This is a genomic window from Flavobacterium psychrolimnae (assembly GCF_003312425.1).
GTDB classification, from domain to species: Bacteria; Bacteroidota; Bacteroidia; order Flavobacteriales; family Flavobacteriaceae; genus Flavobacterium; species Flavobacterium psychrolimnae.
In genome coordinates this window covers 1-57,671 of record NZ_QNUX01000004.1, presented here as the reverse complement: position 1 = coordinate 57,671, position 57,671 = coordinate 1, and the positions used below count along the sequence as shown (strand labels likewise).

The 57,671-nt window shown below is 34.1% G+C and carries 53 protein-coding genes (1 of these 53 running past the window's edge); 17 read left to right on the top strand and 36 right to left on the bottom strand.

From position 1 onward, the window contains the following. From ccoG to DR980_RS05605, 3 genes are all read left to right on the top strand, one after another. Positions 1–307 carry the final stretch of a cytochrome c oxidase accessory protein CcoG gene (gene ccoG, locus DR980_RS05615; protein WP_113634282.1) on the top strand. The gene continues 1,112 nt to the left of window position 1, outside the view, so 307 of the gene's 1,419 nt are visible here — the last part of the coding sequence; its start codon lies beyond the left edge, outside the window; its stop codon occupies positions 305–307. A gap of 41 nt (positions 308–348) precedes the next feature. Further along, a complete protein-coding gene (locus DR980_RS05610) occupies positions 349–801 on the top strand; it encodes a FixH family protein (protein WP_113634281.1) in 453 nt (150 codons plus the stop codon). A gap of 72 nt (positions 802–873) precedes the next feature. After that, a complete protein-coding gene (locus DR980_RS05605; RefSeq protein ID WP_113634280.1) occupies positions 874–1,575 on the top strand; it encodes a sulfite exporter TauE/SafE family protein in 702 nt (233 codons plus the stop codon). A 71-nt stretch (positions 1,576–1,646) separates the two neighbouring features. Here the strand turns inward: DR980_RS05605 and hemN are convergent, their stop codons facing one another. The 8 genes from hemN to DR980_RS05565 all read right to left on the bottom strand — a co-directional run bounded on the left by hemN (position 1,647) and on the right by DR980_RS05565 (position 11,959). Continuing rightward, positions 1,647–3,011 carry an oxygen-independent coproporphyrinogen III oxidase gene (hemN, locus tag DR980_RS05600; protein ID WP_113634279.1) on the bottom strand — a complete coding sequence of 455 codons (1,365 nt, stop codon included), beginning with the start codon at positions 3,009–3,011 and terminating at the stop codon, positions 1,647–1,649. A 131-nt stretch (positions 3,012–3,142) separates the two neighbouring features. Further along, entirely contained in the window at positions 3,143–3,619 is a 477-nt protein-coding gene (locus DR980_RS05595; protein WP_113634278.1) for a hypothetical protein, read from the bottom strand. 112 nt (positions 3,620–3,731) lie between these two features. Then, positions 3,732–4,079 (bottom strand): hypothetical protein, encoded by a 348-nt coding sequence (locus tag DR980_RS05590; RefSeq protein ID WP_113634277.1) that lies wholly within the window; start codon positions 4,077–4,079, stop codon positions 3,732–3,734. A 144-nt stretch (positions 4,080–4,223) separates the two neighbouring features. Further along, entirely contained in the window at positions 4,224–6,236 is a 2,013-nt protein-coding gene (locus DR980_RS05585) for a DUF349 domain-containing protein (protein WP_113634276.1), read from the bottom strand. A gap of 321 nt (positions 6,237–6,557) precedes the next feature. Continuing rightward, complete coding sequence (locus tag DR980_RS05580) at positions 6,558–7,307, bottom strand: shikimate dehydrogenase family protein (protein WP_113634275.1); 750 nt, start codon at positions 7,305–7,307, stop codon at positions 6,558–6,560. Then, complete coding sequence (locus DR980_RS05575) at positions 7,307–8,704, bottom strand: tetratricopeptide repeat protein (RefSeq protein ID WP_113634274.1); 1,398 nt, start codon at positions 8,702–8,704, stop codon at positions 7,307–7,309. The genes DR980_RS05580 and DR980_RS05575 overlap by 1 nt, the downstream gene beginning before the upstream one ends. 281 nt (positions 8,705–8,985) lie before the next feature. Then, the gene (locus DR980_RS05570) at positions 8,986–10,173 is read right to left on the bottom strand and encodes an aspartate aminotransferase family protein (RefSeq protein ID WP_113634273.1); all 1,188 of its coding nucleotides are present in this window, start codon (positions 10,171–10,173) and stop codon (positions 8,986–8,988) included. Positions 10,174–10,327: 154 nt separating this feature from the next. Continuing rightward, positions 10,328–11,959, bottom strand: a complete 1,632-nt coding sequence (locus tag DR980_RS05565) for an OstA-like protein (protein WP_113634272.1) — start codon at positions 11,957–11,959, stop codon at positions 10,328–10,330. A gap of 277 nt (positions 11,960–12,236) precedes the next feature. On the opposite strand from DR980_RS05565, the gene DR980_RS05560 reads away from it, so the two are divergent. Both DR980_RS05560 and DR980_RS05555 read left to right on the top strand, forming a co-directional pair. Continuing rightward, complete coding sequence (locus tag DR980_RS05560) at positions 12,237–14,102, top strand: alpha-amylase family protein (RefSeq protein ID WP_113634271.1); 1,866 nt, start codon at positions 12,237–12,239, stop codon at positions 14,100–14,102. Positions 14,103–14,135: 33 nt separating this feature from the next. Continuing rightward, positions 14,136–15,944 (top strand): glycoside hydrolase family 13 protein, encoded by a 1,809-nt coding sequence (locus tag DR980_RS05555; protein WP_113634270.1) that lies wholly within the window; start codon positions 14,136–14,138, stop codon positions 15,942–15,944. A 115-nt stretch (positions 15,945–16,059) separates the two neighbouring features. Here the strand turns inward: DR980_RS05555 and DR980_RS05550 are convergent, their stop codons facing one another. The 7 genes from DR980_RS05550 to rsfS form a co-directional block, all read right to left on the bottom strand. Continuing rightward, the gene (locus tag DR980_RS05550) at positions 16,060–16,833 is read right to left on the bottom strand and encodes a superoxide dismutase (RefSeq protein WP_113634269.1); all 774 of its coding nucleotides are present in this window, start codon (positions 16,831–16,833) and stop codon (positions 16,060–16,062) included. A 10-nt stretch (positions 16,834–16,843) separates the two neighbouring features. Next, positions 16,844–17,110: an acyl-CoA-binding protein gene (locus DR980_RS05545; RefSeq protein ID WP_113634268.1), complete on the bottom strand. Its 267-nt coding sequence runs from the start codon at positions 17,108–17,110 to the stop codon at positions 16,844–16,846. Beyond that, complete coding sequence (locus DR980_RS05540; RefSeq protein WP_113634267.1) at positions 17,110–17,763, bottom strand: phosphatidylserine decarboxylase family protein; 654 nt, start codon at positions 17,761–17,763, stop codon at positions 17,110–17,112. Before DR980_RS05540 ends, DR980_RS05545 begins: the two co-directional genes overlap by 1 nt. Continuing rightward, positions 17,753–18,643 carry a phosphatidate cytidylyltransferase gene (locus DR980_RS05535; RefSeq protein WP_113634266.1) on the bottom strand — a complete coding sequence of 297 codons (891 nt, stop codon included), beginning with the start codon at positions 18,641–18,643 and terminating at the stop codon, positions 17,753–17,755. Before DR980_RS05535 ends, DR980_RS05540 begins: the two co-directional genes overlap by 11 nt. Before the next feature lies 1 nt (position 18,644). Continuing rightward, a complete protein-coding gene (locus DR980_RS05530) occupies positions 18,645–19,247 on the bottom strand; it encodes an LUD domain-containing protein (protein ID WP_113634265.1) in 603 nt (200 codons plus the stop codon). A 116-nt stretch (positions 19,248–19,363) separates the two neighbouring features. After that, entirely contained in the window at positions 19,364–21,289 is a 1,926-nt protein-coding gene (gene ftsH, locus DR980_RS05525) for an ATP-dependent zinc metalloprotease FtsH (RefSeq protein WP_113634264.1), read from the bottom strand. A gap of 18 nt (positions 21,290–21,307) precedes the next feature. Next, positions 21,308–21,679, bottom strand: coding sequence for a ribosome silencing factor (gene rsfS, locus DR980_RS05520; protein WP_113634263.1), 372 nt, complete (start codon positions 21,677–21,679; stop codon positions 21,308–21,310). Between the two features lie 95 nt (positions 21,680–21,774). On the opposite strand from rsfS, the gene DR980_RS05515 reads away from it, so the two are divergent. After that, positions 21,775–22,503 carry a biotin--[acetyl-CoA-carboxylase] ligase gene (locus DR980_RS05515; RefSeq protein WP_113634262.1) on the top strand — a complete coding sequence of 243 codons (729 nt, stop codon included), beginning with the start codon at positions 21,775–21,777 and terminating at the stop codon, positions 22,501–22,503. A gap of 10 nt (positions 22,504–22,513) precedes the next feature. Here the strand turns inward: DR980_RS05515 and DR980_RS05510 are convergent, their stop codons facing one another. From DR980_RS05510 to pyrE, 5 genes are all read right to left on the bottom strand, one after another. Next, positions 22,514–23,830, bottom strand: a complete 1,317-nt coding sequence (locus DR980_RS05510) for a TolC family protein (RefSeq protein WP_113634261.1) — start codon at positions 23,828–23,830, stop codon at positions 22,514–22,516. A gap of 5 nt (positions 23,831–23,835) precedes the next feature. After that, positions 23,836–24,954, bottom strand: coding sequence for an HlyD family efflux transporter periplasmic adaptor subunit (locus tag DR980_RS05505; RefSeq protein ID WP_167400541.1), 1,119 nt, complete (start codon positions 24,952–24,954; stop codon positions 23,836–23,838). Positions 24,955–25,018: 64 nt separating this feature from the next. Further along, complete coding sequence (locus DR980_RS05500; protein ID WP_113634259.1) at positions 25,019–27,436, bottom strand: ATP-binding cassette domain-containing protein; 2,418 nt, start codon at positions 27,434–27,436, stop codon at positions 25,019–25,021. 233 nt (positions 27,437–27,669) lie between these two features. Beyond that, positions 27,670–28,062 (bottom strand): SRPBCC family protein, encoded by a 393-nt coding sequence (locus DR980_RS05495; protein ID WP_113634258.1) that lies wholly within the window; start codon positions 28,060–28,062, stop codon positions 27,670–27,672. Positions 28,063–28,085: 23 nt separating this feature from the next. Further along, positions 28,086–28,733 (bottom strand): orotate phosphoribosyltransferase, encoded by a 648-nt coding sequence (pyrE, locus tag DR980_RS05490; protein WP_113634257.1) that lies wholly within the window; start codon positions 28,731–28,733, stop codon positions 28,086–28,088. A gap of 7 nt (positions 28,734–28,740) precedes the next feature. Here pyrE and DR980_RS05485 point away from each other — a divergent pair, with 7 nt between their 5' ends. Next, positions 28,741–29,340, top strand: a complete 600-nt coding sequence (locus DR980_RS05485) for an NUDIX hydrolase (protein WP_113634256.1) — start codon at positions 28,741–28,743, stop codon at positions 29,338–29,340. 58 nt (positions 29,341–29,398) lie between these two features. On the opposite strand, the gene DR980_RS05480 is transcribed toward DR980_RS05485, so the two are convergent. Beyond that, the gene (locus tag DR980_RS05480; RefSeq protein ID WP_113634255.1) at positions 29,399–31,129 is read right to left on the bottom strand and encodes a M14 family metallopeptidase; all 1,731 of its coding nucleotides are present in this window, start codon (positions 31,127–31,129) and stop codon (positions 29,399–29,401) included. A gap of 157 nt (positions 31,130–31,286) precedes the next feature. Here DR980_RS05480 and DR980_RS05475 point away from each other — a divergent pair, with 157 nt between their 5' ends. Further along, entirely contained in the window at positions 31,287–32,636 is a 1,350-nt protein-coding gene (locus tag DR980_RS05475) for a DEAD/DEAH box helicase (RefSeq protein WP_113634254.1), read from the top strand. A 140-nt stretch (positions 32,637–32,776) separates the two neighbouring features. Here DR980_RS05475 and DR980_RS05470 read toward each other — a convergent pair whose 3' ends face one another. The 4 genes from DR980_RS05470 to DR980_RS05455 form a co-directional block, all read right to left on the bottom strand. Beyond that, positions 32,777–33,355 (bottom strand): PhnA domain-containing protein, encoded by a 579-nt coding sequence (locus DR980_RS05470; protein WP_113634253.1) that lies wholly within the window; start codon positions 33,353–33,355, stop codon positions 32,777–32,779. 124 nt (positions 33,356–33,479) lie between these two features. Then, positions 33,480–33,935 carry a pantetheine-phosphate adenylyltransferase gene (coaD, locus tag DR980_RS05465; protein ID WP_113634252.1) on the bottom strand — a complete coding sequence of 152 codons (456 nt, stop codon included), beginning with the start codon at positions 33,933–33,935 and terminating at the stop codon, positions 33,480–33,482. A 40-nt stretch (positions 33,936–33,975) separates the two neighbouring features. Continuing rightward, positions 33,976–34,668 carry a DUF421 domain-containing protein gene (locus tag DR980_RS05460; protein WP_113634251.1) on the bottom strand — a complete coding sequence of 231 codons (693 nt, stop codon included), beginning with the start codon at positions 34,666–34,668 and terminating at the stop codon, positions 33,976–33,978. 9 nt (positions 34,669–34,677) lie between these two features. After that, on the bottom strand, positions 34,678–35,652 hold the full coding sequence (locus DR980_RS05455; RefSeq protein ID WP_113634250.1) for a D-alanine--D-alanine ligase: 975 nt from the start codon (positions 35,650–35,652) through the stop codon (positions 34,678–34,680). Between the two features lie 218 nt (positions 35,653–35,870). Here DR980_RS05455 and DR980_RS05450 point away from each other — a divergent pair, with 218 nt between their 5' ends. From DR980_RS05450 to DR980_RS05440, 3 genes are all read left to right on the top strand, one after another. Then, entirely contained in the window at positions 35,871–36,497 is a 627-nt protein-coding gene (locus DR980_RS05450) for a PASTA domain-containing protein (protein WP_113634249.1), read from the top strand. Then, entirely contained in the window at positions 36,487–37,530 is a 1,044-nt protein-coding gene (locus DR980_RS05445) for an RluA family pseudouridine synthase (RefSeq protein ID WP_113634248.1), read from the top strand. The genes DR980_RS05450 and DR980_RS05445 overlap by 11 nt, the downstream gene beginning before the upstream one ends. A gap of 288 nt (positions 37,531–37,818) precedes the next feature. Further along, positions 37,819–38,373: a C40 family peptidase gene (locus tag DR980_RS05440; RefSeq protein ID WP_113634247.1), complete on the top strand. Its 555-nt coding sequence runs from the start codon at positions 37,819–37,821 to the stop codon at positions 38,371–38,373. Positions 38,374–38,473: 100 nt separating this feature from the next. Here the strand turns inward: DR980_RS05440 and DR980_RS05435 are convergent, their stop codons facing one another. Beyond that, positions 38,474–39,535: an alkaline phosphatase D family protein gene (locus DR980_RS05435; RefSeq protein WP_113634246.1), complete on the bottom strand. Its 1,062-nt coding sequence runs from the start codon at positions 39,533–39,535 to the stop codon at positions 38,474–38,476. Between the two features lie 301 nt (positions 39,536–39,836). Here DR980_RS05435 and DR980_RS05430 point away from each other — a divergent pair, with 301 nt between their 5' ends. Next, the gene (locus tag DR980_RS05430) at positions 39,837–42,305 is read left to right on the top strand and encodes a zinc-dependent metalloprotease (RefSeq protein WP_113634245.1); all 2,469 of its coding nucleotides are present in this window, start codon (positions 39,837–39,839) and stop codon (positions 42,303–42,305) included. Positions 42,306–42,395: 90 nt separating this feature from the next. On the opposite strand, the gene DR980_RS05425 is transcribed toward DR980_RS05430, so the two are convergent. Then, positions 42,396–43,814 carry an amidohydrolase family protein gene (locus tag DR980_RS05425; protein WP_113634244.1) on the bottom strand — a complete coding sequence of 473 codons (1,419 nt, stop codon included), beginning with the start codon at positions 43,812–43,814 and terminating at the stop codon, positions 42,396–42,398. 372 nt (positions 43,815–44,186) lie between these two features. Here DR980_RS05425 and DR980_RS05420 point away from each other — a divergent pair, with 372 nt between their 5' ends. After that, positions 44,187–45,719 (top strand): SulP family inorganic anion transporter, encoded by a 1,533-nt coding sequence (locus DR980_RS05420; protein WP_113634243.1) that lies wholly within the window; start codon positions 44,187–44,189, stop codon positions 45,717–45,719. 116 nt (positions 45,720–45,835) lie between these two features. Here the strand turns inward: DR980_RS05420 and DR980_RS05415 are convergent, their stop codons facing one another. After that, a complete protein-coding gene (locus DR980_RS05415; protein ID WP_262510249.1) occupies positions 45,836–47,110 on the bottom strand; it encodes an NAD(P)/FAD-dependent oxidoreductase in 1,275 nt (424 codons plus the stop codon). 44 nt (positions 47,111–47,154) lie between these two features. Beyond that, positions 47,155–47,676 carry a GNAT family N-acetyltransferase gene (locus DR980_RS05410; protein WP_167400540.1) on the bottom strand — a complete coding sequence of 174 codons (522 nt, stop codon included), beginning with the start codon at positions 47,674–47,676 and terminating at the stop codon, positions 47,155–47,157. Between the two features lie 163 nt (positions 47,677–47,839). Between DR980_RS05410 and yaaA the strand changes: the two genes are divergently transcribed. Then, positions 47,840–48,598: a peroxide stress protein YaaA gene (gene yaaA / locus DR980_RS05405; RefSeq protein ID WP_113634425.1), complete on the top strand. Its 759-nt coding sequence runs from the start codon at positions 47,840–47,842 to the stop codon at positions 48,596–48,598. 27 nt (positions 48,599–48,625) lie between these two features. Here yaaA and DR980_RS05400 read toward each other — a convergent pair whose 3' ends face one another. The 4 genes from DR980_RS05400 to DR980_RS05385 all read right to left on the bottom strand — a co-directional run bounded on the left by DR980_RS05400 (position 48,626) and on the right by DR980_RS05385 (position 53,320). Then, entirely contained in the window at positions 48,626–50,209 is a 1,584-nt protein-coding gene (locus DR980_RS05400; protein ID WP_113634241.1) for an MDR family MFS transporter, read from the bottom strand. A 74-nt stretch (positions 50,210–50,283) separates the two neighbouring features. After that, on the bottom strand, positions 50,284–51,363 hold the full coding sequence (locus DR980_RS05395; protein WP_113634240.1) for an HlyD family secretion protein: 1,080 nt from the start codon (positions 51,361–51,363) through the stop codon (positions 50,284–50,286). A gap of 9 nt (positions 51,364–51,372) precedes the next feature. Then, complete coding sequence (locus DR980_RS05390) at positions 51,373–52,704, bottom strand: TolC family protein (protein ID WP_113634239.1); 1,332 nt, start codon at positions 52,702–52,704, stop codon at positions 51,373–51,375. Beyond that, positions 52,694–53,320, bottom strand: a complete 627-nt coding sequence (locus tag DR980_RS05385) for a TetR/AcrR family transcriptional regulator (protein WP_394335934.1) — start codon at positions 53,318–53,320, stop codon at positions 52,694–52,696. Before DR980_RS05385 ends, DR980_RS05390 begins: the two co-directional genes overlap by 11 nt. Before the next feature lie 420 nt (positions 53,321–53,740). Between DR980_RS05385 and DR980_RS05380 the strand changes: the two genes are divergently transcribed. The 3 genes from DR980_RS05380 to DR980_RS05370 all read left to right on the top strand — a co-directional run bounded on the left by DR980_RS05380 (position 53,741) and on the right by DR980_RS05370 (position 55,757). After that, a complete protein-coding gene (locus DR980_RS05380; protein ID WP_113634238.1) occupies positions 53,741–54,319 on the top strand; it encodes a TetR/AcrR family transcriptional regulator in 579 nt (192 codons plus the stop codon). Positions 54,320–54,367: 48 nt separating this feature from the next. After that, complete coding sequence (locus tag DR980_RS05375) at positions 54,368–55,000, top strand: nitroreductase family protein (protein ID WP_113634237.1); 633 nt, start codon at positions 54,368–54,370, stop codon at positions 54,998–55,000. A 199-nt stretch (positions 55,001–55,199) separates the two neighbouring features. After that, the gene (locus DR980_RS05370) at positions 55,200–55,757 is read left to right on the top strand and encodes a DUF4494 domain-containing protein (protein ID WP_113634236.1); all 558 of its coding nucleotides are present in this window, start codon (positions 55,200–55,202) and stop codon (positions 55,755–55,757) included. Between the two features lie 92 nt (positions 55,758–55,849). On the opposite strand, the gene DR980_RS05365 is transcribed toward DR980_RS05370, so the two are convergent. From DR980_RS05365 to DR980_RS05355, 3 genes are all read right to left on the bottom strand, one after another. Further along, positions 55,850–56,365, bottom strand: coding sequence for a GNAT family N-acetyltransferase (locus tag DR980_RS05365; RefSeq protein ID WP_113634235.1), 516 nt, complete (start codon positions 56,363–56,365; stop codon positions 55,850–55,852). A gap of 221 nt (positions 56,366–56,586) precedes the next feature. Further along, positions 56,587–57,270, bottom strand: coding sequence for a hypothetical protein (locus tag DR980_RS05360; protein ID WP_113634234.1), 684 nt, complete (start codon positions 57,268–57,270; stop codon positions 56,587–56,589). Next, on the bottom strand, positions 57,257–57,514 hold the full coding sequence (locus DR980_RS05355) for a hypothetical protein (protein WP_146779219.1): 258 nt from the start codon (positions 57,512–57,514) through the stop codon (positions 57,257–57,259). The genes DR980_RS05360 and DR980_RS05355 overlap by 14 nt, the downstream gene beginning before the upstream one ends. Between the last annotated feature and the right edge of the window lie 157 nt (positions 57,515–57,671).

Here is a 57,671-nt window from a genome sequence, read left to right as displayed (position 1 = left end):
ACAACTGTTTCAGCACAAAGGCGAAAATATCAGTAACATTTATACTTTTAAAATCATCAATAAAACAAATAATGACTTTGATGATATTCATTTTAAACTTGTTGGAATAAATGGAACTTTGAAAGTGGTTGGAAAACAAGAATTAAAAGTGCCCAAACAAGGGATGAATGGTGGAACCTTGTTTGTTGAAATCAACCAAAATTTATTGGATAGTGATAAAACAAAATTGAAAATTGAGGTGTATAATGGAAACAAAAAAATTGAAACGGCGACCACTAATTTTTTAAGTCCGCGTAGTTTTGATTAATAATTATCTAATTCAAGTTTCAAAAAAATAAATATAATATCATGAAAATAAGCTGGGGAACAGGAATCGTAATCGCTTTTGGTTTGTTTATGACCTTTATTTTGTTTTTTGTTTTTACGGTTCAATCCGATTCAAAATACGATAATGAGTTAGTTGTAGAAGAATATTATAAACATGATGCACATTTTGGAGATGAAATGGCTCGTGTACAAAATGCAGCTGATTTGGCTCAAAAACCTACAATTAACAATGTTTCAAATGGAATTGAAATAGTATTTCCAAAAGTTTTTGATCCAAAAAATATCAAAGGTAAAGTGTCCCTTTATAGACCGTCTAACAAAAAATTAGATTTTGAAATTCCAATTTCACTATCTGATGCTACTACTTTGCTCATACCTAAAAAAAGTTTGGCAGGCGGTCGATGGGACATTAATATGGAATGGCAATACGATGGAAAATCGTATTTGACTAAAGAAACGATATATATTAATTAGTCTTACAGTAAAAAGTTTTAAAGTACATCAATTGGCTTTAAGCCCTTTTAACTTTAACATTAGAATAAAAAAATGCTTTATACTGCCTTCATTTTCGGTTTAATAAGTAGTTTTCACTGCATCGGTATGTGTGGTCCTATTGCTATGATGTTGCCTGTGGACAGAACGAATCAGACTAAAAAAGCAACTCAAATCATTACTTATCATTTAGGAAGATTAACGGCGTATGCGACAATAGGCTTTGTTTTTGGACTGCTTGGAAAAGGTTTCTTCTTGGCCGGTTTACAACAGAATTTATCTATATTTATTGGTGTAGCCATGATCTTAGTAGTTTTGACTCCGGAGAAAATTTTTGCGAAATACAATTTTTCAAAACCGGTTTTTAAATTAATTTCAAAAATAAAAACAGCTTTAGGAAGTCAGTTTAGAAACAAAAGTTACAAATCCCTTTTTACTATTGGTTTACTGAATGGCTTTTTGCCTTGCGGAATGGTTTATGTGGCCTTGTTTGGTGCTATTGCCATGCAAAGTGAAAGTTTGGGTGTTCTGTATATGATTCTATTCGGATTAGGAACCGTTCCTATGATGAGCAGCGTTGTGTATATCAATTCATATCTCACAATTCCTATTCGAAACCGAATCCAAAAAGCAATTCCTTATGTTGCGGTATGTATTGGCTGCTTATTTATTTTGAGAGGATTGGGATTAGGAATTCCTTATATTTCGCCATCCAATATGAGTTTATTTATTCAAGCCGATCCAAATTGTCACTAATTTTCTAATAGTTTAGCATAGAAAAAGCACGCTGCTAGGCGTGCTTTTTTATTTTGTAAGATTGAGAAACATTAAATTGTCATCGAAAACAATTCGGTTTCCGGCGCTTTTCTTTTCAAGCGTAAATCGAATGCCATACAAATATTCCGAACATAAGGCTTTCCTTTTTCAGTAACGGCAATTCCATTGTCTTTAATTATAAGTAATCCGTCGTTTTCCATCTCTTTCAACTGAAGTATAACCTCTGGAATTTCATTGAAATAACCCTCTTTGGTTTCCCAGGAAGTTTCAAATTGGCACATTAAATTCAGAATGTGTTTTCGGATGATGAGGTCTTCATCGGTCAATAAATGCCCTCTAAAAACCGGTAATTTGTTCCATTCTAATATTTGATAATAATCTTCCAAATTTTTAACATTCTGTGCAAAACTAAACCAACTGTCACTGATGGAAGAAACTCCCAATCCAATCATTAATTGTGTTTTGGATGAACTGTAGCCCATGAAATTACGGTGCAATGTGCCATTTTGGAAAGCATCGTATAAACTGTCTGTCTTCAATGCGAAATGATCCATTCCTATTTCATGATAGCCATTTTCAAATAATAATTTTTTACCTGTTTCATAAAGCATTCTCTTTTTATCATCTTTTGGAATGTCTTCATCGTTAAAACCCCGCTGTCCATTGCCTTTAATCCAAGGAACGTGCGCGTAACTATAAAATGCCAAACGGTCGGGTTGTAATGATTTTGTTTTTTCAATCGTATCAATTACATCCTCTATTTCCTGAAAAGGCAGTCCAAAAATGATATCGTGACCTATGGAAGTATACCCAATTTCTCTGGCCCAAAACGTAACTTTTGCCACATTATGAAAAGGCTGTAAACGGTGAATTGCTTTTTGTACTTTCTCGGAATAATCCTGAACGCCAAAACTTACTCTTCTAAAACCTAAATCGTAAAGCTTTTGCAAATGTTCGTGAGTTGTGTTATTCGGATGGCCTTCAAAACTAAATTCATAATCTTTGGCTTTTTTGGCATGAACAAAAATACCATTTATTAAATCCTCTAAATTTTTGGTAGAAAAAAAAGTGGGAGTTCCACCACCCAAATGAATCTCTTTTATAGTTGGTTTTTCTCCAAGAATCTTACAATATAAGGTCCATTCTTTCAAAACTGCTTCTATATATGGATTTTCAACGCCGTGATTTTTGGTGATACGCTTGTTACAGCCACAAAAAGTACATAAGCTTTCGCAAAAAGGCAAATGGATATACAAACTAATACCTTCTGAAGAATTACTCGCTTGAAAGGATTTTTTTAGCGTTTCAGCCCATATTTCATCTGAAAAATCAGTTTCATCCCAATAGGGAACCGTTGGATAACTGGTGTATCTTGGTCCCGGAACATTGTATTTTTGTATCAAGGAATTTTTCATGGCAAAATCATTTATCGTTGTTCAAAAGTAGAACGACTACTCAACTATTAAAATGATAATTATCATATTGAAGAAACCTTTTGCAAAAAAAAGAGGCTTTAAAAGCCTCTTGTACAGAATAAATTAATTGTTTACATCGCTATGCAATCCTGAATCATTTTAGTCCATTTTTTGGCAAGTTGATGATCTTCATATAAACAAACTTGACCAATTTGATCATTCTCAATTTTGTAAAACGGTATAAACTCTGTTTTTTTGCCATCTTTGTATTGAAATTCAAATTCAATTTTTACAATTGTATCACTATTATTTTCCGTAGTTGGAATCAGTTTGCAAGATTGAATTGTATTTAAATCAACAAAAGAAACAACTTCTTCTTTTGCATTAAAATCAATCAAAAGAAAACCTTTATTTTTTTCGTCTAAAGCCAAGACTTTTTTGTTTTGCGTTTCAGTCAATTCAAAAGTAAAGTGATTGTTTTGGCTGAATTTGGTTTTTATGGCTTCAATTTTTGCTTTGTTAATTGAAGATGACCTCATGGAATAGAATAGAGGAATGGCAATTAATAAAGTTAATATTAGTCCAATTATAGTTACGGAAGTGTCCATTTTTTATTTTTTTAGTTATTTGTAAAACATGATAAGTTAAACTGAAATCTAAAGGAAATCAATTCAAAAGGGAAGATACTATATCTTCAATTTACGAAATCAGTGTTTCAATTCACCAAAAAAAATGGAAAGGAAAGAGTAACAGCGAAACCATCTCACATCGATTGATGTCTTGTTTCGCGAAACGAATAAAAAATGTACTGATTTTAAAATCCGGAATTACATTCAGAAAATTTTCCAGATATTTTACAATCGTGTAATCAGGAGTTTTATGATAGGAAGTAAAAGTATTACTTACTTGAGGTTGTATAAAATCTGAAGAATGAATGCTGTTCGCAGACAATGAAGAATTTGACTTTTCTATTTTAATGGTTTTAATAGTAGCTTCATTTGCACTAAAAGCAAATAAAAAAACTATTAAAAGTCCAATAAAAACAAGTGTTTTTCGAAACAAATTCATTTTGTAAAAATAAAATTTCGCTGTTGATTACTATAATTATTTCTAATAAATGAAAGTTAAAATTTGAATGCAGAAAATCGTTTTTATAAAAAAGCCCCGAACTAATATTGTCCGAGGCTAATAGTTTTAAAATAATATCAAAATTTATTCTATTTTCAAATTTCTCAATTGTTTTAGTTTTTCTTTCCAAACATCAAGACTTTCTTTATGAATGGCGATGTTTTTGCGGACTTCTAATACAATTGAATTTTCTTTTTTTGCATTTCTCGTATTGGTAAAGAACTGAATGTTGTTTTCTAATTGGAAAATTTCATTTTGTACTTCGTCAATTTTACGCATAATAAAAATCTTCTCATTATCTAGTTTGCGAGTATCATGACTTTCTGATAAATGATCCATTCTATTGGCGAAACGCATCATATCAGTATCTTTTTTACTCAAACTCAATTTTTCAAAAAGTGCATCCAGGATTTTATTGAATTTCCCTTCGATATGCCTTCTTGGAAAAGGTACTTTTCCAAAACCTTTCCAAGTTTCAATATGCAACTTAATCGCATCTAAATCCGTTTTATGGTCTCCAGTCAACTGAAATTCTCTCAAAGTTTCTAAATAGGCTTTTTTATTATCAAAAGCTTCTACTTCTTCGCTGTTCTCTTCGTTTTTCTGCTCTTTTAACTTGTCAAAATAATGGTTACAAGCATCTTTAAACTCTTTCCAGATCTTATCTGAATATTTTCTTGGCACATGACCTATCTGTTTCCACTCATCTTGAATTTGTTTCATGATAGGTGTTGTAGCGGCAAAATCAGTGCTTTCTTGTAATTCTCTAGCTTTGGCAACAAGCGCTGTTTTCTTATTTAAATTGTCATTTTGATCTTTCTTAATATCTTTATAAAAAGAGTTTTTGAAAGAATTAAAGTTTCTGACAGCAGTTTTAAAACCGGCCCAAGTTTCCTCATTTACTTCCGATGGTACTTTTCCTGCAGAGAAAAAAGCTGTTCTTAAGGCTTCAACTTTTTCTATTTGAGCTAGCCATTGCGCATGAGCATTGACTTTCTCCATAGCTAAAACTTCAATTTTAGCAATTATTTCTTTTTTCTTTTCTAAATTCTCCAGTTCTGTTCCTCTTTGATTTTCGAACAAAACCTCACGTTTATCGTGCATTTGTTTGGTCAAATCGCTAAATTTATTCCAAATATCATCACGGTGTTCTCTGGAAACCGGTCCAATATCTTCTTTCCAGATTCGGTGTAAATCTTGTAATTCTCGGAATGCTTTGTTGATATCGGCTTCTTTTACCAATTCTTCAACACGCGCTACAATTTTTTGTTTTTGCTCTAAGTTATGTTTGAAATCCAAGTCTCTCGCTTCTCGGTCCAAGTGTAAATAGTCGTAGAAATTTTCCACATGAAAATGGAAGTTGTTCCAAACGTGGTTGTATTTATCCTTCGGAATCGGTCCTGCATTTTTCCATCGTTCTCTTAAATCATTAAAATGCTTTAAAGTGTCTTTGATGTTTGCCTGAGGGTTAATCAGTTCCTTTAACTCTTCAACAATCGCCAAACGGTTTTCTAAATTAGTTTTTAGATTCGTTTGTAAACTTTTGAAATGGGTATTTTTAGTATCTCTAAATTGAGTATAATATTTATCAAATTGAGTTTTCAGCGGAGAATGGTATTGAAAATCTTCATTTGGATCTTGATTTTCTGCAAGGAATTCCTCTTTTTTCTCCTCAACAAGATGGTTGTATTTTGCTAAGAATGCTTTTTTAATTTCTTCAATATGATCCTTAAACGACATTGCTTTTTCATTAGAAACCAAACTTTTAAGCTCGTCAACCAGTGATTCAAGTGACAAAGTGTCGTAATCCTGCATCGGTATATCATGGCGCTCTTTCAGCGTTTCATCTTCACTTTCTTCCGCGTTTGATTCTGCTATTGCATCAGTGGCCGATTGATTTTCTGTCTCAGCAGTTGGCTCTGTTTTTGCAACTTCATCCTCAGATGGAATTACAACATTATCCTCTGCCGGAAAATCGCTAGGCTCCTCAATTGACGCACTTTCTAAACTTTCAGGTACTGGTTGATTAGATTCAACAGCTTTGTGCTCTAAATTTCCATCTGCCTCAAGCAGGTTATCGTTCTTTTCTTCTAACATTTTTTCAATGTGTAAGGTTTCTAATTAGATTCAACACGAAAGATAGTAAAGCAGTATGAAAATACAAAATAAAACCCCTTATTTATTGTCATTTTAGGTTACAAAATATTTCTTTTTAGAGCATTTTCCCGCTGTTCGCTGTATCTTTTTTGTTCGCCAAAAAGGCTCTCAAAAAAGGATGCCGCTTCCATCAGGGCTAGGGTTTTGGGATTTCAAATTATGTTTTTCTAGTTCATAATAGTGTTACAAACAAAAAAACATTCAATAAAGAATGTTTTTGATGTATACAAATAGGTCTATGAAGCTAGTTCCGTTTTTAGATTATTTATTCCAAATCTTCCATGCTTTCTCTGCTTGAAAAATAAGCATATCCAGACCATTTTTGATTTGTGCGCCCTGTTGTTTGGCTTTTTTTAGGAATTGCGTTTCTGCAGGGTTGTAAATTAAATCATAAGCAATATGCTTGTCTGTGAAAAATTCGTAGGGAATTAATGGAAACGCATCTACATTAGGACTTGTTCCTACCGGAGTAGCATTTATAATGATTTGGTAATTGTCAAATGTGGTTGCATTGATTCGGTCGTAATCAATTCCATTTTCTTTGGCTTCTCTCGAAACAAAAGTATAGGGGATATTAAGTTCGTCCAGAGCAAAAGCGACTCCTTTTGAAGCGCCTCCAGTTCCTAAAATCAAAGCTTTTTTGTGCTGCGGTAACAATAGTGGTTCTAATGATTTTTTAAAACCATAGTAATCTGTATTGTAACCTTTTAATTTTCCTTTTTTGGTAATTCTAATGGTGTTTACAGCGCCAATTATTTCCGCTTTTTTTGATAATTTATCCAAAAATGGAATTACCGTTTCTTTGTACGGAATAGTAACATTCAATCCTTTTAAATCCGTAGTGTTTTTAATCACCTCTGGAAAATCTGATATTTCTGGAATATCAAAATTTTCATAGCTGCAACCTACAAAGTTTTCGTTATTAAATTTGTCAGTGAAATATCCTTTCGAAAAGGAATAACTAATGTTACGTCCTAATAATCCAAAGCGTTTTATAACTGTATCAACCATTATTGTTTTTTATGTTTTGCAATATAATTTTGCACCATTTTTTTTGTCCAAACTACTGGGAATAAATCTTCTAAAAGGATGTAATTGTCAAAATTTAATCGTAGAGCATTGCTTAAATGGAATTTTGCTTTTGTATTATCCGCAAGCATAAAATACAATCCTGCTAAACGGTATTCTACTTCGTTCTCTTCCGGAAAATATTCTGAAGCTTGTAACAAGGTTTGAATAGCACTTTCGAATTCACCTAAAAATTGCAAAATATCTACCCAAAATAACCAAGTGTCTAAACTATAATCACCAAATTCGACTGCTTTTCTATATCCAAATTCAGCTTCTTCAAAGAAATTCATTTGCTTGTTGATAGTAGCAAAACGTTTCCAGTACAAACGATTTTGATTGTCAATGGCTAATGCTTTATTGACAAAAAATAGCGCTTTTTGGAAATTTTTCTGACGGACGTAAAAGTCAGTGATGGCAATCCAACCTTTATCTAAAAGCGGATCTTCATGCACGGTTTGATTGAAATATTTTAATGCTAAAGCTTTGTTTCCTAATCTTTCATAACATTTCCCCATTCGAAGTAGCGCATAGGAAGTTGCGTCATCTAATTCGATGGTTCTGCTGTAGCTTTCAATGGCTTCTTCATATTTTTTTAATCGCTCATACGCTTTTGCTTTTTCCATGAAAGCACCAAGGAATTCATCATCGATTAATGTGGCATAATCAAAGGCGCGAATCGCATTTTCATATTCTTTAACGCCATAGTGCAAACGTCCCAGTTGATGCCAAGCAATTTCACTGTATGGGTTTTTGTCAATGTATTTTTTTAAATAGCTGATTGCTTCTTGGTTTTGGTCTAAAAACTCAAAACAATACACCACGTTGTACAATGCGGATTGGTCTTCCAGATCTTCTTCTAAACATTTGATAAAGCTTTCTTTTGCCATTTCAAGATTGTCCATAAATAGGTATTCCATACCTATTAAATTATAGACATCAGCAAAATCATCGGTGTATTTTAAAGCTATTTTTAATAATTCAACTGCCTTTTCGTGTTGGTCTCTTTTAGAGCAGATATTAGCTTTTTGAATGTAAATTTCTTCATTGTTTGGTTCAATGGCGTACAACTCATTCAATAGCTTTTCGGCTAATTCGAGTTTGTCATCATAAACAAGCATTTCCACCTGAACAAGTTTTAGTCCAGTAGATTTTGGGTGTTGTTCTAAAGCTAGTTTAAGTGCTTTTTTTGCCAAAGCGGCCTTACCCATATCGAGATAATGAAGAATAATTTCTTCAAATTCTTCAGAGTCAAAAAAGAGTACTTTGTTGGTTTTCAACATAGACTCAAATTTAGACAGGGATAAGTTATAGTCTTCTTCTTCGTTGCTTAATTGCATACTGTGTGTTTTTAATTTGGCCTAAATAAATTTAGGGAATCGTGCGTGTACTGTGAGGGAAAGTTAGAATTGTTGTGAACAATTTAATTAACAAAAAAAGGGTTGGTTTAAACGGATTCCATAGCCCTGATAAGAGTGGAAATCCTTTTACTTTTTTCTTTAAAAAGTAAAAGATTATAACGGATAGCAGGAATAGCTCCCAATTTTTTTAATTGTTTTGAATAGGTATTTTGATGTGTATTTCCATTCTTACTACTACTGCAATCAAAAATCGTTAATCATCATTCTTCAATCATCATTTCATCCATTACTTCAAGTATGATACTACAACCTTCTCGTATTTCTTCTTCAGAAATGGTTAGAGGAGGCGTTATTCTTATGGCGCAACCTTCAAATAGTAACCAGAATAAAATGAGTCCTTTGTCTTGACATTTAAGAATCACTTCATTTGTTATGTCGGCAGTTTTTGTCATTGCGGCCAGCATCAATCCTTTTCCTCTTATTTCTTCTATCAAAGGATGTACCAAAAGTGATCGGAATAGCTTTTCTTTCTCCATCGCTTCGGTCATCAAATTGGTCTCAGTTATTTCCTGCAAAGTCGCTAAGCAGGCTGACGCAATGACAGGATGTCCTCCAAAAGTTGTGATATGACCCAGTTTTGGATCATGACTCAACAATTCCATCATTACCGATGAAGCTGTAAAAGCGCCTACTGGCATGCCGCCGCCCATGCCTTTTCCCATAACTACGATATCTGGAACGACATCATAATTTTGGAATCCGAAAAGTTTTCCCGTTCTCCCAAAACCAGGTTGGATTTCGTCCAGAATCATCATGGCGCCAACTTCGGTACAGCGCTCGCGTACTTTTTTAAGGAAATCATTGTGCGGCTGAATAAATCCGGCGCCACCTTGAATGGTTTCCAGAATAATTCCTGCTGTTTTGGTGGTTATTTTTTGTAAATCTTCTTCGTTGTTGAAGGTGATGAAATCAACATCAGGAATCAACGGACGAAAGATTTGTTTGCGTTCTTCAAATCCCATGACACTCATAGAGCCCATAGTATTGCCATGATATGCATTATGACATGAAATCAAATGGCTTCTTCCGGTGGTTCTTCTGGCGAGTTTCAATGCGCCTTCAATAGCTTCTGTACCTGAATTGACTAAATATGTGGTATCTAAAGGAGCGGGCAGGAGCGAGGCTAACAATTTGCAATATTCTACAGCCGGGCTTTGTGAATATTCGCCATAAACCATGACGTGAGAATATTTGTCTAACTGATCTTTAATGGCTTGATTGACTCTTGGGTGTTGGTGTCCCAAGGCACAAGCCGAAACTCCAGCTACAAAATCCAAATATCTCTTAGAATTAGTATCGTAAATGTAAGAACCTACTGCATGCGAAACTTCCATGCCCAATGGATAGGGAGAGGTTTGCGCTTGGTATTTTAAGAAATCGGTATTCAATTTTTTAGAAATTTAACCGCAAAGTTTGCAAAGTTTTTTCGCAAAGTTCACGAAGTTTTTTAAAGGTATTTTTTTTAATCGGATATCCTGAAAGCTGTTGTCTGTAGCTTGAGACTGAAAACTGCTCCCGAAACTTCGGGATGAAAACCTAATACTATTTTTTCACTTTCTTCTTATCGTAATTCAGGGTTTCCTTTCGGATTTTCATCGGAATATCCTCTTTGGCTTCAGCCGTTTTGGTAGCTTTTGCTATTTTGTCGTTGTCTTCATTTTCTTCAGGAGGAAAAATATCATCCTTCGATTTTATTCGTTCATCGCCACGCCAGACTAGTCCTCGCAGTTTTCTGGCATTTTCTGGTAAATCCTTTTCCGGAAAAATTTCGCCATCTATTTGTTGAAAAAAGGTAATGGTTTCGACCTCATTATCTTCAATAATAAGATTGATTTTGCTGCTTTTATTTTTGTTGATACCTATGAGCTCCTGTGCTTCGTTTCGCATATAATAAATTACTTCGGCATTTTTTACAATATCAACATCATGAAGTTTTCCCTCCTTAAACTTGCCATAGAGATCTTGTCCCTTGACTTGATTATAACCGGTTCCTATCGTGTCTTTAGAAACGATAAATGTATTATTGAGCACTTTGAGTGAATCTAGTTTTTGAGTTGTGTTATTTCCTATTAGATGCATAACATCGCCAGTAATTTGATTTTCTGCATTCCAAAGTATCGGATTTCCAATCATTTTTGTCAATGCGGTTTTGGAACTCGAATGAATCGAATCGCATTTTCCACTCATATCCGTTTTGAAGAATCGAACATTATTGAACGCTCTTATAATTCGGTTTCCTTCTTTTCCGGTAACCATTAATTTTTTTCCGTGGATATAAACAGAGTCATTTTCGACAAAATTTACAGCAACGGCTCTTTTGGTCACGTACATGGAATCCAGTTTTTTATACACTTCGGCATAATGTCCTTTCACGATTCCGCGATTGATGGAATCCGTTATTTTTACATTGCGAGTTGCCGATGCAAATTCGCGGTTTCTGTCATAATATAAACTATCGCCTTTAATCACCCGATCATCGTATCTGATGTAGGATTTATTTAGGAAATGTGCCAGATTTTTTTTGGTATCATAAAAGCCTTTTTCAGTATAAATATAATTGGCTTTGCTGGTAATTGTCGATGGTCCAAAAAGATATGAATGCCCGGAATTGCTATAATAATCCAAGTGATTTGATTTAATTACATACGTTGGATTTGTGATAGTAACCGCAGTAAGGAACTGGAATTTTTTCTGTTTTACGTAGTATCTTCCTGAATTACTTTTTAGCGTATTCTCTTTATTGGTAATTGTCCCTGGCGTATCGTAAAATACTTCTTGAATGTTTCGGTCAAAATTAATTATTTCCGTAGTCAAAGTTGATTCTGGTGAACTCATTACGGCATCTCCGGAAGCATACGCTTTTTTTACATTACCGTTGTATTCCGCGTATTTACTATTCAAGAATAAAGTGTCTCCTTGCACCATTTGAACATTTCCAAAAGCCTTTATGTAGTTTTCCTTTTGGAAATAATATGCCTTGTTACAAGTCATTACCACACCGTCATGATTGACGCGTACGTTTCCGATAAGTAATAATGCATCAGGAATTTCTACTTGATTTACATCGGCAAAATCAGAGTTTTCTACAATAATTTTTTTTGGGGCTTGCGCCAAAACCAAATTAGTGACAAGCAGTAGCAAACAATAACGAAGGAAAAACAGTGATTTCTTCAATGGATTTAATTTTTGTCAAATTTATGAAAAAGGAAACAATCCTAATCCATATTAGGATTTATTTATAATTAGTCAAATGGGCAGCGAAAGTTAAGATTTTTCCTTTTTAAAGTTATCAACAAATGCCACAACTCCTTCGTTGTAGTGTCGGTTTTTGAAAACAGAATTATTTAATTTCAAACGATATAGACTTGTTTTATTGAAAAAATATTAAATTTAAAAATTGATATTCATTTTGTTATTAAACAATTGAAATCAGCATAAATAATTTTATAAGATGAAAAAAACAACTATTGTTGCCAGTATAAGTGTAGTGCTTTTGGCTGCAGCCTGTAAAACGAAAGATCTAAAAATGAACGCAGAACAGAACGAGAAAGCCTCTAATAAAAAAGAGGTTGTATATCAGGTTTTTACCCGATTATTCGGAAATAAAAATACCACCAACAAACCTTGGGGAACCATTGAGGAAAATGGAGTAGGCAAGTTCAATGATTTTACGGAAACAGCTTTGCAGGAAATCAAGGATTTGGGAGTTACTTATGTTTGGTACACCGGAGTTCCGCATCATGCTGTGATTCGGGATTATTCTGCTATTGGGATTTCTAATGATGATCCGGAAGTGGTCAAAGGACGTGCTGGTTCTCCTTATGCCGTAAAAGATTATTACAATGTAAATCCAGATTTGGCCGTAAATCCTGCGAATCGTTTACAGGAATTTGAAGCTTTGATTGCCCGAACACACAAAGCGGGTTTAAAAGTGATTATCGATATTGTTCCCAATCACATTGCGCGCAAATATGAAGGAAAAAGCAATCCTGCTGGCGTTAGGGATTTTGGCGCTGATGATGATACATTGGTTGAATACAAAAGAGACAATAATTTCTATTATATTCCAAATACACGCTTTGAAATCCCAGATACGCATAAACCGCTAAATGGAGAAAAGAATCCATTGATTGATGGAAAATTTGAAGAAAGTCCAGCAAAATGGACTGGGAACGGTTCCCGTTTGGCGAAACCTGATAAAAATGATTGGTATGAGACCATCAAAGTAAATTACGGTATTCGTCCGGATGGCTCCAAAGATTTTCCGGAACTTCCGGCTGGTTTTGATACCAAATCATATCAGGAACATTTCGATTTTTGGAAAGGAAAAGACGTTCCAGATTCTTGGGATAAATTCAAAGATATTACGTTGTACTGGACTGCAAAAGGAGTGGATGGTTTTCGATTTGACATGGCCGAAATGGTTCCGTATGAATTTTGGAGTTATATGAATTCAGCTATTAAAGTGAATAATCCGGATGCTTTTTTATTAGCCGAAGTTTATAATCCTAAAGAATACAGAAACTATATTCATCTGGGTAAAATGGATTATTTGTATGATAAAGTAGAAACCTATGATAAATTGAAAGATATCATTCAAGGAAAATCATTACCTGATGGCTTGTCAGACATACAAAACGGAATGGCTGATATTGAGCATCACATGTTGCATTTTCTGGATAATCATGATGAACAACGTTTAGCAAGTCCTGAATTTGCGGGAACGCCACAAAAAGGTAAGCCTTTGATGGTGGTTTCTACAACCATAAGCACTTCGCCTACGATGGTTTATTTTGGACAGGAAGTAGGGGAGGCTGGGAATGAAAATGCAGGATTTGGAACCCATTCTAGAACTTCAATTTTTGATTATATCGGAGTTCCAAATCACCAACGCTGGATGAACGGGGGAAAATTTGATGGCGGTCAGTTGACAAAGGATGAAAAAGAGTTGCGTGATTTTTATAAAAAGTTATTGAATTTTTCTTTGAATAGTTCGGCGTTAATGGGGAAATACCAAGAAATTCAAACCTTGAATCGCCAAACAACTCAAGGTTACGATCCGGGAATTTATGCTTTTACACGCTGGTCTGATATTGAAAAACTAATAGTTGTCACTAATTTTTCTTGGATTACCACCAGCAATTTTGAATTAAAAATCCCTTCAGATATAATTCAAAAATGGAATTTGAAAGATGGAAATTATACAATAACGGATCAATTATACCACAAAAATTCTGTTGAGTTAAAAGTATTTAATGGGGAAGGAAAAGCGCAAATTACAATCGCACCTTCAGAATCGTTTATTTATCAATTGTAAAAAAATCAATAACTAAATTTTAAACTCTATTTAATGACTAAAAAAATCACAATTTGTTTACTGTTTTTAGTATTCATACCATCATTTGCACAAACTGATTTTACCCCAAATTGGAGTAAAGGAGTAGTGTGGTATCAAATATTCCCAGATCGGTTTCATAATGGAGATCCTTCAAATGACCCAAAAGTAGAAGATCAAGATGGAGCTTATCCTTTTGACAGTACTTCTGATTTTCAAATTCATCGCTGGACGAGTGATTGGTACGAATTGAAACCTTACGAAAAGAAAAACGGAAAAGATATTTATTACAATCTTCAACGCAGACGTTACGGTGGAGATTTGCAGGGAGTTATTGATAAATTAGACTATTTGCAGTCATTGGGCATTAATGCTATTTATATGAATCCGATTTTTTGGGCGCCATCTTCCCATAAATACGATGCATTGTGCTATCACCATGTTGATCCATCATTTGGACCTGATCCGGAAGGTGATAAAAAAATGATAATGAACGAAGATCCTTTAAATCCTGAAAAATGGGTTTGGACCAAAGCAGATTTACTGGCTCTTAAACTAATTGATGAAGTACACAAACGTAAAATGTTTATCATTTTTGATGGTGTTTTCAACCATTTAGGAGTGAACAGTTTTGCTTTTCGAGATGTGGAAGAAAAACAGGAAAAATCAGCTTACAAAGATTGGTTTATGGTCGATAGCTGGAGAGATGCTGCCAAAGGAACTAAGTTTGAATACCAAGGTTGGTTTGGTGTAAAAACCTTACCAGAGTTTAAAGAGGATGAAAACGGAATCGTATCCGGTCCTAAAAAATATATTTTTGACGCTACTAAACGTTGGATGAATCCAATGAATAAAGGCGCTCAAAACGGAATTGATGGTTGGCGATTGGATGTAGCGTATTGCATTGCTCATCCTTTCTGGAAAGATTGGAGAAATGAAGTAAAATCTATTAATAGCGAAGCGTATCTGACAGCTGAATTAGTTGATCCTATTGATAAAACAAAACCTTATTTATCTGGAGACGAATTTGACGCGACGATGAATTATAATTTTTCTTTCCTGGTACATGACTTTTTTGTGCAAGATGCAAAGGGAATTTCTGTTACTCAATTTGATACTCAATTGAAGGAATTGCGTGAAGGATTTGGAGAAGGTGTTGCACAGAATATGCAAAATTTGGTAGGAAGCCACGATGCCACAAGAATTGGTAGTGCCGTAGCAAATCCTGACGGGAAAAAATTTAGCGATTGGGGTACCTACTTTAATTGGAGTCAAAAAAGTAATAATATCGATTACAATGCTCGAAAACCAACCGATAAACAATTAGAAAAGCAAAAATTGATTGCGGCATTTCAGATTTTATATTTAGGTTCACCAATGATTTATTATGGTGATGAAGCTGGTATGTGGGGAAGTAACGACCCAGATTGCCGTAAGCCAATGGTTTGGTCTGATAAAGAATATGATTCAGAAACATTTAATCCTAACCAAAGTAAACATGAGGCAGATAAAGTAGATTTCAACACTGACTTATTCAATTGGTATAAAAAATTCATTGCTTTACGCAATCAATATGAGTCAATCAGGATTGGGAACTTTACCACGATTGAAACTAATGATGCCGTAAAGACGTATGCTTTTAGTCGTAAACTTGGAAATCAGGAAGTGATTGTAATCATTAATCGAAGTGATAAAAATATTGATTTCACCAATCCAATTCTTAAAAAAGGAAAGTTCAGAGATGTTTTTACTAAAAAAGTAATGAAAAAGCTGGTGGTAAAACCTATGGATGTTGTGGTATTGAGCAACACCATTTTGAAATAATCTAAAATGTTTAGATAATGTTCAAGTTATAAAGAAAGTATTAAAGAAAAGTTTATTGTAAAAAAAATACTGATATAAATTTATATCAGTATTTTTTTATGATTAGAAGTGAAAGCTATTTTTTTGCAACAGCATCAAAATTTTCTTGGACTTTTTTCCAATTGATGACATTGAAAAAACCATCAATGTAATTTTTCCTTCTATATTGATAATCTAAATAATAAGCATGTTCCCAAACATCTAATGCTAATATTGGTGTTCCGGGGATAAGTGCATTTCGCATTAAGGGATTATCTTGATTTGCGGTACTTGTTACCTGAAGTTTTCCAGTTCTATCCACTATAAGCCAAGCCCAACCGGAACCAAATTGTTTTGTAGCTTCGTCTTTGAATAAGGTAACGAAGTTATCAAAAGATCCAAAATCTCTTGTAATAGCCTCGGCTAATGTATTAGTTGGCTCACCACCAGATTTTGGCGCCATACATTTCCAATATAAAGAATGATTGTAAAACCCTCCGGCATTATTTCGAAGTGTGGCGTCGTTAGGATCTAATTTGGCTAATACTTCTTCTATTGTCAAATTCTCCAATGGAGTTCCTAATACGGCTCTGTTCAAATTGTTTGTATAAGTGAGATAGTGCTTAGAATAATGCATTTCTAATGTTGTGGCTGATATGCTCGGAGACAGTGCATCGTAGCTATAAGGCAACTTATCCATTTGAAATGATCCTTCATCAGCTTTGACGTCATCAGGAGAACCAATCGCTATTTTTTCTTGAATATCAGTTGGTAAAGGGACTTCAACTACTTCAATTAATTTTTTGTCATTGCAGGATTGTAATGTCATAAAGAGAATTACAAAAGGACTTAAAAAATATAAATTTTTCATAATTAGATTATTATTTCAACAGAGAATGAATTAATTCGATATACTGTTCTTTGGATTCATCCGGACTCAGATGACTGATTTGCATCCAAGCATTGGTTTTAAAAGCATCTCTTAAATGGTAAGAAGAATTTTGTTTTAGATCTAAAGTTCCCAAAGTAGCTTGTTTATAAAACGCATACAGTCGCAATTGTACATCTTGTGGGAGTGATGCTTGCGTCATTTCGGAGGCTATTTCTACAGCTTCCAGAAATCGGGTATTTAAATCTTTTTCAATCATTATGCTTTGGTCGCAATAACTGTCTTTCCTCCAATTGCTTTTTGGTTCAATACAACATTTATAGATGTTCCTAACGGTAAGAAAATATCAACTCTGGAACCAAATTTTATGAAACCAGCATCAGTTCCCTGAACGACTTGAGTTCCTTCTACTGCATAATTTACAATTCTTCGGGCTAATGCACCTGCAATTTGTCGATATAACACTTCGCCAAAGGTTTTGTTTTCTATTACAATAGTTGTTCTTTCGTTTTCCTCACTTGCTTTTGGATGCCAAGCCACCAAGAATTTTCCAGGATGGTATTTGCTGAATTTTACTAATCCACTTAAACCATATCGCGTAACGTGCACGTTTATTGGAGACATGAAAATTGATATTTGCAGACGTTTTTCTTTGAAATATTCGCCTTCATAAACTTCTTCTATGACCACAACTTTACCGTCAACAGGAGCCAGAATCTGATTGTCATTGAGTACAACACTTCTTTTTGGGTTTCTGAAAAATTGTAAGATGATAATCAAAAGCAATAACGCTGCTATTTGAATGGCCATTTTAAGCCAATTGGTGTCTATAAAATTGTCAGACAATAAAAGGACAACAGCTGTGAAAATGGTGCCTAATAAAATAGATTGGGTTCCTTCTTTATGAAACATAGTTTAAAATTTGATAAAATAAAAATATAATTGGTGCTACAAATATAACACTATCTAAACGATCTAGTATACCTCCATGGCCAGGCATTATGCTTCCGCTGTCTTTTACTCCTGCAATACGCTTGAATTTGGATTCGATTAAGTCTCCAATAGTACCTGCAATTCCTACAATAACAGCTATAGAAGTCCAGATTAATATGGATCTCTCGCTAAATTCAGGATTGGCCTTGATGTAATATTTGGAAATTAAATAACCTGCTAAAATGGCAAAAAGTATTCCGCCTAAGAATCCTTCTATTGTTTTTTTAGGTGAAATTTTTTCGAATAATTTTGTTCTTCCTATAGATTTACCCACAATGTAAGCAAAAGTGTCATTCGTCCAGATCAAGATAAATAATCCAATTATGATTTTAGGATTATAGTCATTGATACCAAATGAAATTTTAGTAATAAACACAAAAGGCAAAATTATGTAGCCTAATAAATATAAATATTTGGAAGAAGTGCTTATTTTTTGAATGTTGTCATAAAACAAAAAAAGAATACATTTTATAGAAACAACTAAAGCTATCACTAATAAAACGATATCTAACTGTTGGATATTTATATCAATTAAATAATCAGTATTGAAAATTTGATTTAAAGTGTTTGCAGTTATTGTATTGTAATGACTCACTAAAGTAACCATAGCATATATAGCAGTGGCTAAAATAATTGGAAAAACTTTGTGTATTGAAACTAAATTACAAAATTCATAGACTGCAATAATGAGAAATATACCAAAAAGGATAAAAAAGCTTTCCGTTGAATATAAAATAGAAGCAAGTAATAGTATAATATAAACAGCTCCTGATATACCTCGTTTTAGAGTTTCGTTCATTTTAAAGATCTTCTAAAAGCAATAAATAAAGATTTTTGGCTGAACTTCCGTATTGTGTAAAGTCTTCTTCTTTGGCTTTCTCGAAATATTTTATTGTAGTAATGTTGGTAGGATAATCTCTTTCGTACTTCTTTTTAATGGCGCTTAATCCATCACTTTTAGCTCCTAGAATTTGGCTAGTTTTGGCTAAAACAATAATGTTTGCGGGTAATTCGTTTGGTTTATGTTGTTTGATTTGTTTAGATGAAAATAAAATTGAACCTTCATCTGCAATTAAATTTTCACAACTTGCAAGAAGAAATTTAGGATTTGCAGGTTTGTCATACGTAAGTTTATTATCCTCAAGCATACTGAAAAGCGTTGGGTCATAACATAAAGCTTCACTTTCAAACCAGTCATTTTCTTCTAATATATTTTCAAACTGCTCTTTTACTTCATCAGCATTTTCACAATATAAAAATTTGCCTCCATTTTTTTTAAAATTAAAGATAAATTGTTCATCAATAGAGATAGCGTTTTCAGCATGGGATTTACTAAATTCACTTTCTTTATCTTCCTCAGAAGTAGGATTACTAGAACCAAAAATTTTTCTAAAAAGACTCATATTTCTGTAAACTGCTATAATTTATTATTTGAAAACGTCCAAAGATAAAAAAATCTTAATTCAAAAGTAGTTTTTGAATTAAGATTTTAAAAATAATTAAATAATGATGTGTTTTTCTAAGATACTACTTCTTCTAAATTTTTATCAAAAGTTCTTTTTCCGAAAATAGCTTCTAAATCATCTTTGAAGATTACTTCTTTTTCAATCAAAATATTTGCTAATTGATCAAGTTTGTCTTTATTTTCTTCTAATATTTGAATGGCTCTTTGGTACTGGCTTTCAATTAGTAATGAAATTTCCTCATCAATAACTCTAGCTGTTTCTTCAGAATATGGTTTAGAAAAGTTGTATTCACTTTGTCCAGTTGAATCGTAATAAGTTACATTACCTATTTTGTCATTCAGTCCGTAAATAGTTACCATAGCGCGAGCTTGTTTGGTTACTTTTTCTAAATCGCTCAATGCACCAGTTGAAATTCTGTTGAAAGTTACTTTTTCAGCAGCTCTTCCGCCCATAGTTGCACACATTTCATCAAGCATTTGATCCGGACGAACAATTAATCGTTCTTCCGGTAAATACCACGCAGCTCCTAAACTTTGTCCTCTAGGAACAATGGTTACTTTGATTAATGGAGCAGCATGTTCTAACATCCAACTTACCGTTGCGTGACCTGCTTCATGGATTGCAATTGCTTTCTTTTCATCAGGCGTAACAATTTTGTTTTTCTTTTCAAGACCACCAACAATTCTGTCAACAGCGTCAAGGAAATCTTGTTTGTCAACAGCAGTTTTGTTATTTCTGGCAGCAATCAAAGCAGCTTCATTACATACATTTGCAATATCGGCACCAGAAAAACCTGGAGTTTGTTTGGCTAAAAATTCAGTATCTAATCCTTCAATTTTTTTCAAAGGAGCAAGGTGAACTTTAAAAATTTCAGCTCTTTCGCGAATGTCCGGCAAGTCTACAAAAATTTGTCTGTCAAAACGACCAGCTCGCATTAATGCTTTATCCAATACATCAGCTCTGTTTGTTGCAGCCAAAACGATTACGTTAGAATTTGTTCCAAAACCGTCCATTTCTGTCAGTAATTGGTTCAATGTATTTTCACGTTCGTCATTTCCGCCTGACATATTGCTTTTTCCTCTTGCTCTACCAACAGCATCTATTTCATCAATAAAGATGATAGCAGGAGATTTTTCTTTGGCTTGTTTGAACAAATCACGCACACGAGATGCACCAACACCTACAAACATTTCCACAAAATCAGAACCTGATAAAGAGAAAAATGGTACTTGCGCTTCGCCGGCTACGGCTTTTGCCAATAATGTTTTACCTGTTCCCGGAGGTCCAACGAGTAAAGCTCCTTTTGGAATTTTACCTCCCAGATTAGTGTATTTTTCAGGATTTTTAAGAAATTCAACAATTTCTTGGATTTCTTCTTTTGCACCTTCTAAACCAGCTACATCTTTAAAAGTCGTTTTGATATCGGTTTTTTCGTCAAATAGTTTAGCTTTTGATTTTCCGATATTGAAAATCTGACCGCCACCACCTGCTCCGCCACCTGACATTTTTCTCATGATAAAGATCCAAACGGCAATAATGATAATGATAGGTAATAGACTAATTAAAATATCCGACCAATTGTTTTTTGGTAAGAAATTGAAATCTTTCAATTTACCTTCTGCAACTGCTTTTTCTAATTTATTTTGAAATATTTGGTCGTTACCAATGTCAAAGGTATAATGTGGACCTTTATTTGGTCGGTCAAAAACATCTTTAGAAACTTTCTTGTGAACAGCATCTTTCATTGCTGCAGCATTTAGAAAAACCTCTGCTTCAGTTTTGTTGTAAACAATCACCTTTTCAATTTGGCCTTTTTCTAAATAGTCGTTAAACTTAGAAGAGGTCAATTGTCCCGGTTCGTTTAAACTTGAACCATTGGTTATAAAACTTATAAATAAGAAAATTAATAATATTGCAGTATAAATCAGCCAAGGGCTTACTTTAAACTTATTCGGATTTGGATTATTTTCTTTAGCCATTACTACGGATATATGTCTTTAGTATTTGTTTTCTATGGTTGTTATTTTAGCATCGCCCCATAAACTTTCGATGTTGTAGTATTCGCGGATGTGTTTTTGAAATACATGAACTACTATATTAACATAATCCATCAAAACCCATTCTGCGTTGTCAGTACCTTCAACATGCCAAGGCTTGTCTTTCAATTCTTTAGAAACTGTTTTTTGGATAGAGTTTACTATGGCGTTAACTTGTGTATTTGAATTACCGTTACAAATGACAAAATAGTCGCAAACTGCCGTGTCTATTTCTCTTAAATCAAGGATGGTAATGTCATTTCCTTTTACTTCTTCTATTCCCTTAATGATGTTCGCCAATAGGTCATCATTATTTATAGTCTTTTTCGCCATGAATTATTTTTATATAAGTTTGTAAAGTTACCATTTTTTGTGATTATTTTTGAACCTTAACACAATATTAAATTCTGTTTCACAAATAAACGTATATGAAAGTTATCAAACTCGATGCCATAGATTCAACAAACGAGTTCCTTAAAGGGCTATCGAACAAACAAGAGCTTGAAAACTTTACGGTTGTTACTGCGGAGACTCAAACGAAAGGTAAGGGGCAAATGGGTGCCATTTGGGCCTCTGAGGCAAGTAAAAACTTAATAATGAGTATTTTGGTAAAGGATTTTCTGTCGGATATTTGTCAGATATTCAATCTTAATATTGCTGTTTCGCTTGCTGTAATTGAGGTTTTAGAATCCATTAATATTCCGAATCTTAGTATAAAATGGCCTAACGACATAATGTCATACAATAAAAAAATAGGTGGCATTCTGATTGAAAATACTATTAAAAGTGACGGGACAATCCTTTCTATTGTCGGTTTAGGACTCAATGTGAATCAAACTGATTTTGAAAATTTGCCAAAAGCCTCTTCTTTGGCTGTTATTTGTGGTAAAGAATTCGATAAAGAAGCACTTCTTTTTGAAATAGGCAGCACAATTGAAAAAAATATTGGGTTGTGGAAACAGCATCCCACTATCTTATGGACTAAATACATCGATAATTTATACAAAAAGGGTTTGCCAATGCCTTTTTCAGACCAAAATAAGGGTAATTTTATGGGAATTATTCAAGGAGTTTCTGCGATAGGTAAACTTCAGGTTCTTAGGGAAGATGATAGTATTTCAGAATTTGATATTAAGGAAATCAAGATGTTGTATTGATTTGGAGCATCTACAAAACAAATTTTTCTCCTAAATAAAATTTAATTAAAGCATTATTGAACAGCAATTCATATTTTGCTTGTATTAATTCTGCTTGTGAATTATTAAAATTCATCTTTGTCAGGTTTAACTCGTTGATATTTATTTTACCTAATCCAAATTTTAATACATCGGCTTCATAGCTTTTTTTTGAAAATTCAAATGCTATTGCCGCTGATTCATTTTTTTTAATGGATGTTTTGGTGTCTGTTATTACTTTTAAAATTTCTTTAGAAAGACGATTTTGCTCAATTTGTGTTTCTATTTTGGATTGGCTGTAATTGAGTTTGCTGGTTTTAATTCTTAAAAAATTTTCAAACTGGTTGAAAATTGGAATAGTTAAGTTGAATCGAAGTGCTTTGGATAAATTAGCGTTAAATTGCTCATCAAATGTAACTTGAGGATCTTTTATAATGTAATTTGAACCTATTGAAAAACGCATATTCAATGAAGGATATAAGGCTGATTTAGATATTGAAATTTCGTTTCGCATTTTTTGTTCATTTAGGACACGCATCAAATAGGATGGATGAATTGCTACCGCATTATTAGTCAAAAAATATTGATTTTCATTTATTTCCGGATTTTTATAGAATTCTAAATTTGGCTTTATTAAGATAATTTCGTTCTCCAAAGAGATATTCATCAATTGCTTTAAACTGATGAAATTATCCGTTAAATGATTCTGATTTGTTAACAGATTTAATTCTTCTGTAGCTTTTTGAGATTTTATTTTGAAAACCTCACTTTCACTTATAACGCCCGATTCAAACTTTAAAATAGCTAATTCCAATTGTTTTTCGCTCGCTTTTATTTGTTCTTGATTGGACAAAATAATTTCTTGTAAATATAAAATGGTAATGAATTTCTGTGCCAAATCAATTGTGATTTCATTCTCAATTTTTTGAATATTTACTTCATTGATCTGAACATCCTTTTTCGCTGATTTTATAGTATTGATTGTGGAAAAACCGGCGAACAAATTATATTCAGCGTCAATATCCCCAGAATAATTTTCAATTTTTTTATTGACAAATAAATTAGTATCCGGATCAATTTCCCTGCCCCAAGATTGTTTCTTTTCAACTGCTCCGTTTATCGATGGCAGAAGTTTGCCATAGCTGGATTTGTATTTATAGTTGCTTATTTCTTTAGATAAAAGTGCGTTTTTCAGGGCCAAATTATTTTCTAAGGCTAATTCGAGACAGGAGTTAAATGACAAGAGTTCCTGTCCAAAGATTGCATTGGAAAGTAACAGCAGCACTATTTGAAAAAGCCTGGTTTTCATAACTTTTAATTCAAATTATTATCAATTTTATTGAATAATTTTTTCATGATATATTGGTACAGTTTCATTTTTTCAATAATCACTTCTCCTTTTAGTTTGTATCCTGCTTTGAGATTAATATTAGAGTTGTATTTTTTGATTGTGGCTAAACAATAAAAGGTTTTATCCACATCGGAAGGGGAAACGTATGTGATTTTTCCTTTGACTGCACCAAAACGGTAATAGTTATATGCATCCAGTTTTAGGTTTATTTCCTGACCTTTTTTGATATATGCAAGGTCTTTTTCATCTAAAATTACTTTGGCATAAAACGCTTCTTTTTTGGGTGCGATAATGGTCAGTATTTCACCCTTATTTACAATTTCAAGGTTTTGTCTGGAGTTGAAAAGATTCGAAATAGTGCCATCAATGGGGGATACAACAAGCAATTTCCCCAATTCGTCCGTAATGTAAATTAGGTTTGATTTTCCATCTTTAATGAGCGTTTCGAGTTCCACAATATCTTGCTGATAATTATGGATTTGATTTTCCACATCAATTATATTCCGAAGTAGATCATTATTTGTTTTCTGATAATTGTTAGATAAGTTTTCAAAATCATAATTTTTTACTTCATAAGTCGACGTGATATCAATTTGTCCTTTTTTGTCATCCAGATTCCTGTTTTTCGTTTCGGTCAATTCATATTTCGAAATGGCGCCTTTGGCATAAAGCACAGAATCGGTTTGAAATTTATCCGTCAAAATCGAACTTTGTTGTGATGATAAATTGATTTTATTATTCAGGGAACTAATTTCTTGTTCTGCTTTTCTGCGATCCGTTTGGTAAATATTAGATTGTATGTGTAAGAGTTGTTTCAAAGAGTTTTTGCGATTTCTCGTATTCTGAATCAATTTATGAATGATGTTTATTTTGTGTTTCATCCCAGCTACGCCAATATTCAAAATCTCAAAATCTGATTTTGTTTTTTTATTTTCCAATAAGAAAAGAGTATCTCCTTTTTTGATTTCCTGACCTTCTTTTACCAAAACCTTAATTACTTTGGCTTCATTTGGTGCATTTATTTTTAGTTGTGGCGTGTCAGAAAAGATTTGTCCTTCTTTAAAACTTACTGTATCATTCATCTTTATAGTAAAAATCAAAATGATAGTAATGAGAAGAAACGCCACTAAAATCCGATTTAGAATTTTAATAAATCGGATTGACTTCGTGTTGTAATATAAAGAGTTCTCCATTTGCTATTTTATATTTTTTAGAAAAATTGATATTGGTTATTGGTTCATGCGAGATGATGATGTAGGTTTTTGTGTCATCTTCATCAATCATTGTTTCTATCTTATTCCTCGATTCTATATCCATTCCAGATAACACTTCATCCAAAATAATGAGTTCAGCCTGAGAAAATAAAGCGCGAAGCAAAAGGATTTTTTTTCGTTGTCCTGTAGAAAGATTTTTCCCGTTTTCGTTGATGATAAAATTCAATCCGTCGTCTTTTGAAGCTATAAAATCATAAAAGTTGATTTGTTTTGCCATGTCCAAAATTGCCTCGACTGAAATTTCTTTTCCCAGAATGATATTGTTTTGAATAGTATCGTTGAACAACGTGTCCTCATTGGTGACCAATAGTATTTTGTCCCGCATTTTATCGTCATTATAAAATTTCTTTTCTCTTTCGTTGATCAAAATAGAACCGGAATTGGGATGATAAAGTGTGGTTAAAACTTTACTGAAAGTTGATTTTCCAGAACCATTTTGTCCTTCAATCTTAATTTTTTCACCTTTTCGAATTTTTAAATTAATGTCTTTCAGTACAAATTCATCGGGTAAATAGCCGTAATTCAAATTCTGAAATTCAATTTTTTCAATGCTGAAATCCTGAATTCCTTTTTTACAGACTTTTTTTGTTTGTTCATCAAAATCCAAATACCTTTTCAGGATTACTTCATTTTCCTGAAGAGTCAAGTTATCATCTAAAATGCCTTTCAAAGACGAAAATATCTTCGAAGAGAGCGCTATAAAAGTCACGATTTGACCAAGAGTAATGATTTGAGTTTCAATCGCAGATTTGGTCAGAAATAAAATGATAAAAATCGTGGAAACAATGACTATCAGTGCAACAACAATCTTATTCAGTAAATCGATATAGCCGTTTCTAAGTTGGATTTTCAAGTATTCATTTATGCTTACAAATATTTTGTTCGAATGAAACCGCTCTATTCGGAAACTTTTGATAACCTGTATTCCATCTACTTTCTCCATCATTTTAGAAAGAAAATCGGCTTTCCGAATATAGCGCAGTCTTTCATTTTGTTTCAAATACGGAGTTATGAATTTGAACCAAAGGAAAAACAAAATCATTACTCCCAAAACAATTAAAGTCAGAGTTTTATCTATAAAAAATAAAATACATAAGGAGTAAATTGATACACTGACATCCACTAATATGTTAGTAAAAAACTTCATAAAAAAGCTTTTTAGTTTCAACGAATCACTTACGCGCTCCATTAAATCCCCTTTTTTATAAGAATGAATATAGGATAGGGACGAATTATTGATTTTGTTATCGAAAGAAAACAAGAAATATTTATCCAAAGCATTGCCTAAATGAATTCCCACAAAGTTTTTATAAACCGTGGTGAAAATGTCAAAAATTTTATAAATCCCAAGACCGATTGCAAACAATACCAGCGTGTTCAAATTATAGGTCGGTAATACATTATCAATCATAATCTGATTGGTGAAAACGGCAATTTGTGCTGTTGCTGCTGAAAATAAAGCAGCAAAAATATAGATGTACCAAAGATTTTTATATTCGCCTAATTGATTGAATAATTGCCAATATAAACTGTGGCTGTCTTCCTCTGGAATGGACTGTTGTGGTTCTATTTCCTGTGTTTCTTCTTTGACAACAAGGATAAGTGGTGAATTGTTTTTTATTTTTCCCTTTTCAAATTCCAGTATTTTAAAGCTATTGGGAATCGCAGAAATTTCCTGATTTTTCAATAAATCTTTTATAAAATTTCTTTCGGCTTCGGAGTCTTTAAAACCAAAACTTTCTTTTAGGTATTTGAAATAGGTGAGTTTGTTAAACAGTAAAGCGTGACCGTTTTCTTGTAAAGCATTTTTATAATTAATATGGTATTCTGCTAAATCTTGGGTGCAAATTGTTACTATTTTATCTTCGGTATCTGTTAGATCCCAATGATTTTTGTTGAAATGTGCTTTTCGTTTTATTTCTTGCAAGGACAAAAAGTATTGACTGCCCTTGCTAGGATCGTATATTTTGAGTTGTTTGTTTTTTAATTCGTTAACAACCACATAATGCAAACCATTTTTATTTTCTATAGGAAGAATAAATGGGAATAACGCTTGTAGATTAGCTTCATTTCCTGTAATGTAATTAATGTCAAATAATTTAAACTTCGCTTTAAAGCCATTTGAATTCAAAAAATTTTTGATATCCGAAATCCGTGATCCTTTTTCTTCCAATGGAACATTTTGCTCGATATATTTTCGAGAAATTTTCCTTTCATAAATATTAAAAATAGTTTTAATTGCGCTAATTCCGCAATCGTTGCTCTTTAATTGGGGATCAGTAATTGGCATGGATCATTTGATTTTTTATCTCTTGCTATGGGGCTAACTAGAGTTTAAATTATTATTAACTATTTAATAATCAGTAATTTACTAACATTAAATGAGTAATATAATTTTTTTCCATAAAGAACCCAAAAAGACGATAAAATGACATTTGTTGCCTTTTATGTATAAAAAAAGTCTCTTAGTTTTCACCAAAAGACTTCACTGCATTATCTTATTGTTACTATTTAAAATAGTTTTTACAATTTGTTCATGTTGCTTGCTAAAGTTTCGATAAATTTTCCAATTGGACCTTTTATCATCATGGCCATCATAGGATTGAAATCACCTTCAAAATCAAGTTTTACATCACTTGAAGTTTCAGAAACAGCATCTATATTTGCTACCAATGTAAATGGAAGTTTGTCGCTTGCTGCACCCAAAACTATTTTGGAGGGAGCTACTTTTTCTTTCATTTTTAACTTTATTTCCGGCATCCCTTTTAGTCCAAAAATGAAAGCATCGTCACCAATAACTTCAAATTTAGCAATGTTTTCTGGCATTAATTTTTCAAAATTTTTCACATCACTCAATAAATCAAATAATTCTTGAGCTGATTTTTGAACAGTAACTTTAGGACTTTCTAAGTTCATTGTTTTTATTTTTTATTAATTGTTTAAACTTCAATTGTCCATGTGGACGGACTCACATTCCATTCTCGTAGAGTCTGTTCTTCGTCCTCAGTTATATATCTTTTGGCAACAGCCAAATTCAATAAATTTTGATAATTACTCAGAGTAAATAAATCCAAATGTGCGCTTTTAAAATTCTGTTCAGCTACGTCAAAACCGTATGTAAAGATTGCAGCCATGCCTTTGACATTGGCACCAGCTTCGCGCAAGGCTTCTACAGCAAGTAAACTGCTGTTTCCTGTACTTATTAAATCTTCTACAACAACTACATTTTGTCCTTTTTGTAAAAAACCTTCCACTTGATTTTGTCTCCCGTGTTTCTTTGGTTCAGGGCGAACATATACAAACGGTAATCCCATACTTTCCGCTACCAGCATACCAATTCCTATTGCTCCAGTGGCAACACCGGCAATAACATCTGGTTTACCAAATTGCTTCTCAATATTCTTGGAAAATTCATCCCGGACATAATTTCTTACGGCTGGAAATGAGAGGATTAATCGGTTGTCACAATAAATAGGCGATTTCCATCCAGAAGCCCATGTAAAAGGATTTCTTGGATTCAATTTAATTGCATTTATTTGCAAAAGAAATTCGGCTGTTTTTTCGGCTGTATCTTTATTAAAAATCATAGTACAAATGTATAAAGTTTTTGTTAACGACAAACCACTTTTTTTGACAAATCACATCTCTAAGGAGACAGATTTTCAATTATTTCTATTAGAAAGTATTGACATAGAGCAACTTATAGTTAAAATCTTTCAAAATAAAATTAATAAAGCCTATCTGTATCATCCTGACGAAAGCTTGATTATGAAGACTTTAAAAGCTAAAATCCCAGTTTGCAAAGCGGGAGGTGGCTTGGTTTACAATAAAAAAGGGGAAGTTTTATTCATTTTTAGAAATGGAAAATGGGATTTGCCCAAGGGCGGAATCGAAAAAGGCGAGGAAATTGAGAATACAGCCATGCGAGAGGTAGAGGAGGAGACTGGCGTAAATGGCTTGTCAATTTCGCATAAACTTCAAAAAACGTATCATGTTTTTAGACGAAATGGTAAGTACAAATTAAAAATCACGCACTGGTTCGAAATGCAATCTGATTTTGAAGGAACGCCTCAAGGGCAATTAGATGAAGGAATCGATAAAGTGGCGTGGATGAATCCGGAACAAATCAAGGAAGCTTTGAAAAACTCCTACGAAAACATAAAATTATTGTTCGAAGAAGAGAAGATTATATAAATAAAATGCCCCCAAAAAGTGAAAACTACTTGGGGGCATTTCTTTGAAATAGGAATTTTTATTTCAATAAACGATAGACTGGATATTGTAAGTGTGCCTTTTCATAATAAGCCGAATTTTTGTAAATCCAGTCGAGTTGGGCTTCCGGATTATTGATGAAATTCACATCACTTTGTTTTTTCAAATCAAATTCAGCTTTTAATTTTGGATTTTCTTTTAAAATCTGTGTTGCTGAATCTTCAAAAACATAATCAGAATAGCCTTCTTTTTGTTGTAACATCGTGTCGAAAAAGTTCCAGTTGAAAAAAGAATCGATTGCTTCCGGTTCTAATGTTTCCAATAAATATTTGATTCCTTTTTGTTGAGTGGGAATTACGTAATCTCCTTTGGCGAAAGCCACTTTCTCCATTTTAGAAGTTACCGAAGTGTTTCGGTGCAAATAATGGCCTTCGTATGCGGAATTTGTCGTTTTGAAATCTGCAATTCTGTAGCTTTCGACTTCAATTATGGTGTCTTTTTTTAGTTGGGTATAAGTAATCGTATTACTTTTTAATAAATCGATTACTGGCCAAAATCCCCTTGGAATGATATACGCTTCCGGAATAATTATCTCTTTTACGGATTTGAATTCCTTGCTGTACGGAATGTCTTTTTTAAATGGTTTTGTACGGTCGTAAAACAAGCGATTTCCTGATGTGACATCACTTTTTTTGTAACTGGCTTCATAACCTAAAAATGAAAAAGGAACCGTTTTGGTACTGTCTATTTCCCACTTAATCGTATACGATTTCTTTGGTTGGTACTGCTCTTCATTTTTTGAACGCAGTTGTTTGATTTTTTTGTAATTAGCATCCGTAAAATCAATTGCTGAGCGCATGTATTCATAAGTCACTTTCACGCGATCGGCATATTTTTTCAGCATGTGCGTTTCCACTACAAATCCGATTGTATTGAACAATGAAGTATATCCTGTTGCAAATCGTGGACTTTCAAAAAATTGCCCAAAACCTTTATCCGGTGTGTCCTGAAAAGCATTGACATAAGGCGTAGTTTCGATATTCTTTTTTTGCAAATCTTTGACCAAAGCAGGCATCATTTCAGTATTTAAAAAATCTCCTAAAACAGTTCCCAATTTGTTATGTTGCGTCATAATGTAGGTGAGTTTGTATTGGTAATCCGCGCCGTTGCTAACGTGATTGTCAATAAAAACATCGGCATTTATTTTATGGAAAATTTCCACAAAACTTTTCGTATTTCTTGTATCTGATTTAATAAAATCCCGATTCAAATCATAGTTTCTCGCATTGCCACGAAAGCCATAGATTTCCGGTCCGTCCTGATTGGCTCTTGAAGTGGAATTTCTGTTTAATGCACCGCCAATATTATACACTGGAATATAAACAATAACCGTGTTTTTAGGAGCTTTTATTTTGCCTAAAGCTAAATCTCTAAACAATTGCATCGAAGCGTCAATTCCATCCGGTTCACCTGCGTGAATTCCGTTGTTAAGCAAAATTACCGCTTTGTTTTTTTGGATAATTCCAAAGTTATATTGCTTTTCAGGATTAAAAACTACCATGTGCAACGGTTCACCGCTGTCTGTCAATCCCATTTTTTGCATTTCGATAGTAGGAAAATCATCTGCCAAAAGTTTGTAATAAGCAATTGTTTCTTGATAAGACGCTGATTGATTGCCATTGCCTTTTTCGAAAAAAGTATCGTATTTATTCGTTTTTTGTGCAAATGAACTGATGGAGAATAGTAAAAAAAGGAATGTGAAAACTCTCATATTTCGGTTTTTAAATTGAATTTCAAATGTAGCTTTTTTTAGATAACTGTAGAAATGAATGTACTAAAAGGAATTTTCCGATTGAAAAAGAATGAAATTTGATAATTCAAAATTCATAACTCACAATTAAAAATTACCTTTGCACCAAATTGAAAAAATGAATAAGAAACACCATTCCAACAATATACTTTTGAATTTAGGCATTGAAAGCCTGAATGAAATGCAGGAAGTAGCACAAGATGCTATTCTGAATGACAATAATGTTTTATTGCTTTCGCCAACAGGTTCCGGGAAAACATTGGCTTTTTTATTGCCTATTTTAGAAATGTTGCAGCCTGAAATTCAATCGGTTCAATGTTTGATTTTAGTTCCATCACGTGAATTAGGATTGCAGATTGAGCAGGTTTGGAAAAAAATGGGAACTGATTATAAAGTAAATGTATGTTACGGCGGGCATTCCATTGATACTGAAATCAAGAATTTAAGCAATCCTCCAGCAGTTTTAATTGGAACTCCGGGAAGAATTGCCGATCATATCGACAGAGGAACTTTCCGAGTGGATAAAATTCAAACCTTGATTTTGGATGAATTCGATAAATCCTTGCAATTGGGTTTCCATGAGCAAATGTCATTTATCATTGGGAAATTAACAAAACTGAACAAACGCGTTTTGGTTTCGGCCACTTCTGATATTGAGATTCCTAGATATACAAGAGTCGTGAACCCAACGATTTTGGATTTTATTCCAGAAAACGTAGCAGAAACGAATCTTTCCATGAAAATGGTCGTTTCCAAAGAGAAAGACAAAATAGGAAGTTTGTTCAACTTGATTTGTTCGTTGAAATCACAGTCGGCTATTGTTTTTTGTAACCATCGTGATGCTGCAGAACGTATCAGCGATACGTTGAACGAAAAAGGAATTTATGCCACTTATTATCACGGCGGAATGGATCAGGACGAAAGAGAACGCGCGCTAATCCAGTTTAGAAACGGAAGTGTGAGCTATTTAATCACAACTGATTTGGCGGCTCGTGGACTTGATATTCCTGAAATGAATCATGTTATTCATTATCATTTGCCATCGAAAGAAGACGAATTCACCCATAGAAACGGACGTACAGCACGTATGTTAGCTTCTGGAACTGCTTATATTATTGCTCATGAAAGTGAGAAAAAAATGGATTACATCGATTATGGAATGGAAGATTTGAAAGTTGAAAACTCCACTTCATTACCAAAACCACCTGAATTTCAAACCATTTATATCAGTGGTGGAAAGAAAAATAAACTAAATAAAATTGATATTGTAGGTTTCTTTTCTCAAAAAGGGAAATTAGAAAAAGGAGATTTAGGATTGATCGAAGTGAAAGATTTTATCTCTTTTGCTGCTGTGAAATTCAACAAAGTAAAAGATTTATTGCAGGCCATTAAAGACGAGAAAATGAAAGGCAAGAAATTTAAAATCGAAGTTGCCCGAAAAGTAATTAAGAAAGAAGAGGAAAATTAGTTTTCAGTTTCTAGTGAGCAGTAAAAAAAACATTATACCAATAAAAAAATCGTTAACAGTAAATTTGATTACTGTTAACGATTTTTTGTTATTAAGAAAGTCACTGATCACTCTTTTTTCCGATCACTGATCACTGTAAACTATATTTTCTTAACGTATTGTGTAATAATTACAATAGTTTGGCCGTCAACTTTTCCTTCAATATATTCGGCGTTTTCATGATCTAGTCTGATGTTACGCACTGCAGTTCCTTGTTTGGCCACCATGCTGGAACCTTTTACTTTCAAATCTTTGATTAAAACGACTGAATCTCCAATTTCAAGAATCACTCCGTTGCTGTCACGGTGTATAATTTTATTTTCATCATCTTCTCCTTCACCAGTTGCCTGAGCCCATGCTAAAGTATCTTCATCAAAATACATTTGCTCCAACAATTCTTGAGGCCAACCATTTTTAGGTAAACGGCTTAACATTCTCCAAGAAACAACTTGTACTGGAATATGTTCGCTCCACATACTGTCATTCAAACATCTCCAGTGGTTTAAATCCTCATGTCCTGCATTTTCCATTTGATCAATACAAGTACTGCAAGCCATGATGCTTTCATCTACTCCACCTTTTTTTGTAGGAAGTACTTCATACACTTTTAGGTTTTCTGTTGCACCACAAAGTTCACATTTAGATCCGCTGCGTTTACTTAATTCTCTTTCTATACTCATGTTTAATGGCTTTTATTTTTGGTGAAAGTACGGCTTAACAGCGCTTTCCACAAATTTTATTGTTGTTTAGTTTTAATCTACAGTTAATGACCGAAAACTGCGACTGACCACTGAATACTAATCACTATTTCACTCGAACTGCATCTGGAACGAGCATTTCATATTGCCCTCCATTGCGGATTACATCTCTGACGATGCTGGAACTGATATAAGAAGTTTTTGCTGCGGTCAATAAAAACACGGTTTCTATTTTTGATAAACGGCGATTGGTGTGGGCGATTGCTTTTTCAAATTCGAAATCGGCTGGATTGCGTAAACCACGCAGGATAAAGTCTGCTTTCAATTTTTTACAAAGTTCAGTAGTCAAACCCTCGTAAGTAATTACAGAAATTTTCGGTTCGTTTTTGAAGGTTTCTTCAATAAAACGCTTTCTGTCTTCCAGCGAAAACATGTATTTTTTTTCAGCATTGATACCAATGGCAATTACGATTTCATCAAATAAAGGAATGCTTCTTTTGATGATGTCTTCATGTCCTAAAGTGATTGGGTCAAAAGATCCCGGAAATATGGCTTTTCTCATTGTATAAGATATAATTAAATCGAGCTTATGTTTTGTTCAATTAGGTTTTTCGAAGTGTTTGTATGGCTTGGACCCATTCCGATTTTGCACAAACGCTGCACAGTGCATTTCCTTGTTTGTGACTTTCCGTATTGCCACAAAAGGTGCAGGAATAAATACCTTCTGCTGGAATCGTTTTACTTTTGAGTTTAAATAAAAAAGGTAAAATTGGTAATCCTGGTTGAACATCGTGGTCTTCATAGTAGAAAACACTGATTTCGCCACTGGTTTCCATAAAGGCATTTTTTACCTGTCCTAAATGCTCTATTGATTTCAAACGGAGTTCTGAAAAGAATTCATCTTGAGCCAGACTTTCTTTTTTAAAGGTAGCAATTGAAAATTTTCCTTCGCTGATGATGCATTCGGTTTTTCCTTCTATAAACTCCTCAAATCGTTTACTTTTTCCGGTGAGCCAAGTTACTAATCGGTACAAAAGGATAATGACAAGAAATACGGTTATGGGTGGAATGATTCCAACTTCTTCATAAAACATAGGATCTCCGGCTGCTGATCCCAAAGCAATTATGATGACTGTTTCAAATACCGATAATTGTTTTACGCCACGTTTTCCAGCCACTTTTAATGTCAATAGTAAAACTGTAAACATTATGGTGGAACGGAAAATAACTTCTAAAAGAAAGGATTCTGGTAAATCATTGTATAATAATCGGTTCCATTCAAAGATTTCTGTCATAATGAAAAGTTAGTTATTTAATGCCAATTCTATCGCATTAGTAAATAAATCTTCTAATGAAATTCCGGCGGCTTTGGCTTGTTGCGGAATCAAACTTTCCGTTGTTAATCCTGGAATGGTGTTCATTTCCAACATGTGTGGTTCTCCGTTTACCAATATAAATTCGCTTCGGGAGAAACCTTTCATTTTGAGGACCTCGTAAGCACGTTTGGCTATTTCGCTCACTTTTTGTGTCATTTCATCTGAAATTCTTGCCGGTGTGATTTCTTGTGATTTACCTAAATATTTGGCTTCGTAATCGAAGAAATCATTGTCAGAAACTATTTCAGTTATCGGTAAAACGGTTACTTTTCCTTTGTAATTGATGACTCCAACAGAAACTTCGGTACCATCCAGGAAACTTTCGATGATGATTTCGTTGTCTTCTTTGTAAGCAACTTCTATTGCGATTGGCAATTCGGCAGCAGTTTTAACTTTTGAAATTCCAAAACTGGAACCGGCTTTATTGGGTTTCACAAAACAAGGCAAACCTACTTTAGCGACAATTTCGTCCGTATTGATCAAATCGCCTTTGTTTAAGTAATAGGAAGTGGCGGTTTTTATGCCGTATGGTTTTAAAACCGATAATAAATCACGTTTGTTGAACGTTAAAGCCGCTTGGTAATAATCGCAAGATGTTTGTGGAATATGCAATAATTCGAAGTACGCCTGCATCAATCCATCTTCGCCGGGAGTTCCGTGAATGGCGTTGAAAACACAGTCGAAAGTGATTTTGTTACCATCAACAGTTACTGAAAAATCATTTTTATCAATAGGGAATTCGGAGTCGTTAGCATCAACATAAACCCATTTTTCTTTAAAAATATGGATTCGGAATCCGTTGTATTTCGTTTTGTCCAGAAATTGATATACGACGTTTCCGCTGATGAGTGAGATTTTATACTCGCTGGAATATCCGCCCATGATGATGGCAATGTTTTTCATTTTGTATCGTTTTGTTCTTAGTTGTTCGAATAAATAATAAGGTGATTTTAACACTAGATTCTAGCCCCGATAGTAGTGGAAATCCTTTTTATCAGCCTTTTCGGCGGATAAAAAGATTGCAACGAATAGCGGGAAATAGCTCCAAAAAGCATTAAACAAAATTATCATTTTTTTTGGAACGAAATAGCTTTATCTTTGCCGCATATAAAAATAAATTTATGAGTTTACGTAAGTATCTTACCAGCCGTGTCTTTTTTGTACAAGTATTAATTGCAATTGCCATTATTGCTGCTTTGGGCTATTTGTTTATGCATTGGTTGACTTTTACAACAGATCATGGACATGAAATTGAAGTTCCCAATTTGAGTAAATTGACTGAAGAGCAAGTGGAAGAAAAGCTGGACGAGTTGGATTTAGATTATGTGCTTTTGGATAGTGTAGATTATAGAAGTGATTTTCCGCAATACAGTGTGGTAGAGCAAGATCCAACCCCGGGCACAAAGGTAAAAGTAGGACGAAAAATATATATAAAAATAAATACTTCAGGATTTTCATCTGTTCGAATTCCTGATTTAGTGAATAAAACATATCGTGAAGCGGTACCGACTTTGAAAGCTTTAGGACTTGAAGAAGGATCGGTTACGTATGTTCCAAATCTTGGAAAAGACATGGTTTTGGAAATGCGTTTCAAAGGAAGAAATCTGAAAGCAGGGGACAGAGTCTTGAAATCATCCAAAATTGATTTGGTTTTAGGAGACGGAAAAATGAGTTACGAAGAAGAGGAAAATGCTGCCGATACGCTTGTAGCACCAATAGAAGAAGAAATACCAGTTGATGAACAATAATATAGATACAATAGATTTAGAAGACGAGTTATTTGAACATTTCAGGTTTGAAGTTCCTAAAGGCCAAGCGTCCTTGCGAATTGATAAATACTTGATGAGCCTTATTCAAAATGCGACTCGCAACAAAATACAAACTGCAGCTACCGAAGGGAATATTTTTGTAAACGACGCTACAGTAAAGTCAAATTACAAGGTAAAAGCCAATGATGTGGTTCGCGTTATGCTTACGCATCCTCCTTATGAAAATCATATTATTCCGGAGAATATTCCGCTTGATATTGTTTACGAAGATGAAACATTGTTGTTGATAAACAAATTGCCAGGAATGGTGGTGCATCCCGGTCACGGTAATTATACCGGAACTTTAGTGCATGCGTTGGCGTATCATTTTGATAATTTGCCAATGAACAGCAGCGAACGTCCCGGATTAGTGCATCGAATTGATAAAGACACTTCGGGTTTATTGGTGATTGCCAAAACGGAAGCGGCGATGACGCATCTGGCCAAACAATTTGAAGCGAAAACGTCCGAAAGAGAGTATGTCGCTTTAGTTTGGGGAAATGTAGTGGCTGATAAAGGAACGATTGAAGGAAACTTAGCAAGACACTTGAAAGATCGCATGCAAATGGCGGTTTTTGCTGATCCCGAAATAGGGAAACCTGCCGTGACGCATTACAAAGTATTGGAACGTTTTGGATACGTTACGTTGATTTCGTGTCAACTGGAAACTGGAAGAACACATCAGATTCGTGCGCATTTAAAACACATAGGACATCCTTTATTTAATGACGAGCGTTATGGCGGTCATTTGATTTTAAAAGGAACTACGTTTACAAAATACAAGCAGTTTATTGACAACTGTTTCAAAGCATTGCCAAGACAGGCTTTACACGCTAAAACATTGGGTTTTGTGCATCCTACAACCGGTGAGATGATGCGTTTTGATACGGAACTTCCGCAGGATTTGCAGGATTGCATCGAGAAATGGAGAGGCTATTCTAAATCCCATGGTACAGACGAAGTAGATGAATAAAAATATGAAAAGCCCCGAAATTGGGGCTTTTTTTGTGGAAAGTAATTTGTATTACTTGTATATAAAGGCACACAAAGATTATTATACTATAGGTTTTTTGGTATGTTTATTGTTTGCCTTTTAGCTTTTGGGCTTTTACCTTCGTTTTCATTTCAAATGATATAAATTAGTTAGATTTGTAAACGTGAACTTTTTGGGATTCCATAATCTTACTGTTTCAATTATGAAATACAGAGACAGGGATTCCCATCATATAAACTTAAAGGATGCTAATTTAATTTTGTCACTATGAAATTTAAAAATATAAATACCATGAAATTGACACTGTTTATTGGTTTATCGGTACTTGTTTTAGGCAGTATTGCGTATGTTTCATCTAAAACGGGTGGGTTTTCATCCCAAAAAAATGAAACTATTGTCAAAGATACCTTGGTAGATCCAATTGACAATAACACGTATTTGGGAGACAACATTGTCAATTTTGGAATGGGATTATTAGGAACACCTTATGTAGCAGCTGGCTGTAGTAAGAATGGTTTCGACTGTTCCGGATTTGTTTATTATGTATATAATAATTTTAAAATTAAGGTTCCACGCAGCTCGTCGCAATTTGAGAATTTTGGTAAAGAAATCCCAATTTCCGATGTGAAAAAAGGTGATATTCTGTTGTTTTTGAGTCCTACCAGAAATGTTATCGGCCATATGGGCATTGTAACAAATCCAAAAGGAATGGAAAGTGATTTTATTCATTCTACCTCAGGTCGTGAAATGAAAGTGGTGATAACCAGTTTAAAAAAGCCTGGTTATACACGTAGATTTGTAAAAGCGATACGTGTTTTGTAGATAAATTTTTTTTGAAATTCAGGAATTATTAACTTTAAGTAAATAATTTTAATTAAAACTAAATATGTAGGTTTGATAATAATTTATTCTCGCAAAACTGCTATTTCTTAAAACTAATTTCATCCAACCCAATCGTGTATTCTGCACGTTGATTGTCATTAACATCCCAAATTTCCATTTTTATTTGTGGGATTTTCTTTTTCCAGTCTATCGTTAATAAACCAAAATGGTTTTCCATAATAGGGCCTTCAATTCTATTTTTGTTGGGTGTTGCAAAATGCCAAGTAGAGGAAAGTCCGCTTGAGGTAAAGTCGTAAATAGGATACAGCCCGGGTTCCGCAAGTTTAGAGATTTCCCCATAATGCACGTCACCCGTTAAAAACAAAACACAGTTTGCCTTCGTTTTCTTGATAAGGTTTAAGAATCTTTTTTGCTCCAGCGGAAAATTAGCCCAGCCTTCGTAACCGTTGTATTCAATTCCAAATTGCGATCCTGAACCAATCAGTCTGACATCAGCGGGTTTTTGCAATTCTGCTTCCAGCCATTTCCATTGAGCAGCTCCTAAATAGGTCGAGTCGGGGTTTTGTATTGGCGCATAATCCAAAGAGTAGAAATACCGCTTATCATCCTTAACTTCGTCGTTATATTTCTTGTAATTATCTCTGAAAGTGCGGTTGTCTAACAAGATAATTTGTACTTTTTTACCTTTGTTTTCATACATATAGGACGTGTATATTCCGCAATGCTTACGTCTTTCGGAAGCTGCAGGTTCATCAAAAAATTTCAAGAATAGTTCTTTAGATTCCGCTTTTTTGGGATAATGCCGACCCGCATCATTTTGTCCGTAATCGTGATCGTCCCAAATAGCAATAATAGGTACATTTTTTTTCAAATTTTGAAAAGTAGGTTTAGCCGCTAATCGATCGTATTTAGATTGCAGCGTATTCATATTGTCTGTATCTCCGTAAATGTTGTCGCCTAGAAATACAAATAAATCAGGTTGGTGTTTTACCACAACATCAAAAATAGGTAAGGGATTACTTTGGTTCGAACATGATCCGAAAGCAATTTTTGAGATGTTTTTTTGCGAAAAACTATTCAATGATACTAGTAGGATAGCTATAAATAGTACGGATTTTTTGAAGAGATTATTTAGAATCATAATTTAATTTTTAGTGTTTTAAAGTTTCTCTACAAAGAAAAGTTGTTCCCTAAAGAATTTCCAGTTTCCATTTAATTTAATTGCCGACTGCAATTCTTCGTATAAATTCCAAAAAAATGTATTTCCAAATGTAATAAAAAAAGGGTTGTAACTAAAATGAGTCGAAATATGAGCTAGAATTAAAAAATCGCCTAAAAAGTAATCAACGTTTGTTAATTAAAAGTTAAACCAATGAATACTATTCAATTTGCTGACACTAAAATATATTTTTGATATTGATTAACCACTAAATAACCATTAAATGAAGAAATTTTTCATTTTAACAGCAATTGCTGCGGCGATGCTTGTGCCTACCACCCAATTTGCACAATCCAAAAGGAAAAAAGATAAAAATGCTACAGTAGTTCCGCCACCGGAAAAGAAACCGGAAGCCACCATTAAGGAATATAGCAAGGTAATCACTAAAGATGCCGTTTCTGACGATGGATTATTTATGGTTCATAAAGTGGATAAAAAATATTTCTTCGAAATCCCCAATAAATACTTGAATAAAGACATGCTTTTGGTCAGTCGATTGGCTAAACTTCCAGCTAATTTAGGCGGCGGATATGTAAATGCCGGTTCTGAAACAAACGAGCAATTGATTGTTTGGGAGCGTTTTCAAGATAAAATCCTGATTAAATTAAAGTCATTCAGTGCCGTGGCTAATGACAGTTTACCTATCAGTATTTCGGTAAAATCTAATAATTATGAGCCTACTTTATTTGCTTTTGATATTGTAGCGTTCAGCAAAGATTCGTCAAATACGGTAATTGATGTGACTAAATTTTATGCCACCGACGTGAAATCAATTAGCGGTTTATCGGCTGATATGAGAGAAACGTATAAGGTAAAAGGACTGGATGAATCCCGCAGTTTTATCAATACAATGAAAAGTTTTCCAATGAATATTGAAGTAATTCAGGATTTTACCTATAACGCTTCAAAACCGCCCGTTCAGGCAGATTCAGAAACAATCAGTATCCAAATGAATCAATCGATGATTTTATTGCCTGAAAAACCAATGCAACCCCGATTAGCAGATCCGCGAGTGGGCTGGTTTACGATGAATCAAATTGATTATGGAAGCAACGAATTAAAATCCGACAGTAAAACGTACATACGCCGTTGGAAATTGGAACCCAAAGATCCTATCGCTTACGCAAAAGGTGAACTGGTAGAACCCATTAAACCTATTGTTTATTATTTAGATCCTGCCACGCCTGAAAAATTACGCAAGTACATCAAGCAAGGAATTGAAGATTGGCAAAAGCCGTTTGAAACTGCTGGATTTAAAAATGCGATTATCGCCAAGGACGCACCTACAAAGGAACAAGATCCTGATTTTAGTCCGGAAGATATTCGGTATTCGGTGATTCGTTATGTGGCTAGTACAACGCGTAATGCAGTTGGACCAAGCGTTTCAGATCCTAGAACAGGAGAAATTATTGAAAGTGATGTTATTTGGTACCACAACCATTTGCGTTCGTACAGAAATCGGTATTTGTTAGAAACCGGAGCAGCAAATCCTTCGGCAAGAACTTTGAATACCAGCGACGAGGAAATGGGCGAAATGATGCGTATGGTTATTGCGCATGAAGTGGGACACGCTCTTGGTTTTCCTCACAATATGGGGGCAAGTTGCGCGTATGACACTGAAAATTACAGAGACGGTGCTTTTACTCAAAAAAACGGAATCGCAGCGAGTTTAATGGATTATGCCCGTTTTAATTACATTGCGCAACCCGGAGATAAAAATGTGCGTTTCATTCGCCAAATGGGACCTTACGATCATTATGCTACCAATTGGGGATACAGATTCATTCCAAATATGACTTCGCCAGAGGCTGAAGTACCCACATTAGACAAATGGATTTTGGAAAAAGCGGGAAATCCAATCTATAAATTTGGATCTCAAAGCAGTAGTTTTGACCCGACTTCGCAAACAGAAGATATCGGAAATAATTCAATGAAAGCGGGTTCGTACGGACTTAAAAACTTGCAATATGTAGCGGCTCATTTACCGGAGTGGACGAGTGATATCACTAATAATTATGATGATTTAGAGGAGTTGTACGAAGAAATGGTGGGCGTCTGGAGTAGGTATGTAGGTCATGTTGTGACCAATATTGGAGGCGTTTATGAAGCGACTAAAAAACCAAATCAAAAAGGAAGTATTTATGATATTGTACCAAAAGTAAAACAACAAGAAGCGATGCAATGGTTGCAAGCGAATGCATTTGCTTCTCCAACTTGGTTGGTGAATGTCAGTACATTAAAAAACATAAATTATGCAGGGTACACTGAACGTTTCCGAAACTTACAAGCCAGACATTTGAATAGTGTATTGAGTTTTGAACGCCTAGGTCGATTAATGGATGCAGAAATAATGGGAGCTACTAATTATAAAGCCTTGAATTTATTGGGAGATATGCGCAAAGGAATTTGGAAAGAGGCTAGTTTACCATCAAACGTGACGATTTACAGAAGAAATTTGCAACGGGCGTACATCGAAAGAATGGCGTATTTGATGAAAGAAGAAATTAAATCCGGTCGTCCATCTGATTATTATAATGTGGCTCAATCTGACTTGAGAGGATTGGTGAGAGGCGAGTTGAGTGCTTTAAAAAACACTTTATCAGTATCTAAAACCAGAGCTATAAATGCAGAAACAAAGTACCATTATGAAGATGCGATTAAAAGAATTGAATTGATTTTAAATCCAAAATAATCAGAATGTAAATTCTGTTTCACCAAAAAATCCGCTTTCGTAGCGGATTTTTTGTGTTATAAAAAATAAATCTAGATTGAAGAAAACCAATTATTTCAAAGGGAAATTCGCTTCGAAAGTTTTGAATCTGGCATCTAAATCTTTTATTAATTGCTTTTTAACAGATTCTTCTTTTATAAAACTATAATTGATACTGTTGTACACATATTGCTTGATATCCGTATAGGAAACGTCTTTGTATCTTTTGGCTAACAAAACGTATTGTTCGGTCATATTCGTACGCAAAATCCCTGCATCATCGGTACTGATTACGATGGGAACGCCAAACTGTTTATACAAAGTCAGCGGATGACGGTTTTCTTTCACTTTCAAAATAAACTCGTTACTCACTAAGTTAATTTCGATAGGAATGGTTTTCTTAGCCATATAACGCAATAAATCATACGAATCTTTCTCGTACGCCATATCAACTCCGTGACCAATACGATGAGCTCCTGCAGTATAAACGGCTGCGCCAATGTGCCAAGTCAAATCTTCGGGTTGCACTAAACCAAGCGTCAGCTCGCCGGCATGCATCGTATATTTTACATTTGGATAACGAGAATGACAATATTTAAACATCACCATGTGTAACCAGTAATCTTTCATTGAAGTTTCGCCATCTTCCGGCGACACAATGTTAACTCCAGCCATTAGCGGACTTTGATCTGCCGAAATGAATGCAATTACCAGATTTTTGAATAAATCAACAGGTTCCATGAAACGCAAAACAAAATTTTGATAGCGCATCGTAAATTGCTTATCATCAATTTTTAAATCGTTGTGCATTTTTGCTACAAAACTAGTATTGAATGTTTTGGCGTAGGATTCAGCATCTTTTTTCAGTAAGGAATTGTACATTGAATCCAATGTTTTCAAAATTGCTTTTTCATCTTTTGCCAAAGCTAATTTTCGCAATCTGGAATTGAATTTCGTCAAATTATCCGTGTTCATTGTAGTTGGAATCGTAGAAAGTTGCGTTTCGATGTAACTGACATTTTCTGAAATGGCTCTGTTTTTTAGTTCCAATAATCCCTGCCCAAAATTCCCTTTTATGGTCGGTTCAAACTTCATAAAAGATTCAAAAAACAATTTATCCGATGGATAATCCACATAATTATAGTCTTTTACGGACCATTTTTGCATGATTTTTTGTTTGTAAATGTCTAATGTTCCGTTGCTTTTTAATGTCGAAAATAATTCCCAGTTTCCGGTTGATGGTTTTTCTTTTAAAACATCCATCGTTTCGATATTGAGATAAAAATCATCAGCAATCGCACGTTGTAATAATGGCTCCGCGTAAATCGAACCGGAAAAGTGGTGGTGTAAATCGCCGCCTTTTGGCATTTGTGAAAAGAAAGCAGTTAATTCAGCTTCATTATTTCTAATCTTTTCAAAATAGTGATTCGTCGATTGCGAGTAACTGACATTTAAAAGAAGTGCGAAGAATAAAGTATGTAGTAATTTCATAGGTTTTTTAATTGTGTCGATAGTGTTCTGCTTGTCATTTTCATAAAATGGTATTCCATTTTAAAGATATTGATTCAAAGCTATTTTTAAATTTAAATCGAATGATGTCGCATTTAAATGCTTGTTTTATGAAAAAAAATGATAATTTTCGCCAAATTTACGCAATTTCACTTTCTGTTTGGGTAAACGAGTTAAAAGTTTTATTTTTGCAGCTCTAATGTAAAACGTTATCCTAGTAATCTCAGAATGTACTCCAACCTGATTTAGAGTCTTTAAATCGAGGGATTTTCCCCAAAAAAGTTTATCGAAATTTTTTTGCGATGCAATTTTGAACAATAAAATTGTATCGGAAGTTTCTTATTATAATTATTCATGAAAAAAGCATTTAATTTATTTGATTTCTCACAAAAAGTCAATTACAGAACAGAAATTTTAGCGGGATTAACGGTTGCTATGACCATGATTCCAGAATCTCTATCTTTTGCTATAGTAGCGGGTTTTCCCCCACTGATGGGTTTATACGCTGCATTTATCGCTGGTTTAATTACGGCAGTTTTCGGTGGAAGACCTGGAATGATTTCCGGTGGAGCAGGAGCAACTGTTATTGTTTTAATCGCTTTAATGAATTCTAACGGATTAGAATATGTTCTTGCTGCCGTTGCCTTGGCTGGTGTTTTACAAATTTTAGTAGGTATTTTTAAACTTGGAAAATTTATACGATTGGTGCCGCAACCCGTTATGTTTGGTTTCGTGAATGGATTAGCGGTTATTATTTTCATATCGCAGTTGGATCAATTTAAAGCTGTAGTCAACGGCAAAAATACTTGGCTATCGGGAACTCCTTTGTTCATTATGGCGGGATTAGTTGCACTGACTATTGGAATTGTAGTATTGCTTCCTAAAATAACAAATGCAGTTCCAGCTTCATTAGTGGCTATTCTTGTGGTTTTTGCATTGGTTTTTTTCTTTGGAATTGAAACTAAAATCGTGCGTGATATTGCTTCCGTTAGTGGTGGTTTTCCGCCATTTCACATTCCGAATATTCCAATAAATCTGGAAACGTTGCAAATTATATTTCCTTACGCTTTAATCATGGCTTCGGTGGGACTGACAGAAGGTTTATTGACATTGAATTTAGTTGATGAAATCACGGAGACAAAAGGAAATGGAAATCGCGAATGTATTGCGCAAGGGAGTTCGAATATTTTGAATGGCTTTTTCTTCGGGATGGGCGGTTGTCCTATGATTGCACAAACTTTAGTTAATCTTTCGGCGGGTTCCAGAGCGCGATTGTCCGGAATTGTTGCTGCGCTGACTATACTTATGATTATTTTATTTGGTGCCCCAATAATTGAACAATTGCCTATGGCGGCTTTAGTTGGTGTCATGATTATGGTTGCAATTGGGACCTTCGAATGGGCAAGTTTTAGAATCATTAATAAAATGCCGAAGCACGATATTTTTGTTGGAGTTTTGGTTGCGTTGATTACTATTGTATTGCATAATCTGGCTTTAGCCGTTTTAATCGGAGTTATTATTTCTGCTTTAGTTTTTGCTTGGGAAAGTGCCAAAAGGATTCGAGCTAAGAAATATATTGATGAAAAAGGGGTGAAGCATTACGAAATTTATGGGCCTTTATTTTTTGCTAGCACTACGGCTTTCTCAGAAAAATTTGATGTCTCTAATGATCCAAACGAGGTCATTATTGATTTTAAAGAAAGTAAAATCACCGATATGAGTGCGATTGATGCCGTAAATAAGATTACGGAGCGGTATGCAAAAGTCAATAAAACGGTTCATTTGCGCCATTTAAGCGCAGATTGCAGAACCTTATTAAAAAATGCTGACACCGTAATTGACGTAAATATTCTTGAAGATCCTAGCTATAAAGTGGTAATAGATTAGCGATTTAATTTATAGAAAGGCAAAAAAAATAGCCACAGATTCACCGATTATAATTTTTTTGACAAATTAAAAATCTGTAAAATTGTGGCAATAATCGATTTATAATGTAGAGCAAACTATATTTTCATCGCTTCAGCAGCTAATCGTCCCGTTTTCAATGCGGCATTTATAGAACCATTCAATAAATTGTCTCCACAAATGAATAGCGTATCCGAGATTTTTATTTCAGAAGCATCAATCGTATTTCGAACACTTTCCTGCGTTGGCAAAGCATATTCAATGCGATAGGCTTTTAGCATTTTCCATGAATTTACTTTTTCGCCATACCATTGTTTCAATTCTTGCTTCATGCTTTCTGCCAAAGTTGCGTCATCAACAGTTGGAATTCCATTGTAGGAAATTGAAATAAGTACTTTTCCTTTTGGCGCATACGCTTTGGAAACATTAGACATCACCGTCAAATTATTTACCCATTTTTTCTTAGTTGAAGCATTTAAAATCACTACTGCTTTTTCAGTAGGCGCTTCATTGGCTTCAAAATAAATATTTGTTACTTGATGCGAAGTCATTTTTTGCTTCGGGAAGTATTTTTGGGTCAAGTGATTTGCGGTCGTAGCCAAAAGGATTTGGTTGGCTTCCATAACGGTTCCATCTTCAGTAATTACGGAATTGTCGTCAATAGCAATGACTTTCATATTGTATTGAATACTACATTCGGGAAGCATGGCAACTAATTGTTTGGGTATTTCTTCCATACCAAATTCAGGAACTGCAACATCACCATCCGAAAACATTTTCATCACAAAATCAAACATTCGACGGGAAGTTTGCAGCTCGTTTTCCAAAAAGATACCCGAAAGAAAAGGCGCATAAAAACGTTGAATCATTTTTGGACTAAAACCATAATCAGCCAGTTGCTTGAGAGTTGTTTGTTCCGGCTGTTCGAAAATTTCTTTAATGGTTAGTTTTTGTAATTTATTCTTTAACCAAAGCGTATTGATTTTATCTTTTAACGTTCCAACTGGAGCAAAAAGAGTGGCAAAGGCCGCAGAAGGTCTTCGGAATGGATCTGCAATTTCAAAACTTCCTCCGTTATAAAGAACGGTAGCTCCGGGTAACATTTTTTTTAGTTTTAAATCGGTATAATTCAGTAATGTTTGTGTTTCAGGGTAAGCAGTCAAAAGCACTTGAAAACCTCTGTCTAAAAGAAAACCTTCATGTGAATCAGTTTTAATTCTTCCGCCTGCACGATCACTGGCTTCGAGAAGAAGTACTTTTCTACCTTGACGTTGCAAATGAACAGCAGCAGCTAATCCCGCCAATCCCGCTCCCACAATAATTACATCCTGTTTCATAGTATTTTGATAATGTTTGGCACAAAAATAAGTCAATTACCGTTTTAGAAGTGCCTAAACAAGTGATAATTTAATTTTTATTAACGTATTTGAAGTTGCATCAATAAATCTGTTTGCTCGTCATTACCCATCATGAAAACGTGTTTGTCAAACACAACAAATCCATTTTTCGTATAAAATCGAATTGCTCTGTGATTTTCTTCCCATACACCGAGCCAAACAGAATCAACGTTTGTAATTTGCGCAATCTTCTTTACTTCATCAAGCAGTAGTTGTCCAATATTTTTTCCATGAAAATTTTGTAAAACATAAATCCGTTGCACTTCTAAAGCATTTTCGTTAAAAGATTCCGTTTGGGCATCACTAAAGTTTATTTTTAAATAACCAACAACTTCATCATTTGAGTACGCGATATAAAACTGTGAGTTTAGATTTTTCAACTCCGTAGTTAATTGTGCTGAATTCAGGCTGTTTTTTATATAATCGGCTATATTTTCCGGAGTATTTACAGCCGCAAAAGTTTCAGTAAAAGTTTGGATGCTTATATTTTGGATTGAATCCAAATCAGATACTGTTGCTTTTCTAATCTCAATCGTATTCATAATTACTTGGCGGTATTTTTATTTTTCAAAAATAATTAAATTATGAAACAATTTTCATTCTCTATCGAACTATTAAACAAATCAATTTAATGATTCGTGATTTCTTGATTGCAATTAGTACTTTTGAGAAAATTAATAAAAAACGCTCAAAAGAGTATTGTCTATGAAAATTGTAATATCGCCAGCCAAGTCTTTAAATTTTGATAAAAATTTGCCCACTGCATTGCATTCGGAACCTTTATTTTTAAAAGAATCGCGTCAAGTTCATAAAGTTTTGAAAGAGAAAAAGCCTGCGGACTTATCTGATTTAATGAGTATTTCGGATAAACTGGCTGATTTGAATTGGAAGCGAAATCAAGATTGGAAAACTCCTTTTACGACTTCAAATGCGCGTCCCGCTATTTATACTTTTGATGGAGATGTTTATATAGGATTAAACGCTTATTCGATTCCTGCAAAAAAAATAGAAGCTTTACAAGATCGCTTAAGAATTCTTTCTGGTTTGTACGGATTACTGAAACCGTTGGATTTGATTCAGGCATACCGATTGGAAATGGGAACAAAATTACCCATTGGCGACAGCAAAAACCTGTATGAATTTTGGAAACCAATAATTACAAAGGCTTTAAATAAAGAGCTTAAAGAAGATGAGCTATTTGTCAATTTAGCCAGCAATGAATATTTTTCGGCAATAGATGTCAAGGCGTTGAAAGTTCCCGTAATTACTCCGGAATTCAAAGATTACAAAAACGGAAAACTAAAAATAATCAGTTTTTTTGCTAAAAAGGCAAGAGGAATGATGGTGCGTTACATTATTGACACAAACGCTCAAACCATTGATGATTTAAAAGGATTTAATTACGATGGCTATCAATTTGATGCTAATTTATCAGAAGGAAATCATTTGGTTTTTACTAGGTAGGTATAGACGCGACTAATCGCTTGTTTACTAATGCATAGCATCAGCCGGGTTGATTTTGTTTTTCCCTTTTTTAATAAAAAAGATAATTGGAATGCAACATAGGAACATAATTCCGAGATACATAAAAATATCCATATACGATAAAACAGCACTTTGTTTCATTACAGAGTAGTCAATGACCTGATACGCTTTTTTCAACGATTCATTAGCAGAAAATCCTTTTGACATAAATCCTTTTTGCAGCATCAAAACTCGCTCTTGAACTTGTAATCTGGTTGTGTCTAAATGTGAAACTAAAATAACTCTGTGTTCCTGGCTAAATCGGGTGATAAAAGTTGTAATGATGGCAATACCAAAAGAACCTCCTAATTGCCGCATCATTCCTGTAAAGGCAGCACCTTCACCAATATCTTTTCCTTTTAAAGTGGAAAGAGACAATGTGGTTATAGGTACAAACAGCAATCCTAATCCAATTCCTCTTAAAATTAAGCCCCAATATAAATGCTCAACACCAGTATTTGGTGTCATACTGTTGTGCATCATATAAGTAAAGAAAAAGAAAATTAAAAAACCAAGACCTACCATGTAACTTTGGGGAACACCTTTTTGAAGTAAATTTCCAACAATTGGCATCATTAAAGCTGTGGTTATCGAGCCTGGAATCAGTAACAGCCCCGCATCAGTTGCAGTCCAACCTAAAATTGTTTGTGTATAAATTGGGATGATTAAAGTGGAACCATAGAGTCCAAATCCTAAAATAAAACACATTACTGTTCCAATTCTTAGATTCCCATCTTTTAAAACACCCAAGTTGACAATCGGATATTTATATGTTAACTCTCTCCAAATAAACAATACTAAACCAAAAACGGTAATAGTGCTTAAAAGTATAATTGTTTTATTATTGAACCAATCGTCTTGTTGCCCGTGCTCTAACACATATTGCAAAGAACCAATGAATGCCATTAATAGAAAAATCCCCAACCAATCGACTTGATTGGATTTCAACTTTTCGCCATATTTGGGACTTCTTACAAAAGTCAGTGCTAAAATAGTGGCTATAATTCCAAGTGGAATATTGATGTAAAAAATATATGGCCAAGAAAAATTGTCAACGAGATAGCCTCCTAATGGTGGTCCCAAAGTAGGTCCAACAATGACACCCATTCCGTAAATCGCTTGGGCCATACCTCGTTTTGCAATAGGATAACTCTCGGTTATAATGGTTTGAGCTGTCACTAATAAAGCGCCACCACCCAATCCTTGAATAAATCTAAAAGTTACAAGTTCCCAGATATTGTCTGCATTCCCGCATAAAAAAGAAGCTACCGTAAAAATAATGATGGAAGTAACAAAATAATTCCGTCTTCCAAATTGTTGTGACAACCAACTGGTCATAGGAATTACAATAACATTGGCTATAGCATAAGCGGTAATTACCCACGCAACATCGTTTAGTGTAGCACCCAGACTTCCCCTCATGTTTGTCAGTGCTACATTGACAATTGTGGTGTCTACGATTTCGAGCAGGGTACAAAGTATTGCTGTAATCGTAATCAGAACTCGTCTGTAGCCATATTCTACTAAATCGTCTTCTCCCGCTTGTACCATTTATGCTAAAGTGTAAACTATAATTGTCTTAAAAGGATCGCTTTTTTTATTTTTTTAAATCTAGAAAAATAGATTTATTTTAAATGCACATCGACATCGACATTCATTCCAGGGCGCAATAATTTTATTTTTTCAGGGTCGTTTGTTGCGTTCAAACTTATTTTTACCGGTAATCTTTGAATCGTTTTTACAAAGTTTCCTGTTGCGTTATCTGGCGGTAGCAATGAGAATCGAGATCCTGTTGCAGGTGAAAATGATGTTACTGAACCTTCGAAATCATAATCAGGATACGCATCTACTTTTACGGTTACTTTTTGTCCAATTACCATTTTGTTCAATTGCGTTTCTTTGAAATTAGCAATAACCCAAGCTTCTTTGTTGTTGATAATATAAAATAGAGATTGTCCCGGCTGAACTAATTGTCCCGGCTGAATATCAATTTTAGATACCTGACCATCAATCGCAGCAGTTACCGAGGTATAGGTTAAATTCAATTTTGCTGCGTCAAGCAATGCTTTTGCTCTTTTAATATTGGCAGCAGCCACTTCGGTTTGTTTATCAGAAACCTTTGATTTAGCCACAATAACTGATTTTTGAAATGCACTGGCTCTTTCTTGCTGTTGCAAAACACGAACTTGACTTTCTGCTTCCAGTTTTGCCGCTAAAGCTTGTTCGTACTGCTGCTTTGTGATAGAATGGCTTTTGTACAAATTCTCATATCGGTTGTAATCACTTGTAATGCGGCCCAATCTTATTTTTGCGGATTCTATATTTCCACTCGCGGATAACACATTAGCATCAGAAACAGAAATGCTGGCTAAAGCACTTCCAATATCAGCTTTTGTCACTGCAAAATTACCTTCAGCGCCAATCATTGCTGCATTGGCTTCTTCAATTTTCAATTGGTAGTCTCTTCGGTCAATAGTAAAAAGAGTATCGCCTTTTTTTACAAAATCGTTGTCTTTGATGTACACTTTATCTACATATCCGGAAACTCTCGGGATAATTGGATTCATGTTTTTTTCAATTTGTGCATCATCAGTTTCCTCGTGGGATTGGGAATGGATGTATTTAAAAGTTCCATAAGTACCTCCTAAAACAACCAATGCTACTAGGATAATAATGAATTTTTTATTTGTTTTTTTCTTTTCCATGGTAGTTGATTATTTTTGAGCAAGATTGAACGATTGAGATAATTGACCTGTTACGGAGAGTAACTCGTAGTATTTTTGGATCGTATTGGCTTTCGCCAAAGCTTTATTGATTTGTGAATTTAGCTGTTCCACATCAGCTTCGAGCAAGTCATTTGTGTCCGAAAGTCCATTGTCATATTTGTCTTTTACAATTCGGAAATTTTCAGTCGCCTGTTCTTGTGCTTCTTCATAAACCGTGTTTTGTTTCAATGCTAAATCGTAATCTTCAATCGCTTTATGGACTTGAATTTTAATGTAGTCCGTTAATATTGCTTCAGAATTCTGTACTTCTAAAAACTTATTTTCAGCCAGTCTGACCAAAGTTCCGTTTTTTAGAATAGCGCTTAAATCATAAGAAATTCCAACTCCGATATTCATTGCATTTTGAACCGTAATCACGTTGCTGAGGTCTAAAGCGGTGTATCCGCCAATGATTGCGATGGCTGGATAATAGGAACCTTTCGCTATTTTGATATTCGCTTCGCTGGCTTTTCCCTGAAACCGAATCGCTTCTAAATCCTTCCGATTTTCTAAAGCCGGTAATTCATTGATTGGAATATTTGTCATTTGGAAATCAGCAAAATCATCCTCCCGAATTTCCAGTTTGGTATCTGGATTTAATTTTAAAAGTGTAACCAAATAAAAGTTGATTATTTTTAAATTATTATTTGTCTCATCCAGTGACAATTGTATTTTTGAAGCCTGCAATTTAGATTTTAACAGATCATTTCTGGGAATGATTCCATTTTTTTCAAGCTCTATAAAATCTTTAACGCGTTGTTTGGCACTTTTTTGATTTTCTTTCAGCAGTTCAATTGTTTTTTGCGCTTTGTATAAACTGGCATAATAATCTATTACCCGCAACGCTATTTCTTCTTTAGTTTGGGATGCTGTCGCCATTTCAGCCTGATACAAATTTTCATTTGCTATGATGCTGTTTTGGATTTTAAAACCAGAAAATACCGGAACACTGGCATTCAACTGTCCAATCATTAACTGATTGACAATAGGAAGCGTCTGCGGAGTACCGGAATTGTTTTGATTCAGTTTAAAATCTACTGATGCATTCGCCAATCTTTGGTACTGACCAGAAAGTTTCAAATCAGGATATTGATTGTTTTTTGTAGCCTGCAATTCGTATTTTTTGGTCTTTACTTTCGTATTGGCCAGCGTAACTTCATTGCTTTTGGTCCAAGCCAAATTAATGGCTTCGTTCAATGTTAAACTTGTTTTTTCTTGTGCTGATAAGGATGAAATTCCGATGAAGAAAATCCCAAAGAGCATGAATTGATTAACTTTCATATATCAGAAGTGCTTTTATAGTTTGTTGAATATGCTTTGTCAAATTGGTTTTGATATAATTATTGTATAAATCTTCGGTTTTCAGGTTCAATAAATTTTCGAAGAAAGGTTTATTCATGTGAAAATGAAAGAATGTGCCCAGAATAGTGGGCGTAATCAACGGAATAATAACGTCTTTTCTGAAAATGCCTTTTTTCTGACCTTCCTCAATAATAGTTTCAAGGGATTTTAAATTTCCTTTTTTTAATTCCGAAAAAGCCTGAAGATTTTGCTCTCTCTTTTTAGAAGTAAATTCGTAATGTAAAATTCTGTAAATTCCTCGGTTGCTATTGATTCTATTGATATAAAGGGCAATTAGCTTATTAATTTTTTCAATAGGTTCAAGATCTTCCAGTAGTAAATTTTCTAATTGATTTTTGAGATCCGAAGTTCTGTAAACAATAAGGGATTCCAGTAATCGTTCCTTGGAACCAAAGTAATACGAAACCATAGCAATATTAATTTTCGCCACTTTTGCTATGTTTCTAATGGAAGTGCCATCAAATCCTTTCTCTGCAAAAAGAGTTTCTGCAACTTCGAGTATTTGAATTTGTTTGTCGTTAAAATTACTTTTCAATGGAATCGAATTTTCGTTAAACAAAACTAAACAAGTGTTTAATTTAAACAAGTGTTTAATATTTTTTTAACATTTTTTTAATAAAAATTATGGGTTGTAGTAAAGTTGAATTTTCAATTTAATTAATTAGAAAAATTTTTATAATCTGCTTGTCAAATATTTTTGAATCATTGAAGGTTCCTTATTGATATCTTCAACCCATTTTTAAAAGTGAATAGCAAAAAAATCATGTTTATCGAAATGTTTTCTTTTCCCTTACATTCATATAAGTGTAAACAAATCATAATTAAATCTAATTTATGAACGTTCATTCTTTTTTATGGTACCTTTGCATTTCAAATGTGATTTTAGTACAAATTTATTTTTGAGCATTTTTTGAATGAGTACTTATTTATTAGAAAAATAAAAATAATAGCAAACATGGCACAACTTCAAAAAAGTATTGATAAACGGACTGCTCTCTTGAAGGCTACTTTGACTTTAGTAAATAATGGAGGAATTCAAGGGGCTTCAATGGCGAAAATTGCTAAAATTGCAGCCGTTTCTCCCGCCACGATTTATCTTTTTTTTCAAAGTAAACAAGATTTAGTCAGTCAATTGTATCTCACGGTAAAATCATCTTTTGCTGAAGCTGCCTTTTCAGATTATAATCTTCAGGAATCAGTGGAGGTTAGGTTTAAAAAAATCTGGTTCAATATGGCACATTATAAACTGACTCATCGAGAAGAAGCTTCTTTTTTATCGCAATGTGATAATACGCCTATGATCGATGAACTAACAAGACAAGAGGGATTAGAGTTTTTGACACCGCTTTTTGATTTGTGGGTGAAAGGGAAAGAAGACTGTATTTTTAAGGATATCTCACCTTATCTGATGTATGCTTATTCGATATATCCAATGGCTTTTTTGATGAACATGAAAAATAGGGGATTGTGTCCTTTGGATGAAAAAACATTGCAAGAAAGTTTTCAAGCGGCATGGGACAGTATAAAAGTGTAAACTTTTTGCAACATTATAAACGAACAGTAATTAATTAATACAATAGAAATGGAATTATTAGACAAATTGAATTGGCGCTATGCAGCCAAAGCGATGAACGGAGAAAAAGTAGCTCAAGAAAAAATTGATAACATTCTGGAAGCAGCAATTCTAGCACCTACATCAAGTGGTTTGCAACCTTTTGAAATATTGGTGGTAACCAATCAAGAAATTAAAGAAAAAATCAGAGCAATCGGTTGGAATCAATCCGTGATTACAGACTGTTCCCATTTATTAGTATTTGCGGCTTGGGATACGTATACAGCGGAGCGAATCAATAAAGTATTTGATCATACCAATGATGTAAGAGGTTTTAAAAATGAGGGTTTTGAAAATTACCGTCAGATGTTGTTGAATACGTATCCACAAAAAGATGCCGAAGTAAACTTTCAGCACGCAGCAAGACAAGCTTATATTGCTTTTTCAATGGCTATTGCAGCTGCCGCTTTTGAAGGCGTAGACAGCACACCAATTGAAGGTTTTGAGCCAGACGCTTTAGACGAAATTTTGGACCTAAGAGCAAAAGGTCTTAGAAGTTGTGTAATTCTTCCTCTAGGCTACAGAGATGCTGAAAATGATTGGTTAGCAAACTTAGCAAAAGTCAGAAAAAACAAAGAGGATTTAGTTAAATTTATTGATTGAGACTCAATTCTGAAGAAATATTTTATAAAAACAGCCTTTGCAATAAGCAAAGGCTGTTTTTTTTATTTGAGTAATTAATTCTTTTAATTGAAATAAAGATCAATTCCATCTGCTGCCTAAAATTGTGAATATCTATTTTAGTAATCCTGTTGTTTTTTTTCTTTTAAATCTATCTTTGACATCCTTAAAAAAAAAAGAAATGAGCACAACTTGGTACGAATGCAAGGTAAAATATAGAAAAACAGATGAAACTGGCGGACAAAAGATTACAACTGAACCATACTTGGTAGACGCGTTGTCTTACACGGAAGCTGAAAGCAGAATCAATGAAGAAATGTCAGCGTATATCAGTGAAGAATTCAAAATCACGAATATAAAAGTCGCTAATTATGCTGAGATTCATCCTTTCGAAAACGCGGATCGCTGGTTCAGATCTAAAGTTTCATTATTGGCATATGACGAAGAAAGCGGTAAAGAACGCAAAACTAATATGTATTTATTAGTGCAAGCCAATGATGTAAAAGAGGCTTATGACAACACCATTAGCGTGATGAAAGGTACGATGGGCGATTACACCGTTCCTGCAATTTCAGAATCTCCTATTATGGATGTTTTTCCTTATTTCAGTGGGGAAGAAGGAGAACTGGAACAATTAGAAAGATTCAATGCGCTCAAAGCATCAAAACCGGAAGTAGCAACGGAAATCGAGGATCACATGGAATTTGAAACTGCTCCTGAAGAAGAAGCCGTAGTTTAATATTTTTTTTTTAAAACTCACCGCAAATTTGCAAAGTATTGAAACAGTTGTTAGCTGTTTTTATTTGCGAATTTGCGGTTTTTTAATTTTAATTAGTTTTCTTTAGTTAAAACTTTCTCGAATGCTTTCCTAGGGCTTCCTCTAAAATATACTTCGCCACAGTAGGTATAACCTAAGTTTTCAAAAATTTTCATCATGGCGATATTATCAAAATTTGTGTCTGCTTTTACACTGTAAATGTTGTTGCTTAACGCAAAATCTTCTATGTTTTTTAGCATCAGTTTTGCCAGTCCTTTACCCAAATATTTTTCAGAAATGGCTACTCGGTGCATGACAACAAAATCATCGTTCGTTAACCAGTTTCCTTCAATTGTAGCGTAAGCAGGTTCATCATTAATAAGTACCGCACTGTAACCGATTATAGTTTCTCCGTCTGCCAAAACAAATCCTTCTCTTTTTTCAATGTCTTTTTGTATGACTTCAGGATTTGGATAACCGTCTTGCCATTGGGTACTCCCATCTTCTTTTCTGCGTTGTATAGCTTGTTGTAAAATTTCCCATATCGGAGCTATTTCAGATAGTTCCGCTTTTCTAAAGTGATAATTCATTATTGTAATTTGAGTTTTTCAGTTAATGAGTGTGCTTTAAAAGTACAAAACAAACTTTGAATTTTGGACAATCTGTATCATGGAATGATTTATTATTTGGAAACTTAATTTGAGGAGCGTGTTTATTATTAACAGCCTGCAGCAATTATCTTGTTTTCCAAAGTATTTGTTGCGATTGCTAGCGCAAAGTAAGAGACATTTGCGCAGCATTAACGAGAAGTTTATTTTTTTAGAAGAAGACTTTGCGGAGCGGGTAAATCAATCTTTCCGCTAAGAATTTCTTTATTGTTAACACTATAAAACAGATTTTGCCCTTTTAAGCTAAATCCTGCTCTTAAAGTGCCTCTAACACCACGATTAGATAGAGGTACAACATAAAATGCAGTTGAACTCTTTGGTTTAATAGTTCTCTTCAACGAAGACGATTTATAACGATTATTATCTAAAAAATATTTTATTTTCAGACCATAATCATTCATGGGTTCTTTATCAATTGTCATTGTGTCGGAAGGAACAAGTAATTTCATAAAGTTGCCTGATGAAGATGGAATTTCAAAAGAATCTAAAGGAAAATCAATTGTCAACTCGATAGGATTTACTGTGTTATTGATTATTTGAGTCCAAAACACTGCATAAATATATTTCTTACCATTCGGATCAGTGTAGTTTATGCCGCTTTTTGGAAAGCTGTTTTGTATTATTAGTGATGTACAGTCAGACTGATTGTATTCATATTTAGTGTAAAAATTATTTTTATTGTGCTTAGCTGATGGCTTTTGACTTTTGTCAATTTTCGTCGAAATCAGAGTTTCTTTACCAACAGTACCTGAAAAGGATGTACTTCCTTGATTACAGGAAATAAGTCCTATTGTAGTCAAAATCAATAATAATCTATTTTTCTTCATTTTTTCCGCCAATATTGTGTTTCATTTTCTTTCCCATAGTACTCGTTACATAGCCAGCAACTCCTTCTTCTTTTCGTTGACCGTTTGATAAGTAATCAATGTTTATGGAACAGTCACCAGTTATGTCAACCCAAACTGTTTCACTTTCTCCACTTTCTAATTTGTCAATGTGTCCGCCACCACAACCACTGATTTTTATGTTTGTCAAAGTTGTCTGAGTCGAGTTTATAAAATTAATTCTCATTGTGTTGAGAAGAATAACAGTAACCCAACAATAAAATAGCATTACAGGAATATTAACCTGGAAAAACCAGTCAAATTGACCATCCTATTCCAGTGCAAATTGACCACCAGTTTCGGAGCAAACTGACCACCACTTTCCAGTTCAAATTGACCACCTA

What these genes read in the sequence shown, in the direction of transcription:
- DR980_RS05460 (WP_113634251.1), bottom strand. Translation starts at nt 34,668, where the DNA reads ATGACAGAAATCTTTGAATGGAACCGATTATTATACAATGATTTACCA.
- DR980_RS05420 (WP_113634243.1), top strand. Translation starts at nt 44,187, where the DNA reads ATGAAAAAAGCATTTAATTTATTTGATTTCTCACAAAAAGTCAATTAC.
- DR980_RS05500 (WP_113634259.1), bottom strand. Translation starts at nt 27,436, where the DNA reads ATGCCAATTACTGATCCCCAATTAAAGAGCAACGATTGCGGAATTAGC.
- DR980_RS05550 (WP_113634269.1), bottom strand. Translation starts at nt 16,833, where the DNA reads ATGAAAAATTTATATTTTTTAAGTCCTTTTGTAATTCTCTTTATGACA.
- DR980_RS05530 (WP_113634265.1), bottom strand. Translation starts at nt 19,247, where the DNA reads ATGAGTCTTTTTAGAAAAATTTTTGGTTCTAGTAATCCTACTTCTGAG.
- DR980_RS05515 (WP_113634262.1), top strand. Translation starts at nt 21,775, where the DNA reads ATGAAAGTTATCAAACTCGATGCCATAGATTCAACAAACGAGTTCCTT.
- DR980_RS05480 (WP_113634255.1), bottom strand. Translation starts at nt 31,129, where the DNA reads ATGAGAGTTTTCACATTCCTTTTTTTACTATTCTCCATCAGTTCATTT.
- DR980_RS05470 (WP_113634253.1), bottom strand. Translation starts at nt 33,355, where the DNA reads ATGAGTATAGAAAGAGAATTAAGTAAACGCAGCGGATCTAAATGTGAA.
- DR980_RS05475 (WP_113634254.1), top strand. Translation starts at nt 31,287, where the DNA reads ATGAATAAGAAACACCATTCCAACAATATACTTTTGAATTTAGGCATT.
- DR980_RS05455 (WP_113634250.1), bottom strand. Translation starts at nt 35,652, where the DNA reads ATGAAAAACATTGCCATCATCATGGGCGGATATTCCAGCGAGTATAAA.
- DR980_RS05610 (WP_113634281.1), top strand. Translation starts at nt 349, where the DNA reads ATGAAAATAAGCTGGGGAACAGGAATCGTAATCGCTTTTGGTTTGTTT.
- yaaA (WP_113634425.1), top strand. Translation starts at nt 47,840, where the DNA reads ATGAAAATTGTAATATCGCCAGCCAAGTCTTTAAATTTTGATAAAAAT.
- DR980_RS05605 (WP_113634280.1), top strand. Translation starts at nt 874, where the DNA reads ATGCTTTATACTGCCTTCATTTTCGGTTTAATAAGTAGTTTTCACTGC.
- DR980_RS05580 (WP_113634275.1), bottom strand. Translation starts at nt 7,307, where the DNA reads ATGGTTGATACAGTTATAAAACGCTTTGGATTATTAGGACGTAACATT.
- DR980_RS05375 (WP_113634237.1), top strand. Translation starts at nt 54,368, where the DNA reads ATGGAATTATTAGACAAATTGAATTGGCGCTATGCAGCCAAAGCGATG.
- DR980_RS05555 (WP_113634270.1), top strand. Translation starts at nt 14,136, where the DNA reads ATGACTAAAAAAATCACAATTTGTTTACTGTTTTTAGTATTCATACCA.
- DR980_RS05560 (WP_113634271.1), top strand. Translation starts at nt 12,237, where the DNA reads ATGAAAAAAACAACTATTGTTGCCAGTATAAGTGTAGTGCTTTTGGCT.
- rsfS (WP_113634263.1), bottom strand. Translation starts at nt 21,679, where the DNA reads ATGGCGAAAAAGACTATAAATAATGATGACCTATTGGCGAACATCATT.
- DR980_RS05430 (WP_113634245.1), top strand. Translation starts at nt 39,837, where the DNA reads ATGAAGAAATTTTTCATTTTAACAGCAATTGCTGCGGCGATGCTTGTG.
- DR980_RS05355 (WP_146779219.1), bottom strand. Translation starts at nt 57,514, where the DNA reads ATGAGAATTAATTTTATAAACTCGACTCAGACAACTTTGACAAACATA.
- DR980_RS05365 (WP_113634235.1), bottom strand. Translation starts at nt 56,365, where the DNA reads ATGAATTATCACTTTAGAAAAGCGGAACTATCTGAAATAGCTCCGATA.
- DR980_RS05400 (WP_113634241.1), bottom strand. Translation starts at nt 50,209, where the DNA reads ATGGTACAAGCGGGAGAAGACGATTTAGTAGAATATGGCTACAGACGA.
- ftsH (WP_113634264.1), bottom strand. Translation starts at nt 21,289, where the DNA reads ATGGCTAAAGAAAATAATCCAAATCCGAATAAGTTTAAAGTAAGCCCT.
- DR980_RS05495 (WP_113634258.1), bottom strand. Translation starts at nt 28,062, where the DNA reads ATGAACTTAGAAAGTCCTAAAGTTACTGTTCAAAAATCAGCTCAAGAA.
- DR980_RS05535 (WP_113634266.1), bottom strand. Translation starts at nt 18,643, where the DNA reads ATGAACGAAACTCTAAAACGAGGTATATCAGGAGCTGTTTATATTATA.
- DR980_RS05380 (WP_113634238.1), top strand. Translation starts at nt 53,741, where the DNA reads ATGGCACAACTTCAAAAAAGTATTGATAAACGGACTGCTCTCTTGAAG.
- DR980_RS05445 (WP_113634248.1), top strand. Translation starts at nt 36,487, where the DNA reads ATGAACAATAATATAGATACAATAGATTTAGAAGACGAGTTATTTGAA.
- DR980_RS05370 (WP_113634236.1), top strand. Translation starts at nt 55,200, where the DNA reads ATGAGCACAACTTGGTACGAATGCAAGGTAAAATATAGAAAAACAGAT.
- DR980_RS05360 (WP_113634234.1), bottom strand. Translation starts at nt 57,270, where the DNA reads ATGAAGAAAAATAGATTATTATTGATTTTGACTACAATAGGACTTATT.
- DR980_RS05590 (WP_113634277.1), bottom strand. Translation starts at nt 4,079, where the DNA reads ATGAATTTGTTTCGAAAAACACTTGTTTTTATTGGACTTTTAATAGTT.
- DR980_RS05395 (WP_113634240.1), bottom strand. Translation starts at nt 51,363, where the DNA reads ATGGAAAAGAAAAAAACAAATAAAAAATTCATTATTATCCTAGTAGCA.
- DR980_RS05390 (WP_113634239.1), bottom strand. Translation starts at nt 52,704, where the DNA reads ATGAAAGTTAATCAATTCATGCTCTTTGGGATTTTCTTCATCGGAATT.
- coaD (WP_113634252.1), bottom strand. Translation starts at nt 33,935, where the DNA reads ATGAGAAAAGCCATATTTCCGGGATCTTTTGACCCAATCACTTTAGGA.
- hemN (WP_113634279.1), bottom strand. Translation starts at nt 3,011, where the DNA reads ATGAAAAATTCCTTGATACAAAAATACAATGTTCCGGGACCAAGATAC.
- DR980_RS05435 (WP_113634246.1), bottom strand. Translation starts at nt 39,535, where the DNA reads ATGATTCTAAATAATCTCTTCAAAAAATCCGTACTATTTATAGCTATC.
- DR980_RS05450 (WP_113634249.1), top strand. Translation starts at nt 35,871, where the DNA reads ATGAGTTTACGTAAGTATCTTACCAGCCGTGTCTTTTTTGTACAAGTA.
- DR980_RS05585 (WP_113634276.1), bottom strand. Translation starts at nt 6,236, where the DNA reads ATGTTAGAAGAAAAGAACGATAACCTGCTTGAGGCAGATGGAAATTTA.
- DR980_RS05485 (WP_113634256.1), top strand. Translation starts at nt 28,741, where the DNA reads ATGTATAAAGTTTTTGTTAACGACAAACCACTTTTTTTGACAAATCAC.
- DR980_RS05510 (WP_113634261.1), bottom strand. Translation starts at nt 23,830, where the DNA reads ATGAAAACCAGGCTTTTTCAAATAGTGCTGCTGTTACTTTCCAATGCA.
- DR980_RS05540 (WP_113634267.1), bottom strand. Translation starts at nt 17,763, where the DNA reads ATGTTTCATAAAGAAGGAACCCAATCTATTTTATTAGGCACCATTTTC.
- DR980_RS05425 (WP_113634244.1), bottom strand. Translation starts at nt 43,814, where the DNA reads ATGAAATTACTACATACTTTATTCTTCGCACTTCTTTTAAATGTCAGT.
- pyrE (WP_113634257.1), bottom strand. Translation starts at nt 28,733, where the DNA reads ATGATTTTTAATAAAGATACAGCCGAAAAAACAGCCGAATTTCTTTTG.
- DR980_RS05545 (WP_113634268.1), bottom strand. Translation starts at nt 17,110, where the DNA reads ATGATTGAAAAAGATTTAAATACCCGATTTCTGGAAGCTGTAGAAATA.
- DR980_RS05410 (WP_167400540.1), bottom strand. Translation starts at nt 47,676, where the DNA reads ATGAATACGATTGAGATTAGAAAAGCAACAGTATCTGATTTGGATTCA.
- DR980_RS05595 (WP_113634278.1), bottom strand. Translation starts at nt 3,619, where the DNA reads ATGGACACTTCCGTAACTATAATTGGACTAATATTAACTTTATTAATT.
- DR980_RS05440 (WP_113634247.1), top strand. Translation starts at nt 37,819, where the DNA reads ATGAAATTTAAAAATATAAATACCATGAAATTGACACTGTTTATTGGT.
- DR980_RS05505 (WP_167400541.1), bottom strand. Translation starts at nt 24,954, where the DNA reads ATGAATGATACAGTAAGTTTTAAAGAAGGACAAATCTTTTCTGACACG.
- DR980_RS05575 (WP_113634274.1), bottom strand. Translation starts at nt 8,704, where the DNA reads ATGCAATTAAGCAACGAAGAAGAAGACTATAACTTATCCCTGTCTAAA.